Annotated in this window: 49 protein-coding genes and 1 pseudogene (1 of these 50 running past the window's edge); 24 read left to right on the top strand and 26 right to left on the bottom strand. The window is 70.8% G+C overall.

Features of this window, described 5'->3' with window-relative positions:
* Window positions 1-1,488 carry the 5' portion of a rhamnan synthesis F family protein gene (locus tag AB1K56_RS04120; RefSeq protein ID WP_371204692.1) on the bottom strand. It extends 471 nt beyond the left edge of the window, so only the first 1,488 of its 1,959 coding nucleotides appear in the window; the start codon lies at window positions 1,486-1,488; its stop codon lies beyond the left edge, outside the window.
* Window positions 1,472-2,347, bottom strand: a complete 876-nt coding sequence (gene rfbA / locus AB1K56_RS04115) for a glucose-1-phosphate thymidylyltransferase RfbA (RefSeq protein ID WP_371204691.1) — start codon at window positions 2,345-2,347, stop codon at window positions 1,472-1,474. Before rfbA ends, AB1K56_RS04120 begins: the two co-directional genes overlap by 17 nt.
* 81 nt (window positions 2,348-2,428) lie before the next feature.
* On the opposite strand from rfbA, the gene rfbB reads away from it, so the two are divergent.
* Both rfbB and rfbD read left to right on the top strand, forming a co-directional pair.
* Window positions 2,429-3,427: a dTDP-glucose 4,6-dehydratase gene (gene rfbB / locus AB1K56_RS04110; RefSeq protein WP_371204690.1), complete on the top strand. Its 999-nt coding sequence runs from the start codon at window positions 2,429-2,431 to the stop codon at window positions 3,425-3,427.
* Between the two features lie 2 nt (window positions 3,428-3,429).
* The gene (rfbD, locus tag AB1K56_RS04105) at window positions 3,430-4,851 is read left to right on the top strand and encodes a dTDP-4-dehydrorhamnose reductase (protein ID WP_371204689.1); all 1,422 of its coding nucleotides are present in this window, start codon (window positions 3,430-3,432) and stop codon (window positions 4,849-4,851) included.
* Between the two features lie 57 nt (window positions 4,852-4,908).
* Here rfbD and AB1K56_RS04100 read toward each other — a convergent pair whose 3' ends face one another.
* From AB1K56_RS04100 to AB1K56_RS04060, 9 genes are all read right to left on the bottom strand, one after another.
* The gene (locus tag AB1K56_RS04100; protein WP_371204688.1) at window positions 4,909-7,623 is read right to left on the bottom strand and encodes a hypothetical protein; all 2,715 of its coding nucleotides are present in this window, start codon (window positions 7,621-7,623) and stop codon (window positions 4,909-4,911) included.
* Window positions 7,623-8,153: a hypothetical protein gene (locus AB1K56_RS04095; RefSeq protein WP_371204687.1), complete on the bottom strand. Its 531-nt coding sequence runs from the start codon at window positions 8,151-8,153 to the stop codon at window positions 7,623-7,625. The genes AB1K56_RS04100 and AB1K56_RS04095 overlap by 1 nt, the downstream gene beginning before the upstream one ends.
* 61 nt (window positions 8,154-8,214) lie before the next feature.
* Window positions 8,215-9,165: a glycosyltransferase family 2 protein gene (locus tag AB1K56_RS04090; protein WP_371204686.1), complete on the bottom strand. Its 951-nt coding sequence runs from the start codon at window positions 9,163-9,165 to the stop codon at window positions 8,215-8,217.
* Between the two features lie 60 nt (window positions 9,166-9,225).
* Entirely contained in the window at window positions 9,226-10,329 is a 1,104-nt protein-coding gene (locus AB1K56_RS04085; RefSeq protein ID WP_371204685.1) for a glycosyltransferase, read from the bottom strand.
* On the bottom strand, window positions 10,326-11,792 hold the full coding sequence (locus AB1K56_RS04080) for an LCP family protein (RefSeq protein ID WP_371204684.1): 1,467 nt from the start codon (window positions 11,790-11,792) through the stop codon (window positions 10,326-10,328). The genes AB1K56_RS04085 and AB1K56_RS04080 overlap by 4 nt, the downstream gene beginning before the upstream one ends.
* Entirely contained in the window at window positions 11,789-12,256 is a 468-nt protein-coding gene (gene purE, locus AB1K56_RS04075; RefSeq protein ID WP_371205053.1) for a 5-(carboxyamino)imidazole ribonucleotide mutase, read from the bottom strand. The genes AB1K56_RS04080 and purE overlap by 4 nt, the downstream gene beginning before the upstream one ends.
* 119 nt (window positions 12,257-12,375) lie before the next feature.
* Window positions 12,376-13,509: a 5-(carboxyamino)imidazole ribonucleotide synthase gene (locus tag AB1K56_RS04070; RefSeq protein WP_136587034.1), complete on the bottom strand. Its 1,134-nt coding sequence runs from the start codon at window positions 13,507-13,509 to the stop codon at window positions 12,376-12,378.
* Window positions 13,510-13,747: 238 nt separating this feature from the next.
* Window positions 13,748-14,302, bottom strand: coding sequence for a PH domain-containing protein (locus AB1K56_RS04065; protein WP_371204683.1), 555 nt, complete (start codon window positions 14,300-14,302; stop codon window positions 13,748-13,750).
* A gap of 60 nt (window positions 14,303-14,362) precedes the next feature.
* Entirely contained in the window at window positions 14,363-15,145 is a 783-nt protein-coding gene (locus AB1K56_RS04060) for a biotin--[acetyl-CoA-carboxylase] ligase (RefSeq protein ID WP_371204682.1), read from the bottom strand.
* Window positions 15,146-15,293: 148 nt separating this feature from the next.
* Between AB1K56_RS04060 and AB1K56_RS04055 the strand changes: the two genes are divergently transcribed.
* Entirely contained in the window at window positions 15,294-16,883 is a 1,590-nt protein-coding gene (locus AB1K56_RS04055; RefSeq protein WP_371204681.1) for an acyl-CoA carboxylase subunit beta, read from the top strand.
* Window positions 16,880-17,116 carry an acyl-CoA carboxylase subunit epsilon gene (locus tag AB1K56_RS04050; protein WP_371204680.1) on the top strand — a complete coding sequence of 79 codons (237 nt, stop codon included), beginning with the start codon at window positions 16,880-16,882 and terminating at the stop codon, window positions 17,114-17,116. The genes AB1K56_RS04055 and AB1K56_RS04050 overlap by 4 nt, the downstream gene beginning before the upstream one ends.
* 303 nt (window positions 17,117-17,419) lie before the next feature.
* Here the strand turns inward: AB1K56_RS04050 and AB1K56_RS04045 are convergent, their stop codons facing one another.
* From AB1K56_RS04045 to AB1K56_RS04030, 4 genes are all read right to left on the bottom strand, one after another.
* On the bottom strand, window positions 17,420-18,460 hold the full coding sequence (locus AB1K56_RS04045; RefSeq protein WP_136587039.1) for a hypothetical protein: 1,041 nt from the start codon (window positions 18,458-18,460) through the stop codon (window positions 17,420-17,422).
* Window positions 18,457-19,725 (bottom strand): sensor histidine kinase, encoded by a 1,269-nt coding sequence (locus tag AB1K56_RS04040; protein WP_371204679.1) that lies wholly within the window; start codon window positions 19,723-19,725, stop codon window positions 18,457-18,459. Before AB1K56_RS04040 ends, AB1K56_RS04045 begins: the two co-directional genes overlap by 4 nt.
* Complete coding sequence (locus tag AB1K56_RS04035; RefSeq protein ID WP_136587041.1) at window positions 19,706-20,371, bottom strand: response regulator transcription factor; 666 nt, start codon at window positions 20,369-20,371, stop codon at window positions 19,706-19,708. The genes AB1K56_RS04040 and AB1K56_RS04035 overlap by 20 nt, the downstream gene beginning before the upstream one ends.
* A gap of 83 nt (window positions 20,372-20,454) precedes the next feature.
* Window positions 20,455-21,717 (bottom strand): class I SAM-dependent RNA methyltransferase, encoded by a 1,263-nt coding sequence (locus AB1K56_RS04030; protein WP_371204678.1) that lies wholly within the window; start codon window positions 21,715-21,717, stop codon window positions 20,455-20,457.
* A gap of 233 nt (window positions 21,718-21,950) precedes the next feature.
* On the opposite strand from AB1K56_RS04030, the gene AB1K56_RS04025 reads away from it, so the two are divergent.
* Window positions 21,951-22,598: a nucleoside triphosphate pyrophosphatase gene (locus tag AB1K56_RS04025; RefSeq protein WP_371204677.1), complete on the top strand. Its 648-nt coding sequence runs from the start codon at window positions 21,951-21,953 to the stop codon at window positions 22,596-22,598.
* Between the two features lie 77 nt (window positions 22,599-22,675).
* Window positions 22,676-24,442: a biotin carboxylase N-terminal domain-containing protein gene (locus tag AB1K56_RS04020; protein ID WP_264630210.1), complete on the top strand. Its 1,767-nt coding sequence runs from the start codon at window positions 22,676-22,678 to the stop codon at window positions 24,440-24,442.
* Between the two features lie 231 nt (window positions 24,443-24,673).
* On the opposite strand, the gene AB1K56_RS04015 is transcribed toward AB1K56_RS04020, so the two are convergent.
* Complete coding sequence (locus AB1K56_RS04015; RefSeq protein ID WP_264630209.1) at window positions 24,674-26,134, bottom strand: NAD(P)H-quinone dehydrogenase; 1,461 nt, start codon at window positions 26,132-26,134, stop codon at window positions 24,674-24,676.
* Between the two features lie 108 nt (window positions 26,135-26,242).
* Here AB1K56_RS04015 and AB1K56_RS04010 point away from each other — a divergent pair, with 108 nt between their 5' ends.
* The 3 genes from AB1K56_RS04010 to AB1K56_RS04000 all read left to right on the top strand — a co-directional run bounded on the left by AB1K56_RS04010 (window position 26,243) and on the right by AB1K56_RS04000 (window position 29,902).
* Window positions 26,243-27,076, top strand: coding sequence for a purine-nucleoside phosphorylase (locus AB1K56_RS04010; RefSeq protein ID WP_371204676.1), 834 nt, complete (start codon window positions 26,243-26,245; stop codon window positions 27,074-27,076).
* Entirely contained in the window at window positions 27,073-28,764 is a 1,692-nt protein-coding gene (locus AB1K56_RS04005) for a phospho-sugar mutase (protein WP_371204675.1), read from the top strand. Before AB1K56_RS04010 ends, AB1K56_RS04005 begins: the two co-directional genes overlap by 4 nt.
* A gap of 163 nt (window positions 28,765-28,927) precedes the next feature.
* Entirely contained in the window at window positions 28,928-29,902 is a 975-nt protein-coding gene (locus AB1K56_RS04000) for a type IV toxin-antitoxin system AbiEi family antitoxin domain-containing protein (RefSeq protein WP_371204674.1), read from the top strand.
* 174 nt (window positions 29,903-30,076) lie between these two features.
* On the opposite strand, the gene AB1K56_RS03995 is transcribed toward AB1K56_RS04000, so the two are convergent.
* The gene (locus AB1K56_RS03995; RefSeq protein ID WP_371204673.1) at window positions 30,077-32,005 is read right to left on the bottom strand and encodes a transcription antiterminator; all 1,929 of its coding nucleotides are present in this window, start codon (window positions 32,003-32,005) and stop codon (window positions 30,077-30,079) included.
* A 188-nt stretch (window positions 32,006-32,193) separates the two neighbouring features.
* Here AB1K56_RS03995 and AB1K56_RS03990 point away from each other — a divergent pair, with 188 nt between their 5' ends.
* The 8 genes from AB1K56_RS03990 (at window position 32,194) to AB1K56_RS03955 (ending at window position 39,942) form a co-directional block, all read left to right on the top strand.
* A complete protein-coding gene (locus AB1K56_RS03990) occupies window positions 32,194-32,520 on the top strand; it encodes a PTS sugar transporter subunit IIB (protein WP_371204672.1) in 327 nt (108 codons plus the stop codon).
* Window positions 32,521-32,536: 16 nt separating this feature from the next.
* Window positions 32,537-32,812 (top strand): HPr family phosphocarrier protein, encoded by a 276-nt coding sequence (locus tag AB1K56_RS03985; RefSeq protein WP_136587050.1) that lies wholly within the window; start codon window positions 32,537-32,539, stop codon window positions 32,810-32,812.
* Between the two features lie 14 nt (window positions 32,813-32,826).
* A complete protein-coding gene (gene ptsP / locus AB1K56_RS03980; protein ID WP_371204671.1) occupies window positions 32,827-34,512 on the top strand; it encodes a phosphoenolpyruvate--protein phosphotransferase in 1,686 nt (561 codons plus the stop codon).
* Between the two features lie 98 nt (window positions 34,513-34,610).
* Window positions 34,611-36,275, top strand: a complete 1,665-nt coding sequence (locus AB1K56_RS03975; RefSeq protein ID WP_371204670.1) for a PTS mannitol transporter subunit IICB — start codon at window positions 34,611-34,613, stop codon at window positions 36,273-36,275.
* A 105-nt stretch (window positions 36,276-36,380) separates the two neighbouring features.
* A complete protein-coding gene (locus AB1K56_RS03970; RefSeq protein ID WP_058623482.1) occupies window positions 36,381-36,818 on the top strand; it encodes a PTS sugar transporter subunit IIA in 438 nt (145 codons plus the stop codon).
* Window positions 36,815-37,966 carry a mannitol-1-phosphate 5-dehydrogenase gene (locus AB1K56_RS03965; protein WP_371204669.1) on the top strand — a complete coding sequence of 384 codons (1,152 nt, stop codon included), beginning with the start codon at window positions 36,815-36,817 and terminating at the stop codon, window positions 37,964-37,966. Before AB1K56_RS03970 ends, AB1K56_RS03965 begins: the two co-directional genes overlap by 4 nt.
* 111 nt (window positions 37,967-38,077) lie before the next feature.
* Window positions 38,078-38,860, top strand: a complete 783-nt coding sequence (locus tag AB1K56_RS03960; RefSeq protein ID WP_371204668.1) for an alpha/beta hydrolase — start codon at window positions 38,078-38,080, stop codon at window positions 38,858-38,860.
* Between the two features lie 233 nt (window positions 38,861-39,093).
* Window positions 39,094-39,942: a hypothetical protein gene (locus AB1K56_RS03955; protein ID WP_371204667.1), complete on the top strand. Its 849-nt coding sequence runs from the start codon at window positions 39,094-39,096 to the stop codon at window positions 39,940-39,942.
* Window positions 39,943-40,248: 306 nt separating this feature from the next.
* Here AB1K56_RS03955 and AB1K56_RS03950 read toward each other — a convergent pair whose 3' ends face one another.
* The 8 genes from AB1K56_RS03950 to AB1K56_RS03915 form a co-directional block, all read right to left on the bottom strand.
* Window positions 40,249-41,379 carry an adenosine deaminase gene (locus AB1K56_RS03950; RefSeq protein ID WP_371204666.1) on the bottom strand — a complete coding sequence of 377 codons (1,131 nt, stop codon included), beginning with the start codon at window positions 41,377-41,379 and terminating at the stop codon, window positions 40,249-40,251.
* Window positions 41,379-42,668, bottom strand: a complete 1,290-nt coding sequence (locus tag AB1K56_RS03945; protein WP_371204665.1) for a thymidine phosphorylase — start codon at window positions 42,666-42,668, stop codon at window positions 41,379-41,381. The genes AB1K56_RS03950 and AB1K56_RS03945 overlap by 1 nt, the downstream gene beginning before the upstream one ends.
* Complete coding sequence (locus tag AB1K56_RS03940) at window positions 42,665-43,066, bottom strand: cytidine deaminase (protein WP_136587056.1); 402 nt, start codon at window positions 43,064-43,066, stop codon at window positions 42,665-42,667. Before AB1K56_RS03940 ends, AB1K56_RS03945 begins: the two co-directional genes overlap by 4 nt.
* Before the next feature lie 43 nt (window positions 43,067-43,109).
* On the bottom strand, window positions 43,110-44,405 hold the full coding sequence (locus AB1K56_RS03935) for an ABC transporter permease (protein WP_136587057.1): 1,296 nt from the start codon (window positions 44,403-44,405) through the stop codon (window positions 43,110-43,112).
* Window positions 44,402-45,766: an ABC transporter permease gene (locus AB1K56_RS03930; protein WP_371204664.1), complete on the bottom strand. Its 1,365-nt coding sequence runs from the start codon at window positions 45,764-45,766 to the stop codon at window positions 44,402-44,404. Before AB1K56_RS03930 ends, AB1K56_RS03935 begins: the two co-directional genes overlap by 4 nt.
* A complete protein-coding gene (locus AB1K56_RS03925; RefSeq protein ID WP_371204663.1) occupies window positions 45,763-47,283 on the bottom strand; it encodes an ABC transporter ATP-binding protein in 1,521 nt (506 codons plus the stop codon). The genes AB1K56_RS03930 and AB1K56_RS03925 overlap by 4 nt, the downstream gene beginning before the upstream one ends.
* A gap of 163 nt (window positions 47,284-47,446) precedes the next feature.
* Window positions 47,447-48,553, bottom strand: a complete 1,107-nt coding sequence (locus tag AB1K56_RS03920; protein WP_371204662.1) for a BMP family protein — start codon at window positions 48,551-48,553, stop codon at window positions 47,447-47,449.
* A 219-nt stretch (window positions 48,554-48,772) separates the two neighbouring features.
* Entirely contained in the window at window positions 48,773-49,891 is a 1,119-nt protein-coding gene (locus AB1K56_RS03915) for a mannose-1-phosphate guanylyltransferase (RefSeq protein WP_136587059.1), read from the bottom strand.
* A gap of 227 nt (window positions 49,892-50,118) precedes the next feature.
* On the opposite strand from AB1K56_RS03915, the gene sdhC reads away from it, so the two are divergent.
* The 7 genes from sdhC to trpS all read left to right on the top strand — a co-directional run bounded on the left by sdhC (window position 50,119) and on the right by trpS (window position 57,206).
* On the top strand, window positions 50,119-50,553 hold the full coding sequence (sdhC, locus tag AB1K56_RS03910) for a succinate dehydrogenase, cytochrome b556 subunit (RefSeq protein ID WP_013583715.1): 435 nt from the start codon (window positions 50,119-50,121) through the stop codon (window positions 50,551-50,553).
* Window positions 50,553-51,011: a succinate dehydrogenase hydrophobic membrane anchor subunit gene (locus AB1K56_RS03905; protein ID WP_371204661.1), complete on the top strand. Its 459-nt coding sequence runs from the start codon at window positions 50,553-50,555 to the stop codon at window positions 51,009-51,011. Before sdhC ends, AB1K56_RS03905 begins: the two co-directional genes overlap by 1 nt.
* Window positions 51,012-51,057: 46 nt before the next feature.
* Window positions 51,058-52,887 (top strand): succinate dehydrogenase flavoprotein subunit, encoded by a 1,830-nt coding sequence (gene sdhA, locus AB1K56_RS03900; RefSeq protein ID WP_371204659.1) that lies wholly within the window; start codon window positions 51,058-51,060, stop codon window positions 52,885-52,887.
* Between the two features lies 1 nt (window position 52,888).
* Window positions 52,889-53,674 (top strand): succinate dehydrogenase iron-sulfur subunit, encoded by a 786-nt coding sequence (locus tag AB1K56_RS03895; RefSeq protein ID WP_136587062.1) that lies wholly within the window; start codon window positions 52,889-52,891, stop codon window positions 53,672-53,674.
* Window positions 53,675-53,951: 277 nt separating this feature from the next.
* The gene (locus AB1K56_RS03890; protein ID WP_371204658.1) at window positions 53,952-55,151 is read left to right on the top strand and encodes a YihY/virulence factor BrkB family protein; all 1,200 of its coding nucleotides are present in this window, start codon (window positions 53,952-53,954) and stop codon (window positions 55,149-55,151) included.
* A gap of 158 nt (window positions 55,152-55,309) precedes the next feature.
* Complete coding sequence (locus tag AB1K56_RS03885; protein WP_136587063.1) at window positions 55,310-56,158, top strand: exodeoxyribonuclease III; 849 nt, start codon at window positions 55,310-55,312, stop codon at window positions 56,156-56,158.
* Window positions 56,159-56,201: 43 nt separating this feature from the next.
* Window positions 56,202-57,206: a tryptophan--tRNA ligase gene (trpS, locus tag AB1K56_RS03880; protein WP_371204657.1), complete on the top strand. Its 1,005-nt coding sequence runs from the start codon at window positions 56,202-56,204 to the stop codon at window positions 57,204-57,206.
* A 337-nt stretch (window positions 57,207-57,543) separates the two neighbouring features.
* Here the strand turns inward: trpS and AB1K56_RS03875 are convergent.
* A pseudogene (locus AB1K56_RS03875) lies at window positions 57,544-57,671 on the bottom strand (IS481 family transposase); the annotation flags it as partial.

Raw genomic sequence — 57,671 nt, 5'->3', positions numbered from 1 at the left:
CATTCCGCCGTAGGGGGCGAGTGGAGAGACGGTGTCGAGCGGCACCCGGATGCCGAGCCGCTTCGCGAGCCGTTCGGCGTGGGGGTGCAGCAGTGCCCAGCCGCGGCCCATCGTGGCGTATCCGATGTGGATCATCGGGGGGAAGACGATGCCGAGCTCCGGCTCCCGGTCGAACAGCGACAGCACGTTGCGGACGTAACCGGGGCTGCTGAGGAGGTTGTCGAGCTGATAGCGGCGGAAGTACCGCAACCGGTTCATCGTCTTCCACGGCGCGCGACGCATGTGCAGCTTGACCACGAGGTCGTAGGCATCCGACTGGATGACGTCACGGCATCCGACGAAGAAGTCGGCCATGTCCCGGCCGGGACTCTGCGGGGTCACGCGCAGCTCGTAGGTGTGCTCGTTCGTCCCCGCCCACGCCTCGAGCAGCCGCTCCAGGCGAGCCGCCGTGACGCCCTCGGTGGTGGTGACGAAGACGGAGGCACCCGGGGGGAGGAATTGCAGGCGCCGGAGGATCTCCGCGATCTCGTCGATGTCGCTGACATGCACGACCACCGCGATCGAGGCGGCTGCTCCCGCGTCAGGGTCGACTGCCTCATCGGGCAGGACGGACAGCAGACCGAGGATGGCGTTGAGGGCCTTCGGAGGAAGGCACGAGGCGAGGCTCGAGCGCAGGGTGCCGAGCGGATACCCGCGCTCGCCCATCATCTCAGCGATCTCGGACCCGATCACGGCGAACCGGTCGAGGAAGGGCGGATAGCTCGTGAAGACGGCCCGGTCGACGAAGGGGACGCCCAGTTCCAGAAGGTCCTCAGGGGCGAAGAGCCCCGGATCGTCCGCGTGCAGACGTTCGGTTTCGAAGGCCCGGGCGTGACGCACACCGGCCCGCCGCGCATCCGCCACGAGGCGCCGCTCGCGCTCTCCGGGAGGGATCGACTCCGCCCACCACCGCCGCCATGCGTCGCTGTCGAAGAAGCCGCGGCGCACCGCGACGAAGAACCACGGACGATCGCCGACGGCCGGGAACCCCTCCGCCGGGAACGCCTCGCGCGGCGCCGCCGGTGGGAGGAGGTCCCACACGTCGGCTGACGAACTCGACATCCGACCCATCAGAGGTGAGAGGTCGGCGACGGGACCGAACCACGAGTCGCCGGTGAGGACGATCTCGGTGACGCCCGCGCGCATGCGACGCACCTCGTCGACGGCAGCCGCGTACGACGCGGAGGTGAACTCGTCACCGTCGGTCTCGACGATGCGGTCGACGAGCCCGTCGAGAGCGGTTCGCGACTCCGGCGTCATCCTCCCCGGGTGCACCAGGACGATCGTGTCGGCGACCTCCCTCAACGCGCGGAGAGCGTGCACGGAGGTCGCCTCCACCCGCCCTCGAGAACGGACGCCGTAGACCACGGCGCGGTCGACGGGCGCGACGGTGGAGGCTTCGGACCCCGCCCGGTCGACCCGTCGTCCCGCGTCAGCGCTCGAGACCATTGTCGAGCGCGCTCAGCAGGTAGCGGCCGTATCCACTCTTGACCAGGGGTTCGGCGCGCTCGCGGAGCTCGTCGTCGGAGAGGAAGCCCATTCGCCAGGCCACTTCCTCGGGGCACCCGATGGACAGGCCCTGACGCTTCTCGACCGTCCGGATGAACTCGGTGGCCTCGCTGAGCGAATCGAAGGTCCCCGTGTCGAGCCAGGCGGTCCCGCGCGGGAGCAGCTCGACGCGCAGACGTCCCTGCTCGAGATAGGTGCGGTTGACGTCGGTGATCTCGAGCTCGCCGCGCGGAGACGGGGTGAGATTGCGGGCGATCTCGATAACGTCGTTGTCGTAGAAGTACAGACCCGGAACCGCGTAGCTGCTCTTGGGGTGCTCGGGCTTCTCCTCGAGCGAGACCACCCGTCCGTCGGCGTCGAACTCGACGACGCCGTAAGCGGTGGGATCGGCGACCTGATAGCCGAACACGACCCCGCCCTCGAGATCGGTGTACTGACGCAGCCGGGTTCCCATGCCCTGCCCGTAGAAGATGTTGTCGCCCAGCACGAGGGCCACCGACTCCGACCCGATGTGCTCCTCCCCGAGGAGGAAGGCCTGGGCGAGGCCGTCGGGCGAGGGCTGCACCTTGTAGGTGAGCGAGATGCCGAATCGCGAGCCGTCGCCCAGCAGGCGCTGGAACTGCTCGGAGTCCTGCGGCGTCGTGATGATGAGGATGTCCCGGATGCCGGCGAGGATCAGGGTCGACAGCGGGTAGTAGATCATCGGCTTGTCGTAGACGGGCACGAGCTGCTTCGAGATGCCCTGGGTGATCGGGTGGAGTCGGGAGCCCGTGCCGCCCGCAAGAATGATTCCGCGCATGGAGGTCATTTTCCCCTATGCGGCTGCACGCGCCAATCCGCCCCGGAAGAGGATCAGGGGGACCCCGCTAATCTGGAGCGCATGAGTCGTCTTCTCGTGACCGGTGGCGCCGGTTTCATCGGATCCAACTTCGTGCACCACGTCATCGCCCACACCGACCACACCGTGACCGTGCTGGACAAGCTCACCTACGCCGGGAACGAGGCGTCGCTGGCGGGGCTCCCCGAAGACCGCGTGCGCCTGGTCGTCGGCGACATCGCGGACGCCGCCGTCGTCGATCCCCTCGTCGGCGAGGCCGACGCCGTGGTGCACTACGCCGCGGAGTCGCACAATGACAACTCGCTGCACGACCCCCGCCCGTTCCTCGACACAAACATCATCGGGACGTACACACTGCTCGAGGCGGCCCGCCGTCACAACGCGCGGTTCCACCACATCTCCACGGACGAGGTCTATGGCGACCTCGAGCTGGACGATCCGGCCCGCTTCACCGAGAGCACGCCGTACAACCCCTCGTCGCCCTACTCTTCGACCAAAGCCGGCTCCGACCTCCTCGTGCGCGCGTGGGTGCGTTCGTTCGGGGTCCGCGCGACGATCAGCAACTGCTCGAACAACTACGGGCCGTACCAGCACGTCGAGAAGTTCATCCCCCGTCAGATCACCAACGTGCTGCGAGGAGTTCGCCCGAAGCTCTACGGCACCGGTGAGAACGTCCGCGACTGGATCCACGCCGACGATCACTCTTCGGCCGTTCTGACGATCCTCGACAAGGGCGAGATCGGCGAGACGTACCTGATCGGCGCCGACGGCGAGAAGGACAACAAGAGCGTCGTCGAACTGATCCTGCAGATCACCGGGAACCCCACCGACGCATACGACCTCGTCACCGACCGTCCCGGTCACGATCTCCGGTACGCCATCGACTCGACCAAGCTGCGCACCGAACTCGGGTGGACCCCGACGTACGGCGCCTTCGAGTCGGGCCTCGCCGCGACGATCGACTGGTACCGCGACAACGAGGCCTGGTGGGCGCCCACCAAAGACGGCGTCGAGGCGTTCTACGCCAGCAAGGGACAGTGACGGTGGCCACCGCTTTCGGCAAGACCCTGAACGCCCGCGAGACACCTATTCCGGGTCTCCTGCTGCTCGATCTACCGGTTCACGGCGACTCCCGCGGATGGTTCAAGGAGAACTGGCAACGCGAGAAGATGTCGGCCCCGGCGATCGGGCTGCCCGACTTCGGACCCGTCCAGAACAACATCTCGTTCAACGATGCCGTGGGCACCACGCGCGGCATCCACGCCGAGCCGTGGGACAAATACGTGTCGGTGGCCACCGGTCGGATCTTCGGCGCGTGGGTCGACCTGCGCGAGGGAGAGACGTTCGGCGCGGTCTTCACGGCCGAACTCGACCCCTCGACCGCGATCTTCGTGCCGCGGGGTGTCGGCAACTCGTACCAGACGCTCGAGCCCGACACGGCGTACACCTACCTCGTCAACGACCACTGGTCCCCCGACGCGACGTACACCTTCCTCAACCTCGCCGATGAAACCGCTGCGATCGCGTGGCCGATCCCCCTCGACGACGTCGAGATCAGCACGAAGGACCAGAACCACCCGCGTCTGGCCGACGTGGTCCCCATGCCGCCCAAGAAGATCCTCGTCACGGGTGCCAATGGTCAGCTCGGCCGTGCGCTGCGCGAACAGTTCGGCGACCACCCGTGGATCGAGTACGCCACACGTGCCGAACTCGACCTCACTTCCCCCGACCTGGATGCTGCGCGCCGCTGGCGCGACTACGGCACGATCATCAACGCCGCGGCGTACACGAAGGTCGACGTGGCCGAGACGCCGGACGGACGCGTCGAGGCCTGGGCGGCCAACGTCACCGCGGTGGCTGCGCTGGCGCGGATCGCGACGGCGAACGGCATCACGCTCGTCCACGTCTCCAGCGACTACGTCTTCGACGGCACGAAAGACGCTGCCTACGCGCACGACGACGCCCCCGCACCCCTGGGCGTCTACGGGCAGACCAAGGCCGCGGGCGACGCGCTGGTCTCGACCGTCCCGCACCATTACATCGTCCGCACGAGCTGGGTCATCGGCGATGGCAACAACTTCGTGCGCACCATGGCCTCGCTCGCGGAACGCGGGATCGATCCGCGTGTGGTCGATGATCAGGTGGGCCGTCTGACCTTCACCTCCGACATCGCCGCAGCCATCGCCGCTCTCCTCGACGCAGGATCGCCCTCCGGCGTCTACAACGTCACCGGACAGGGAGAGCCGACCTCCTGGTACGACGTGGCCCGGCGCGTCTTCGAGCTGGGGGGTCACGATCCCGAACGCGTGTCGGGCGTCAGCACCGCCGAGTACTTCGCGGGAGCGACCACCCCTGTCGCACCCCGACCGTTCAACAGCATCCTCGACACGACCGCGACGGCGAGCGCGGGCGTGCCCCTCGCGGACGCCGACGAGCGGCTGCGCAGCTATCTCGGGCGCGTCTGACGCTGCCACGATCGAGGAGCCCCCGGGTCACGCGTCGGCGTCCCGGGGGCTCCCCTGTCAGCGCACTGTGACCGAGGTGCACCCCAGTTCGACGCTGTAACCACCACGGTCATCGAGCACGCTCACGCAGACCCGGCGACCGCCCTTCGCCGCTGTGAGCCGCTGCTCGAAGCCGTGGAGCGGCCCCGCCGCCGGGTAGGCCGCCCCCACGTCGGCGCGGTCCCGGTCGGCTTTCACCGTTCGCACCGCTCCGTCGATCGTCACGCGCACGTTCACCGGTCCCGACACGTCTGGGTCGAACGCCCATCCGCGCACCGTCAACGCCCCCGTCGACGCCGTGACGGCATCCAGGCTGCCGACCGGAGCGCCTGCGACGCCGGTCACGGTGCGGCATCCCAGCAGGGGGTTCGCGCCCGACGTGTTGATGGCGTAGATGCACAGCTGCGACGAACCCGCCGGCACCTGCAACGTCGCATGGAAACCGTGGGCCGCGCCGTACAACGGGTAGACCTTGGCGACGTCGGGCCGGCTGCGGTCGGCGGTGAGCACGGTCGCCGATCCGCGGACGTAGACGTGCACGGCGATGGGCCGAGCGGTGTCGGGGTCGATGGCCCAACCGCGCACCGTGGCCGTGGTGCCGGAGACACTCACCTCGTCGACGCTGCCGATCGGGGTCTTGCCCTCGTCGGGCGTGGTGATGTCGCGGCACCCGAGATCGGTGTTCGGCCCGCGGGAATTGACGGCGGTGACGCAGACGCGCGAGGGCCCGATGGGGATGTCGACAGTCTTGGAGAATCCGTGGGAGCCCCCGTAGACCGGGTACGCAGCGCCCACGTCGGGTCGGCTCGCCTGCGCCGTGACCGTTGTGATCTTGCCGTCGACCGAGATCCGCACGGCGATGGGGCGCACGGTGTCGGGGTCGATCGCCCACCCCTTCACGGTGGCGGTCCGGCCGGAGACGGTGGCGGAATCGAACGCTCCGATCGGCGCGCGATTCTGGTCCGCGCCCTGAACGGTCCGGCACACGAGCGTGGTGTTCTCGCCCGAGGTGTTGATCGCATAGAGACAGACGTTGGTGGCCGTGGCGGGGAGGTCCACGATGGTGTCGAAGCCGTGGCGCGAGCCGTAGGCGGGGTACACCTCGGCCACATCGGTGCGCGTGCCGTTCGCCGTGATCGCGCGGCCGGAGCCGCCCACGTAGACGTGGACCGCGATGGAGTTCTTCGTGTCGGGGTCGATCGCCCATCCGGTGATGCGCGCCGTCGTGCCGACGACGTCGAAGGAGTCGATGTACCCCATCGGTGCACGACCGATGTCACGAGCCGCGGGCGTCATGATGCTGCGACACCCCAGGGTGGTGTTCTCGCCCCGCCCGGAGTTGATGCCGTAGAGGCAGATCTGCTTGGCATCCAGCGGCACCGTGAACGTGGCGGTGAATCCGTGCGCCGTGCCGTGAGCCGGGTACGGGCCGGCGAGGTCGGGACGCGATCGGTTGGCGGTGATCGCCGTGCCCACCCCGTCGACGTACGCGTGCACCGCGATCGACGCCGCGGTATCGGGGTCGAGCGCCCACCCGGCGACCGTCACCGACCCGGAGGAGACTTTGACGGAGTCGATGGCCCCGACGGGTGATCCCGTGTAGAACGGCATCTCACGGCATCCCAGGCTGACATCGCTCCCCGAACCCGTGTTCACCGCGGTCAGGCACACCTGACCACTGCCGCCCGTCGTGACGGGGATGCGCGTGTCGAACCCGTGCCTGCTCCCCGCCCCGGGATACGCGGCCCCCACGTCGGGACGATCTGCGTCGGCGGTCAGCGTCGTGATCGCCCCCGCCAGCGAGACGCGGACCTGGATCGGGTCGGACGTGTCGGGGTCGATCGCCCATCCGCGCACACGGATGCCACCGGGATAGGCCTCGATCGCGTCAGCCGAGCCGAAGGGGCGGCCACCGGCCTTGGTCGAGCCGAACCAGTCGGTGAACGTGCGCCAGAAGTTGCGGTTGCCGTACGCGCTGCACCCGTCGCCCTCGCCGTAGAGGTTGCGCAGCGCGGCCTGGTTGGGCACGTACGGGGTGTAGATGTAGAGGCCCGCCGTGGCCTGATTCTCGATGAAGACGCGCTGCGTTCCGCAGCTGGCGGAGGGGTTGTACAGGATGTTGTTCCACCGACCGGCCTGGTAGCCCCACCACGTCGGGTTCAGGCGATAGACCTCGAACTGACGGGCGCCGTAGTACACCTGGTAGAAGAAGCCCTGGGTCGAGGCGTCGCACGGCGCGGTGTCGGGGCACCCCTGACCCGTCGCCGCCGAGTAATTCCACGCGGACGGGGCGGTCGAGGTGACCAGCCCCTGCTCCTTCTGCAGGAGCACGAGAAGGGCCTTCTGACTGATGCCGCAGGAGCGGGCGACCTTGTCGATGATGGTGGCGGCGCTCTCGTTCGCCGCACCCGAGTAGCCGTTGCAGTACTTGTCGGCCGGACGATTGTCGGTGCTCTGCCGGTAATCCTTCAGGCACGTGTACCCCGACTGGCACGAGCGGACCTTGCCGTCGAGGAAGCTCTGGATCTCACCCGCCGACATCGCGGCACCGTCGTAGAAGACCGCGTCGTCGATGATGCTGCCCGGATTCCAGTCCGACGCGTCGGCGGCCGCCGCGGACGGTGCGGGCGCAACCGTGGCCGGCAGTGCGAGCGGGGCCGCGGCGAGGAGCGCGATGGCGCACGCCCAGGAAGCGATGACCGCCGCGACGCTGCGGCGGCGGGAGCGCCGCATCACGGCGCGGTCTCGACGGTCGCGGTGGCCGACTGCGCCCGGAGGTTGGCGGACGCGTAGGAGACGGTGAAGGCGAGGTCCTCCCCCTCGGCGACGGGGATGGACATGAGGCCGCAGTAGGTGACCTCCTTGCCCTCGGTGCCGGAGACCGAGACCGAACGTTGCGACTTCTCGAGCGTGAGGGTGCAGGTGCCCCCGGACTCGGAGACACCCGGCACCATCGCCGTGACTTCGAGCGACCCGTCGTTCACCTCGGAGGTGATGACGAGGATCTCGCCGTTGTACGGCGCCTCGGCCGTCGCGCTCTCGCTCGGCGCGGGCGTCGCCGGCGCGGTGGACGACGGAGCCGGGGAGCTCGGCGCGGACGCGGACGAGGTGGGCGAGGCCGAGTCGGCCGCGGCCGGTGCCGCACCGGGCGACGGGGTGGCGCACGCGGACAACGCGAGCACGGCCAGGGCCAGGAGTGAGGTCGACGCGACACGCGCGCGCCTCGAGGGAGACGGGACGACGGTGCCGGGAAGGAGCTTCACGCGTTCATTATGCGTTGCACAAGTGACGGATGGGAATATTGAGACGAAAGGGGCGACTATGTTAGCGCCTCGAAAGCCTCCGCCGCAGCCACCGCAACCGCGACATCACCGGCTGATGCGCGTCGATCTCGTGGCGGACGTCGGAGGCGATCTCGGCGCGCAACCTCTCGACGATGCGCTCGACGGCCCCGTCGATCGATCGGTCCACGTGGGCCGCCAGTTCGGCCTGCGACGCGGCGACGAACAGCGGCAGTCCCGCCCCCTCGCGCCGCACCCACGCGGCCAGTGCCCGGTCGCGCACCACCGCGTCGTCGCGCGCGTGCTCGGCGGCGAGGCCGAACATGCTGTTCGCGTCGAGGCCGTCGGCATCCGGTCTCTGCGTCCAGAACGCGAGGGGCTCGCCCGCGACGAAGCCGATGCCGTGCACGTTCAGGATGCGCAGGTAGAGGTCCCAGTCCTCGACGGCGTCGAGCGTCTCGTCGTACCAGCCGACCTCGGCGTGCACGGCGCGGCGGTAGAGCACCGCGATGGGCACGATGCGGTTGATGCTCATCATCTCGGTGAGCGAGATCCTCTGCATCCCCGCCCAGAAGGGGGCGCGGCCGACCTCGGTCCACGCTCCGCCGCGCTTCTCCTCGTAGACGATCTCGGTCGGCACGGCCGCCGCGGCGTCGTCGGGGTGCGCGTCGAGCCAGGCCGCCGTGCGGACGAGGAAGTCCGGATGCCAGCGGTCGTCGTCGTCGTGGAGGACGACGTACTCGGTGTCGAGGGCGCGCACGCCCGTGTTGGCCGCGACGCAGCGTCCCCCCTGGCCGTCGGGGATGTGCACGACCTCGACGCCCGCGAGGCCCGATGCGGCCACGACGCGGTCGACCTCGGCGGCATCCCCTCCGTCGTTCACGACGACGACCCGCCGGTCGGCGAGGGTCTGCGCGGCGATGTCGGCGAGCGCACCACGGAGGAAGGCGGGGCGATGGCGGGTGCGGACGACGATCCCGACGCGGGCAGGCATGAGTCGAAGCCTAGGGTCGAAGCCGGGCGTGATGCGGGAGCCTCGCGGGCGACCCCGGCCCTAGAGCTCGGCGTGCAGCGCCCAGACCCGCTCGGCCGCAGCCTCCCAGGCGAAGCCCTTGGCGAGATCTCCGGCGAGGACGCGCAGGCGCTCCGCCTCGTCGCCGAGGGCGCGGGCGAGCGCCTCGCCCAACTCGCCCGCGGGCGCGTAGGCCGCCGCGTCGGCGAGCACCTCGCGGTGCGCGAGGGTGTCGACGGCCACGACGGGGACCGACAGGGCGAGGGCGTCGACGGCGCGCCACGGCCAGTCCGTCCGCGCGCACGGCGCGACGAACGCGACCGCGTGCGAGAGCACGGCCGCGCGATCCCATCGGTCGAGGGATCCGCGCGCGTGCACGCGCGCCTCGGCGAGACCGGCCGCCGCGGCGAGATCGGCGATCGCGGGCTCCTCTCCCTCCGGGGCGTCGAGCACGACGACGTCGCCGTCCCAGCCCGCGGCGACAACCGCGGCGAAGGCGTCGGCGAGACCGTCCGATGCCGCAGCACCCCCCGCCGTCGCGACGAAGGATGACGGCAGGTCGAGGGCCCGCAGGCGCCCCACGGCGTCCGAGGGTGCGCGCAGTCCGGCCGCGGGGGCCCCGCCGATCACGCGGACCTTCTTCACGAGCTTCGCCTTGGCGGTCTCGGCGAGACGTTCGGCCATCGCGTGGGTCGGCACGATCACCGCGTCGGCGTGCTTGGCAACGCGCGACAGCAGGGCACGCGCCGCGAGGGCCTCGGTCTTGGGCAGTTCGTCGGGCGTCTCGAACGCCCGCAGGTCCCACAGCGTCACGACGATCTGGTGCGTCTCGTTGACGCGGTCGTGTCGGACGAGCGGGGCCAGGGCCGTGGGCGAGTGGATGAGCCCCTTGCCGATCCCCGGGGCCACGCCCAGCTGCCACGAAGCCGCGAGCTCCCGTCGACGCATGGACAATCGCGTCTCGGAGCTCAGTCCTTCGATCGCCTGGTCGTCGGCGAGCCCGGGGGCGGGCACGATCGCGGCGACGTCGCAGCCCCGCGGCGCGGTCGCGACGAGCGCGGCGGTGAGGGATGCCGAGGCCTCGGCGAGATCGCGGGAGGTCGGGGCGACGAGCTGGTCGAGCACGACGCGGAGGGTGACGGTCACGGCGCGGGGCTCTCCGTTTCGGTCGGCGGGTGCAGGGCGTTCCTCACCATCTGCTGCACCTGCGCCCAGTCGGGGTCGAATTCGTCGACGCCGCCGGCCGGGGTGAGTTCGAGGGTGGCGACCGTCTGATCCTTCGCCTTGAGGGCCAGGTCGACGAGCGTCGGGGCGATGAGACTCTGCGGCAGGTCGGTCTGGATGATGTTCGTGGTCGATGTCGCCACCTGCTGGAAGTGCGACAGCACGTTCTGCGGCGTGAACTGGGCGAGGATCGCCTCCTGCAGTTCACGCTGGCGGCGCATGCGGTCGAAGTCGCTCGTGGTGTACCGCGAGCGGGCGTACCACTGGGCGGTGTCGCCGTCCATGTGCTGCTGGCCGGGCTCGATCCAGCCGAATGCCCAGTCGTCAACCGGCTGTCCGTCGTAGGCGGGTCCGCCCTTGGGCAGGCGCTCCTGCACGTTGATGTCGACCCCGCCGAGAGCGTCGATGACGTCGGCGAAGCCCTTCATGTCGACGAGCACGTAATAGGGGATCTGGATGCCCATGATGCCCTCGGCGGCATCCTTCGTCGCCTCGATCCCGGGCTCAGAGTCGTGCGCCTTGGCGTCGGGGTACAGCTTTGTGCCGTCCTGGCACACCTCGACCTCGGTCTTGAGCTGGTTGATGCCGCTGCCCCACCCGCACGTCGCGTTGGCGTAACCGGTGTGACCGTTCGGGTACTTGTCCTGCATCGGCCCGGGCGCGAAGGGGAAGTGCGGCATGTCGCGCGGGATGCCGGTGATCGTCGTCGCGCCCGTGTCGGCGTTGATCGAGACGACCGAGATGCTGTCGAAGCGCATGGAGTCGCGCCCCTCCCCCGAGTCGGCCCCCAGGAGGAGGATGTTGTAGTAGCCGTCGGACGGGGGGACGGCGGGCGCCGACTGGCCGAAGATGGCCGAGAAGGCGTCGCGCGTGCTCCCCGCGACCTGCGCGGCCCAGGCGGCGCCCGAACCGGTCAGCACGAGCATGCCGACCGAGACGACCGCGAGGGCGACGCGCGAGAACGCCCCGACCTTCACCAGGCGGATCAGGCGCAGGGTGTCGATGGTGAGGACGACCCACAGCACGACGTAGGCGGCGATCACGAACTGCACGAGCGTCAGGGGCAGGGGCCGGAACCACGAGAGGAAGTCGGGGAAGAACGAGCCCGTCGCCAGGGTGAACAGGCCGGTCGGCCAGAGGATCGCCGCGAGGCCCGCGAGCACGAGCACCGTCCACAGCGCCAGCGTGGCGCCGAGCCCGAACCGCCCGAGACGCCGGTTTCCGGCGAGCACCTGCGCGGAACCGGGGATGAGGACGTTGAGCACGACGAGCCACCATCCGCGGCGGGTCATGACCTCGACCGACGACGCGTCGGGGTTGCGCAGCGGCCGCGCCTCGATCATCGGCGCGTGCGCGCGAGGTCGTGCGGGAGCCGCGAGGGTCACAGCGAGTCCTTCAGACGCCGGTTCTTCTCTTCGACCTGCGCTTCGAGATCGCGGGCGTAGGCCTCGACGCGCTCGGCCAGCTCGGCGTCGGCGCTGCCGAGGATGCGCGCGGCGAGCAGGCCCGCGTTCTTCGCGCCGTTGATCGAGACGGTCGCGACCGGGATGCCGGCCGGCATCTGCACGATGCTGAGCAGAGAGTCCAGCCCGTCGAGCGTCGACAGCTGCACCGGGACGCCGATCACGGGAAGAGCGGTGACGGATGCCAGCATCCCCGGCAGGTGCGCCGCTCCCCCGGCCCCGGCGATGATGGCGCGCAGCCCGCGCCCCCGCGCCTCGCGGCCGTACCGGACGAGCTTGTCGGGCGTGCGATGGGCCGAGACGACCTCGACCTCGTGCGGGATGCCGAACTCCGTCAGCACCGCGGAGGCGGCATCCATCACGCGCCAGTCGGAGTCGGAGCCCATGACGACGCCGACCACGGGCGTCTCGGAGGAATGCAGCGGCCGGATCACCGGTCCAGGCTAGGGCGGCTCGCTGGAAGATCGCGGAACGGCGCGCTCAGGAGCCCCGGTCCGCCCTGCACTCAGTCGAAGAACGCCGCCGCCGCGCGCCCCTCGTACACCACGTCGTCGAGATCATCGCCGATGACGTTGACGTGCCCGACCTTGCGGCCCGGGCGCGGCGCCTTGCCGTACGTGTGGATCTTCGCCGACGGGTGGGCGGCCATCGCGCCCGCGAAGCGCTCCTCGAGGGTCCCCTCGGCGGGGCCGCCCAGCACGTTGATCATCACGGTCCACGGCGCCACGGCGTCCGTCGCCCCCAGCGGCAGGTCGAGCACCGCGCGCAGGTGCTGCTCGAACTGGCTGGTGACCGCGCCGTCCTGCGTCCAATGCCCGCTGTTGTGCGGGCGCATGGCGAGCTCGTTGATGAGGATCCGCTCGTCGGTGGTCTCGAACAGCTCGACGGCGAGCATGCCCGTCACCCCGAGGCCCTCGGCGACCGCGACGCCGATCTCGGCCGCGACGCGCTGCACGCGCTGGTCGGCGCGCGGGGCCGGGGCGACGACCTCGGCGCACACCCCGCCGCGCTGCACGGTCTCGACCACCGGGTAGGCGCGCACCTCGCCCGAGGGGCGACGGGCGACCTGCTGCGCGAGCTCGCGCGTGAAGTCGACGAGCTCCTCGACGAGGAGCGATCCACCGTTGGCGTCCTCGGCGAGGGCGGCGAACCAGTCGTCGGCCTCGGTCGCCGACGACACGACGCGCACGCCCTTGCCGTCGTATCCCCCGCGCGGCGTCTTCACGACCGCCCGACCGCCGTGGGCGTCGAGGAAGTCCTGCAGCTGCGCCGCGTCGGCCACGGCGGCCCAATCGGGCTGCGGCAGCCCGAGCTCGGCCATGCGCGCGCGCATCACGAGCTTGTCCTGCGCGACGCCGAGGGGCGCGGGGCCGGGGTGCACGGCGACACCTTCGGCGACGAGGGCGGCGAGCACGTCCTGGGGGACGTGCTCGTGGTCGAAGGTGATGACGTCCACGTCGCGGGCGAAGGCGAGCACCGTCTCCGCGTCGCGGTAGTCGCCGACGGCGGTCGCGGCCAGGGCGGCCGACATGCCCTCGTCCTCGGCGAGGACGCGGATCTCGACGCCCAGCTCCACCGCGGGGGCGATCATCATCCGCGCCAGCTGTCCGCCACCGACCACTCCGACTCGCAGCGCCATGCCGCTCCTTCCGTCGGCATCCATTCTGTCGGGGCGTCGGCGCCGGCGCGAGCCGGGGTGCGGGCCCGCCCCGCGCGTGCACGAGCCCGAGGGTGCCCGGCGAGAGGACACAACGCAGGAGATGCGCGGGCGCGGCCCCTGAGGGGCCGTCACCGAGGCCGCGGGAGCGCGCATCTCCTGCATTGGGGCGTCAGGGGCGGCGCGCCACCGCCCGGGGCGAGCGGGTCGGCGCTGCGGGTCAGATCCCGACCGAACCCGAGCCGAAGGCCTGCGAGTCGCGGTGCGCGAGGATCTGGTTGACCTCGACCTGGTCGACGAGGGTCTCGTGCACGAGCACGGCGTGCGGGATGTTCTTCATCCGCAGCGGCGGTTCGACGCCGTTCGACAGCGACAGGGTGCCGGCCCCCCACAGGCGCTGCAGCAGTCCGCGACGCATCTGGATCGCGTAGCCGCGCACGTGGGAGATCTCGCGCTGCGTCGAGCCGAACGGACCGGAACGCTCGATCACGCGCCGCGTGGTGATGGTCCAGGTGTGCGACAGCCACGCGAAGAAGGGGACGACGACCAGCAGCAGCACGAGGACCGCGGCGGCCGTCAGCAGCATCCAGTTCTCGAACGGGGCGGGGAGATTGTCGTAGAAGTACGCCGTCGCCCCGGCGACCCCGATCAGCACGAGCGCCGACCAGAACAGCCCCCGCGCGTGCGCGCGCAGGCGGGCGATCCTCAGCTCGGGCGCGTTCGTCCCCGGCGCCGGCATGCGCGGGCGCCCGATCGAGCTCGACGGCTGGGTCACCCTCTCATTGTGCGCCGTCGGAGGCCTCGATCCCGGCGCACACGCGGGACGCGGGGGCGCTCAGCGCACGTGCACGACGTCGCCCGCGGCGACCACCGTCTCGATCGTGCCCGCCGTGACGACCAGGCGACCGTCGTCGTCGAGACGCTCCGCACGCCCCTGGAGCGTCGTCCCGTCGGGCAGCGAGACCGTCACGTCGCGCCCGACGGTGGCGCAGAGCTTCTCGATGTCGCGGTGCACGCGGTCCGCCTCACCGGAGGCGAGGGCGGCGAGGGTGTCGCGCAGGTGACCGAGGTAGTCGGCCATGAGGCGGTCGTCGTCGCATTCCGCGCCGATGGCCTGGAACGAGGTCGCGGTGGTCACCGGCAGGTCGGCCCGGCTCATCCGCGTGTTCACGCCCGCCCCCACCACCACGGTGTCGAAGGTGCCCGGCACCGCTTCGGCCAGGATGCCGCAGATCTTGGCGCCGTCGACGAGCACGTCGTTCGGCCACTTCAGGTCGGCCGTTCCGCCGTGACCGGTGAGCTGCGCGCGGACGGCGCGCGTCATCGCCGCTCCGGCCGCGAGGGGGATCCACCCCCGCAGCGCCATCGGGATGCCGGAGGCGTCGACCACGACCGACATCGCGAGCGCGGTTCCTGCCGGCGCCGTCCAGGAGCGGTCCAGTCGCCCGCGCCCGGCGCGCTGGTCGTCGGTGACGAGAAGCGACAGGTGCGGCCAGCCGGCGGGGTCGGCGGTGACGGCGGCGACGACGTCGGCGTTGGTCGAGTCGGTGGTCGCGACCACCTGCACGCGAGGGCTGACGTCGGCGGTGCGGGGGTATCCGGACACGGGGATCGGCATGTCCACACCTTAGGGAACGAGCGTCGCGTCGGCATCCGGTTGCGCGCGCGGATCGAGACGGGGGCTGGCCGGATGCCACAGCCCGCGGTCGATTCGCTTGTGCGCACCCTCCAACGCCGGTGCCGGTGCGGTCGCTAGGGTGGAAAGCGTGACCGACCAGCCCGATCTCTTCACCACCGCCGGCAAGATCGCGGACCTGCGCAGCAGGTTCCAGGAGGCGGTCGTCGATGCCGAAGCCGCCGCGCAGCAGAAGCAGCACGCGAAGGGCAAGCTCACCGCCCGCGAGCGCCTCGAGATGCTGGTCGATCCGGGCTCGTTCGTCGAGCTCGACGAGTACGTGCGCCACCGCACCACGGCCTTCGGCATGGACAAGTCCCGCCCCTACGGCGACTCCGTCGTCACGGGCACCGGAACCATCCACGGCCGCACCGTCGCCGTCTACGCGCAGGACTTCTCGACCTTCGGCGGGTCGCTCGGCGAGGTCGCCGGCGACAAGATCATCAAGGTGATGGAGCTCGCTCTGCGCAGCGGCATCCCGATCATCGGCATCCTGGACTCCGGCGGCGCGCGGATCCAGGAAGGGGTCGTCGCCCTCGGCAAGTACGGCGAGATCTTCCGCCTCAACACGGCGGCCTCGGGCGTCATCCCGCAGATCTCGATCATCATGGGACCCGCCGCCGGCGGCGCGGTGTACTCCCCCGCCCTCACCGACTTCGTGATCATGGTCGACAAGACCAGCCAGATGTTCGTCACCGGTCCCGACGTCATCAAGACCGTCACCGGCGAGGACGTCGGCATGGAGGAGCTCGGCGGCGCGCTCACGCACAACACCCGCTCCGGCGTGGCGCACTACCTCGCCGAGGACGAGGACGACGCGATCGACTACGCGCGCGGCCTGATCGGCTACCTGCCCGACAACAACCTCGCCGAGATCCCGGTCTACGACACCCCGTTCGAGTTCGAGACGACGGATGCCGACCGCTCGCTGAACACGATCATCCCCGACTCCCCGAACCAGCCGTACGACATCCACACGGTCATCGACGGGATCGTCGACGCCGGCGACTTCCTCGAGGTTCAGCCGCTGTTCGCGCCGAACATCGTGATCGGCTTCGGCCGCATCGAGGGGCGCACGGTCGGCATCATCGCGAATCAGCCCTCGCAGATGGCGGGGACGCTCAACATCGACGCCGGAGAGAAGGCCAGCCGCTTCGTGCGCTTCTGCGACGCGTTCTCGGTGCCGATCGTGACCCTCGTCGACGTGCCCGGCTACCTGCCCGGCACCGACCAGGAGTGGACCGGCGTGATCCGCCGCGGCGCCAAGCTCCTCTACGCCTACGCCGAGGCGACGGTGCCCCTGGTCACCGTGATCCTGCGCAAGGCCTACGGCGGGGCCTACATCGTCATGGGCTCCAAGCAGCTCGGCGCCGACATCAACCTCGCCTGGCCCACCGCCGAGATCGCCGTCATGGGCGGTCAGGGCGCGGTGAACATCCTGTACCGCGGCGAGATCAAGCGCGCCGAGGAAGCCGGCGAGGACGTCGCCGCCGTGCGCACGCGCCTCGCGAACGAGTACACGTACAACGTGGCATCCCCGTTCCTCGCGGCCGAGCGCGGGGAGCTCGACGGCATCATCGAGCCGGCGCAGACGCGCGTCTCGATCGCCAAGGCCCTGCGCGCGCTGCGCAACAAGCGTGCGAGCCTGCCGGCCAAGAAGCACGGGAACATCCCGCTGTGAGCGACGCGACCGGCGCCCCCGGCCTCCCGCCCGTCGTGGCGGAGGTCGTGCGCGGAACCCCCACCGAGGAGGAGCTCGCCGCGGCGATCGTCGTTGTCGGCGAGGCGTATTCGCGCGAGGTCGCCGAGGCCACGGCGCCCGACGACGCCCCGCGCTCGCGCTGGGAGCTGTCGGCGCGCGGACTGCGCAGGCCGCTGAACCGCGTCGCGGGGTGGAACGGCTTCACCGGCTGACCGCTCGGCCGGGAAGTGTCCCCCGAAATACCTACAGACGCGGGGGAACGCCTCGCGAATACTGGAGGAGCTGGAACGCATCATGCGTTCGGTCGGACCGCTCCTTCGAGCCGGATTCGACCGCACGAACGGTTTTCGGGTAACCGTTCGTCCGGGTGGGGGGCAGGCGACATCGCCGCCCCTCACCCCTCACTCTCGGCAGCGTCGACGAATCCCCCCATCCGCGTCGGTCAGGCCGGCGGGTGAGGGGCGTGCCCTCCCGCTGTGACCCGCGCGACGAGCGGTCGAGGCGGTGCAGTGCGGTCAGCGCGGGCGGCGGATCTCGCGCCAGAGATCGACCTCGTCGTCGTCGCCCCCGGCGCCCTCGCCCGGAGAGCGCCCGACGACGGTCACCGCGACCTCGTGGTGCGGGGACGTGCGGATGATGACCCGCTGCGACACGGCGTCGCGCAGGACGGATGCCAACTCGGTGCGGATGGCGTCGAGGTCGGCGGGACGCAGCCCCTCGAGGCCTCCCTCGTCGAACAGGCTGACCGCCGAACCACGGCGGCGCGCGGCCTCGATCTCGGTGCGCACCCCGTCGTCGAGAAGGCGGTTGCCGCGCAGCTCGTCGCGCAGGCTCGCCTCCGCCCGGCGAGCGGCCTCCTTGTCGGCCGCGCGCAGGTTGCCGCCGAACTCGATCGTGCGCGCGAGGATCGGCCCCGCCGCCTGCAGCGCGCGCTGCACGTGGAGACGGCGCTCGCGCTGCCTGCCGCTCTGCGACGCCTGCCACGCGGATGCCGCCTGCTGGAGCTCGGCGAGACGTTCGGCGTCGCGCGCGGCACGGTCGAGGGCGATCGTGACCAACTGCGCCGCGGTCACCCACATGAGCGATCCGACCAGGCCGAGGCTCAGCGCCTGCAGCGGGCCCAGCCAGAAGGAAGTCGACAGCGTCAGCAGCGCCATCCCCGTCCACGCGACGATGGGGCGCCGACGCACCATGACGATCGTCATGAGGGCGCCGATGCCCCCGATGACCCAGGTCACGAAGGGCTGCGAGCGACCCGCCTCGGTGACGGCCAGGAAGGGGGCGTTCGGGACGACGACCGCGGCCAGGAGGGCGAGGGCGACGCCCCACCCGGGGAGTTTGGCGGGAGAGGTCACGGGCGAGGCCTGGGCGGTCGTGCGCTCGCGCGCGCCGATGGCGAAGATCCAGAGCCACGTGACGGGGAGGTACAGCACCAGGGCCGCCACGATCAGCCAACCCCGCTCGACCGTCTCGGGAGACGTCCAGATGAGCCCTCGGGCCGCGAGGTAGGCGGTGAAGGCCAGTCCGATGACCGACAGCACCGAGCGGACGGTCACCAGCGGTCCCCGCTCTCCCACTCGAGGGTCACCGTCGTACCGGCGGAGGTCGACTCGATGTCGCTGCGTCCGCCGACGGCGGCGAGACGCGCGTTGATCGACCCGCGGATGCCGAGGCGGTCGGCCGGGATGGCGGACACGTCGAAGCCGGGCCCGGTGTCGCGCACGCGCACCGCCACGCCGCCGGGGGCGCTGTCACCCGTCAGCTCGACGGTGAGGCCCTGCGCGTCGGCGTGCTGGACGGCGTTGGCGACGGCCTGCATCGCGGCGAGCACGAGGGCGCGGGCCACGCGGCCCGGCACCCGGGGCGTGCCCTCCTCGACCGATCGCGTCACCTCCAGGTCGATGCCGAGCTCGCGGGCGGCGACCTCGATGTCGTCGGCGAGGCGCAGGGCGGGCACCGGCTCGTCGCTGCCCTCGAGGGAGTCCTTCTCGGCGTTCGCCAGGCGTGTGAGCGCCTCGCGGGCCATGCTGACCGCCAGCGTGCGCTCGCGAGGACTCGACGCGCGTTCGGCCGCGAGGAGGGCGCCGAGCACGCTGTCGTGCATGAGGGCGGCCACCGCGACGCGCTCGCGCTCGGTCGCCGCCGTGGCGGCCGCCGAGGCGTAGCTCGAGACCGCGACGGCCCGCGCCTGGTCGACGTTGGCGGCGATCGAGCGGTACATCCAGCCGAGCGTGAGCAGGACGCTGCCGAGGATCAGGGCGAAGGTGACGTCGAGGATGACGGGGAGGACGAAGTCCGGGCGCCCTCCCGCCTGCAGCAGGCGCACGACGCCGAAGAGCAGCGGCGTGGCGACCGTCCAGACGATCTGCAACGGGAGCGGGAACGCGACGATCGTCGACACGGTGGCGACGTTGACGAGGTAGAAGATCCACGGGTTCTCGGTCGGCGTCGGCGCCGGTCCGCCGGCCGTCGCGATCGGCCACACCGCGAGGGCGAGCACGAACACGACCGCGAAGACGCCGGAGAACAATCGCGCGAACCGCCCCACGCTGCACGCGACGATCATGGCGACGAGGGGGATGAACACCGCCAGCACGAGGGGGGTGTGCCATCCCGCGGCCTCGTCTCCGGGGCCGAACGCCGCGACGAAGGCCTGGGCGCCGAGCACAAGCGAGCCGGGCCCGACGATGAGGGTAATGACGCGCTCGATGCGCGTCTGGGTGAACGTCCCCTGGTCGGCCTGACTCTCGCGCGTGTGGGGGATGCGACCCCACGCCTCGTCGAGCACCGACCGGTCCGTCTCAGCCACGGCCGCTGTCATCTGGCGCATCCTGCAGGATGCCGTCTTCCATCGCGCGTCGCAACAGATCGACCTTGGTGGGCGCCGGTCGCCCCACCTCGACGTACTTCACCCGCACCCGGGTGATGTTCTCCTTCGCCGTGGAGTAGGCGACGCCGAGTCTCTCGGCCACGGCCTTCAGCGGCAGCCCCGCCGCGTACAGGCGCAGCACCTCGCGCTCGCGCGCCGAGAGCTGCGCGTCGGCGAAGTCGCGGTCGCCCTCGACGGCGCTGGCCCACTCGACGTTGTCGAGCAGCTCGCCGCGCGCGACCGTGCGGATGGCACCCAGCACCTCGTGCGTGGGCGACGACTTGCTGACGATTCCCGCGGCGCCCGCGGCGAGCGCTTCGCGCACGGCGCCCGCGCGGTCGGCGACGCTGTGGATGATCACGCTCGAGCCGTCGCGCACGACGCGGTCGACGTTCTCGGAGACCGTCGTGCCGTCGCCGAGGGTGAGATCGAGCACGACGACGTCGGCCGGCGTCTCGGCCGCGCCCTGCCGCCAGCTCAGGTAGGCCGCCACGTTCGCGCCGGAGAAGACGACCTGCGTGGCCTCGGTGCGCGCCAGGGCGGCCTCCAGCCCGAGCCGGACCGACTCGTGGTCATCGATGAGGGCGACGCGCGTCATCCTGTCATCGTATCGGCGCGGCCCCCGCCGCGCCGGAGGACATCTGCGACGCGGCGCGTCCCGCCCGCCGTCCGTCCCGGATATCAGCGTCGCAGGACGGTGACGGCCTCGACGTGGTGGGAGTTCGGGAACAGATCGACGCCGCGGATGCCGCGATCGGCGCGGTACCCGAGCTCGGCGAAGGTCGCGAGGTCACGGGCGAGGGCGACCGGGTCGCACGCGACGTAGACCACCGCCGACGGAGCGAGATCGGCGATCCCCTCGACCACGGTGCGACCGGCACCGGCCCGCGGAGGGTCGATCAGCACGACGCCGCGCGAGAGACGCTCGCGCTCGCGCGCCGAGGCGTCCGCCGCGAGCTTCGCGACGAACCGGTCGACGCGCGCGGTCTCGGCCCGGGCGCCGACCCACTCGGCGAGGTTCTCTCCGGCGTGCTCGGTCGCGCGCGGATCGCTCTCGACGCTCACCACGCGCGTGCCGCTCCCACCCGCCTCGCCGAGGGTTGCGGCGAACAGTCCCACCCCGCCGTAGAGATCGAGATGCGACGCCTCGGGATCCAGCGCGCCGACGGATGCCGCCAGCTCGGACGCGACGAGGCTGGTCAGCGTGCGCGCCGCGAGGCGGTGCACCTGCCAGAAGCCGCCCGCGTCGACGCGGAAGACCCGGTCGCCGACGCGTTCCTCGACGACCTCGGCGTCCGGCGCGCGTCGCTCGCCGTCGGGGCGGGCGAGCACGCGCACGCGGCCGTCGGCGGGCTGGACGAGGTCGATGCGCCCGGGGCGCGCGCGTCCGGCGCGCACCTCCGCGGCGGCGCGCGCGACGGCCTCGGTCGCCAGGGGCAGGTCGGGCGCCTCGACGACGTGGTGCGAGCGGGCGGCGAACGCCCCGACGCGACCGTCCTCGTCGACGTGCAGGCTCACGCGCGTGCGCCACCCGGTGCCGTCGGGCGACTCGGGCTGAGACTCGTCCCCCGCGGCGGCGACGTCGACGGGCAGGTCGAGTCGACCGACGCGTTCGACCGCTTCGCGGATGACGCGCTCCTTCAGGGCGCGTTGATGCGCGAGCGCGATGTGCCCGAACTCGGCACCGCCGGCGCGCTCGGCGGGGTCGACGTCGATCGCCGCGGCGGCCCAGACGTGCGGCTGACGCTGGGGCGCGGCCTCGAGGACCTCGAGCGCCTCCGCCCGCCAGAACGCCTTCTTGCGCGTGTCGGTGAGCCGGGCGCGGATGCGCTCGCCCGGCAGGGTGTCGGGCACGAACACGACGCGCCCCTCGTGGCGTGCGACGAACACCCCGCCGTGGGCGATACCGGTGATGTCGAGATCGATGAGGTCGCCGTCGTGCATGCTCCGAGCCTGTCATACGCGGCCGGGAGGGAGCCGGGCGCCCGCCGGCGCCGCTACCCGGTCGGGGCCGCCGCCCCGGACGAGCCCGACAGAGGACCCTGAGCCCGTCGAAGGATCCGGTGGCTTCGACAGGCTCAGCCGGCCCGGCCACCCGGTCGCGGCAGCCCGCCCCGCGAGCTCAAACGCCCCGCCGGGGGACAGCAGCCCGGGCCCGTGGTGGGTAGCGTTGGCGCATGCGCGTGTGCCTGGCATCCACTTCTCCCGCTCGTCTGATGCTGCTGCGCCAGGCGGGCATCGAACCCGAGTCGCGAGCGCCGCAGGTCGACGAAGAGGCCGTGATCGCCGAGGTCGAGGCGGCCGAGGAACGTCGTCTCCCCGCGCCCGAGCACGTCCTCCTGCTGGCCCGTCGCAAGGCCGCCGACGTCGCGCACCGCCTGCGCGCCGACGACCCGGACTTCGACGGGGTCGTCATCGGCGGCGACTCGATGTTCGCGCTCGGCGACGAGATCCTCGGAAAGCCCTACACGGCCGAGGCCGCCACCGCCCGGTGGCTCGGGATGCGCGGACGCACGGGCGTGCTGCACTCGGGGCACAGCGTCTTCCGCCTGTCCCCGGGCGCGGAGCCGCGCGAGGCGTACGCCGTCGCCGAGGCGTCGGTGACCTTCGCCGCCGACGTCGACGACGACGAGATCGCGGCCTACGTGGCCAGCGGCGAACCACTCCTGGTCGCCGGGGCCTTCACCGTCGACAGCCTGGGCGGCGCGTTCATCGAGCGCGTGGAGGGCGACCCGTCGACGGTCGTGGGGATGTCGCTGTCGACGATCCGCCGTCTCGTGCGCGAACTGGGCGGATCCTGGACCTCGCTCTGGAACCGTTCGTAGACACCCGCACACGTTTCTCGGCGTTTCTTGTCGAGGAGTGTCAAAAGGCCCGCGTGCCCCCTCGCTAGGCTGGGAGGATGCCGAAGATCGCCAAGGTCCTTGTCGCCAACCGCGGCGAGATCGCCGTCCGAGTCATCCGTGCCGCCCGCGATTCGGGGAAGGCCTCCGTGGCCGTCTACGCCGATCAGGACCGCGACGCCCTGCACACCCGCCTCGCCGACGAGGCCTACGCCCTCGACGGCGCGACCAGCGCCGACACCTACCTCTCGATCGAGAAGATCCTCTCGGTCGCCCGCCGGTCCGGCGCCGACGCCGTGCACCCGGGCTACGGATTTCTCGCCGAGAACGCCGACTTCGCGCGCGCCGTGATCGGTGCGGGTCTCGTCTGGATCGGACCCTCGCCGGATGCCATCGAGGCGCTCGGCGACAAGGTCACCGCCCGCCACGTCGCCGAAAAGGTCGGCGCGCCCCTCGCTCCGGGAACCCCCGGCCCCGTCTCGGGCGCCGACGAGGTCATCGCGTTCGCGAACGAGGTCGGCCTGCCGATCGCCATCAAGGCGGCCTACGGCGGCGGCGGACGCGGTCTCAAGGTCGCGCGCGAGCTCGACGAGGTCGCCGAGATGTTCGAGTCCGCCACGCGCGAGGCCGTCGCCGCCTTCGGTCGCGGCGAGTGCTTCGTCGAGAAGTACCTCGACAAGCCGCGCCACGTCGAGACGCAGTGCCTCGCCGACAGCGCGGGCAACGTCGTCGTCGTCTCCACGCGCGACTGCTCGCTGCAGCGGCGCCACCAGAAGCTCGTCGAGGAGGCCCCCGCGCCGTTCCTCAGCGACGAGCAGAACGCGATCCTCTACGCGGCATCCAAGGCCATCCTCAAGGAGGTCGGGTACGTCGGAGCCGGCACGTGCGAATTCCTCATCGGCGCCGACGGCACCATCTCGTTCCTCGAGGTCAACACGCGCCTGCAGGTCGAGCACCCCGTCTCCGAAGAGGTCACGGGGATCGACCTCGTGCGCGAGCAGTTCCGCGTGGCCGAGGGCGAGGAGCTCGGCTACGACGACCCCGCCCCCACCGGCCACTCGATCGAGTTCCGCATCAACGGCGAGGACCCGGGCCGCGGCTTCCTCCCCCAGCCGGGACCGATCCACGTCTTCAAGACGTTCGGCGGCCCCGGCATCCGTCTCGACTCCGGCGTGACCGCCGGCGACAGCGTCTCGGGGGCCTTCGACTCGCTGCTGGCGAAGATCATCGTCACCGGTCGCGACCGCGCCGAGGCGCTCGAGCGCGCGCGCCGCGCCCTCGACGAGTTCGAGGTCGCCGGCATGCCGACCGTGCTGCCCTTCCACCGCAAGGTCGTGCGCGACCCCGCCTTCACCGCGGAGGACGGCTCCTTCGGCGTCTTCACCCGCTGGATCGAGACGGAGTTCGTCAACGACATCCCCGCGTGGGACGGCGAGCTCGACGCCCCCGCCGCCGAGGCCGGCCGGCACACCGTCGTCGTCGAGGTCGGCGGCAAGCGCCTCGAGGTGAGCCTGCCCGACCGCATCACGGCCGCGGCCCCGCAGGGGGGACGCCCCGCCGCCGCTCCCCCGTCCCGTCGGTCGCACGCGGCGTCGCCCGCAGCCGGCGCCACCGGCGACGCGGTCAAGTCGCCGATGCAGGCCACGATCGTCAAGGTCGCCGTCGAGGAGGGGCAGCAGGTCGTCAAGGGCGACCTCGTCGTCGTGCTCGAGGCGATGAAGATGGAGCAGCCCATCCAGGCGCACAAGGACGGAACGGTCGCCTCCATCGACGCGAACCCCGGCACCACGGTCTCGGCCGGGCACCAGCTGCTGCTGATCAGCTGACGCCCCGCGTCGTCACGGCGCCGCACTCCTCCGGGGGTGCGGCGCCGTCTTTCGTGCGGCGTCCGCTGCACCCCCTCGTCCCACTTATGGCCGGTCCCACCGCCGCACACCCACTACAATCGGGACACGCACCCTCAAAAGTGGGACGAGCAGCCCGCAGGGCGCGGCGCCGAGCGTACAAAGAGGGACGAGCGGCGCTCAGGGCGCGATGCCGAGCGGCATCCGCGAGGGTCAGTCCTCGCCGGGGTCGTCGCGGTCGACGATGTGCATCGCGCGCGCGGCGTCGGTGATGCTGGAGGTCAGCGAGGGGTATACCGCGAACACGCGGGCGACCTGATCGACGGTGAGACGCCGCTCGACGGCGATCGCGATCGGGTAGATCAGCTCCGACGCCTTCGGCCCGACGATGACACCGCCCATGACCGTGCCGCTACCCTCCCGGGCGATCAGCTTGACGAAGCCGTCGGTGATGCCCTGCATCTTCGCGCGCGGGTTGGCCGAGAGCGGGAGCTTGCGCACCTTGCCGGCGATCCGTCCCTCGATCACGTCCTGCTCGCTGAAGCCGACGGTGGCGATCTCGGGCGCCGTGAAGATGTTGGCCGTGATGCGGCGGGTCTCGAGCGGGATGACGATGTCGCCGAGGGCGTGGAAGATCGCCTGGCGTCCCTGCATCGAGGCGACGGATGCCAGGGGGTAGAAGTTCGTGCAGTCGCCGGCGGCGTAGATGTTGGGCACCGAGGTGCGCGCGACGCGGTTCACGCGGATATGACCGGATGCCGTCATCTGCACGCCCGCCTGCTCGAGGCCGAGGCCCGCGGTGTTCGGGATCGAGCCGACGGCCATGAGGCAGTGGCTGCCCTCGATCGTGCGTCCGTCCGAGAGCGTCACGGTCACCCCGTCGCCGGTGTTCACGACCGAGTCGGCGCGGGCCTTCGCGAGCAGCGTCATGCCGCCGCGCTGGAAGACGCGCTCGAGGACGGCCGCGGCATCCTGATCCTCTCCGGGCAGCACCTGGTCGCGGCTCGAGACGAGCGTGACCTTGGCCCCGAGGTTCATGTACGCCGACGCGAACTCGGCGCCGGTGACGCCCGAGCCGACCACGATCAGGTGGGAGGGCACGGACTTCATGTTGTAGAGCTGCGTCCAGGTGAGGATGCGCTCGCCGTCGGGCTTCGCGGACGGCAGCTCGCGCGGCGATGCGCCGACCGAGACGACGAGGGTCTCGGCCTCGATGCGGTCGAAGTCGGTGCCGCCGGCCTCGGTGGACACCACCACCGCGCCGTTTCCGTCGAGGCGGCCGTGACCCGAGATGATGCGCACGCCCGCCTCGAGCAGCGACGAACGCATGTCGTCGGACTGCTGCCGGGCGAGAGAGAGCAGACGCTGGTTGACGGCGGCGAGGTTGATGGCGACCTCGGGGGTCAGCGGCTTGCCGCGGTCGTCCTTCGCGAACAGTTGCACGCCGAGGTCGCTGGCGTTGCGGATGGCGACGGCCGCGTCGGCCGTGGCGATGAGCGTCTTCGAGGGGACGACGTCGGTGATGACGGCCGAGCCGCCGACGCCCGCGCGCTCGACGAGGGTGACGTCGGCGCCGAGCTGCGCCGCCGAGAGGGCCGCCTCGTATCCGCCGGGGCCTCCGCCGACGATCGCGACGGACTGCTTGCGCTCGAAGCTCTGCACCATGGCATCCATTCTGTCAGCGCTGGGCGGATGCCGATGCGACACCCAGCCGGGCACGACACGCTGGGTGTCGAGGTGCGCCGTCTGGCCCGCGGGCCCCGCAGTTTCTAGAGTGGGGGAATGTCCAACAGCACATCTCACCCGCTCGACGACCCGGCCGTCGACCCCTTCGAGGTCGCCCGGACCGCGGCGGCCGACATCGCCCGCCTCTCCGGGGTCGAGCACCACGACATCGCCGTGACCCTCGGGTCGGGCTGGGGGCGCGCCGCCGAGCTCATCGGCGAGGAGACGGCGTCGTTCCCCGCGACCGAGGTCACCGGCTTCAGCAAGCCCGCCCTCGAGGGCCACGTCGGCACCCTGCGCAGCGTCCGCACCCCCGGCGGCAAGAACGTCCTCGTCATCGGCGCCCGCACGCACTACTACGAGGGCCACGGCGTGCGCCGGGTCGTGCACAGCGTGCGCACCGCGGCCGCGACGGGTGCGACGACGATGATCCTCACGAACGGCGCCGGCGGCATCCGCGAGACGTGGAAGCCCGGCCAGCCCGTGCTGATCAGCGATCACATCAACCTCACCGCCGACTCGCCCCTCGAGGGCGCGACCTTCATCGATCTCACCGACCTGTACTCGACACGCCTGCGCGACGTGGCGCGCTCGATCGACCCCTCGCTCGACGAGGGCGTGTACACGCAGTTCCGCGGGCCCCACTACGAGACGCCCGCCGAGGTGCAGATGGCCAAGACGATCGGCGGCCACATCGTCGGCATGTCGACCGCGCTCGAAGCGATCGCCGCTCGCCAGGCCGGCATGGAGATCCTCGGCTTCTCGCTCATCACGAACCTGGCCGCCGGCATCCAGAAGACCCCGCTCAGCCACGAGGAGGTGCTCGAGGCCGGTCGCGAAGCCGAGCCCGTCATCTCCGCGCTGCTGGCCCGCGTGATCGGCGCGTTGTGAGCGAGCATGTCGCCGCGGCCCGCGCCTGGCTCGCCCAGGATCCGGATGCCGTGACCCGCGCCGAGCTCGAAGACCTCCTCGCCCGGGTCGAGTCGGGGGATGCCGAGGCGACGGCCGACCTGGACGATCGCTTCTCCACCCGCCTGGCGTTCGGCACGGCGGGACTGCGCGGAACGCTCGGAGCGGGCCCCAACCGCATGAACCGCGTGCTCGTGGCGCAGGCCGCGGCGGGCTTCGCGGCGTACCTGCGCGAGCGGTCGTCGGGCGATGCGACCGTGGTCGTCGGCTACGACGGGCGGCGCAACTCCGACGTGTTCGCCCGCGACTCGGTCGAGATCTTCGCCGGGGCGGGGCTGAACGCGATCCTGCTCCCCCGCCTGCTTCCGACCCCCGTGCTGGCGTTCGCCGTGCGCCACCTCGGCGCCGACGCGGGCGTCATGGTCACCGCCAGTCACAACCCGCCCGACGACAACGGCTACAAGGTCTACCTCGGCGGCGACGACGAGGGGGCGCAGATCGTCTCCCCCGCCGACGCCGAGATCGCCGCGCACATCCAGCGGATCGCCGACGAGGGCAACATCACCACCCTGCCGCGCTCGGTGGGCTACGCCAACGCCCCCGAATCGGTCGTCGAGGCGTACGTCGCCGCGACCGCCGCGGTCGGCCCCGCTCCCGCGGGCGCCGAGGGGCTGAACTGGGTCTACACCGCGATGCACGGCGTCGGGTGGGAGACCGTGTCGCGCGTGCTCGCCGAGGCCGGGTATCCCGCGCCCACGGTGGTCGAGGCGCAGATCCACCCCGACGGACGCTTCCCGACGGTGGCGTTCCCCAACCCCGAAGAGCCCGGCGCGATGGACCTGTCGTTCGAGACCGCACGCTCCGTCGACGCCGAGCTCGTCATCGCCAACGACCCGGATGCCGACCGCCTCGCCGTCGCGATCCCCGACGCCGGCGCCGAGGGCGGCTGGCGCCGTCTGACCGGCAACGAGATCGGGCTGCTGCTCGGCTGGCGGGCGGCGCGGGCCGCGGCCGGTGCGGGCGGATCCGAGGCGGACGAGCCCGGGGCCGCGGCATCCCTCGCGTGTTCGCTCGTGTCGTCGCCCGGGCTGCAGGCCGTCGCCGAGCACTACGGCCTGGACTTCCACTCGACGCTCACGGGCTTCAAGTGGATATCGCGGGCCCCCGGCATCGTCTTCGGCTTCGAGGAGGCGCTCGGCTACCTCGTCAATCCCGGGACGGTGCGCGACAAAGACGGCATCTCCGCCGCGGTCGCCCTGCTCGAGATGGCATCGGCGGCGCGCGCCGAGGGCCGCACCGTCGCCGACCTGCTGCAGGAGTTCCGCGACACTTTCGGCGCGTTCGCGAGCGATCAGATCTCGATCCGCGTGAGCGACGTGAGCGAGATCGCCGGGATCATGGCATCCCTGCGCGCCCAGCCTCCGTCCGTGGTCGGCGAGATCGCGGTGACGCGCATCGACGATCTGCTGCAGGGCGTGGACGGCCTGCCGCCGGGCGACGTGCTGCGGCTGTGGCTCGACGACGGCTCGCGCCTCATCGTGCGCCCGAGCGGTACCGAGCCCAAGCTCAAGCTGTACCTCGACGTGCGCGGTTCGTCGGCCAAGAAGGCCGCGCGGCGCCTGGCCGCGCTGCGCGCCGGCGCCGAGGAGCTGCTGGCGTCGGTGCGCTGACGCGGGGTCCTGTCGGGGTGCTCCGCGTGCAACGGGGTGGTCGGTGACCACCCCGTTGCACGTCCGACGCCCCGACGGGTTGACTCCTCCCGAGGAGACACGTCTCCACAGGTGGAGGGGATGCGGCGGGCGGGGGCGGCGCGTGCGGTGAGACCGTGGGCGGGTGTCATCGGCCTTCACAATTCCTCTCATCTCACGGCAGCAGCTCGACGCGCTCGGGTGGCACTCACGACGGGTGCGCCAGGCAGTGGATGCGGGCGAGCTGCAGGTGCTCAGGCGTGGGGTCTACGTCCGCGCCGCGGACCTGGTCGGGGCGACGACCGAGCAGCGGATCGTGGTGCGCGCTCGCGCCCTCACCGTCGTCTCACGTCGGCCCCCGGTGTTCTGCGGCTCCACGGCCGCCGCGATCCTCGGCCTCCCGATCCTCCGCGACGATGGAGCGCTGCACGTCATCTGCGACGAAGCCCGGTCGCGTAGCGGCCCGGGGATCGTCCGCCACCGCGATCTCGCCGACGACCCGCTCGTGATCAAGACTGCCGGGGTGCGGTGCACGTCACTACCGCGGACGGTCGTCGACGTCTCGCGGCACGAATCCCGCGATGCGGCTGTGTGCGTCGCGGATGCAGCGCTGCGGCAGGCGGCATTCACCCCACCTGGAACCTACGACGAACGAGCCGCCGACGAGCTGAAGGACGACATGCGGCGTATCGCGGCGACGACGACGCGCGGTCGCGTGCGAGCCGAGCGCGTCATCGGTCTCGCTGACGGCCGTGCGCAGCTGCCGGGCGAGAGCATCAGCCGGCTTCGGTTGCTCGAACTCGGCTTCGCCGCTCCCTCACTCCAGGTTCCGATCCCCGGCCCTCACGGCAGGACGTTCTGGGTCGACTTCGGCCTCGACGATGTCGGGGCATGGGGCGAGTTCGACGGACGCGTCAAGTACCGCGAGCTGCCCGCGGCATCGGGCCGAAACGCCTTCGAGGTCCTCGAGCAGGAGAAGCGCCGCGAAGACTGGATCCGCGGCACGACTCAACGCCGGTTCGCCCGCTGGGGCTGGGGCGATCTGAAGGACGCTGCGACGCTCGGCCGCCGGCTCGCCGCTTTCGGCATCGAGCCGCCCACGGCCGGGAACTCCACCTAACGGGGCGCGCGACGTGCACCGGGGCGCAGACCGAACGCCCCACTGCACGCCCGGCGCCCCGACCCCCGTGCAACCCCACCCCCGATGCCCCGCAACCACGGCCTCGACGCCCGCGCGCACGTGCCCGCGCGACGACGTCATCGACGCCCCGAACCCGGAGTATCGACCCCCGCGTCAGCCGTCGATCACCGCGACCAGCTCGTCGAGGAACGCGGGGAACGACACCGCGCGGCGCACGATGCGCTGCACGCTGTCGCGCTCGCTGAACACCTCGACGAACTGCTCGAACACCGTCTGGAAGGCCTCGCGGTCGGTCTCGCTGAACGCCACGAGCGCGACGACCTGCACGCGCCCCTCGCTCCACGCGATCGAGGGGTCGGCGATCCCGATCGCGATGCGGGTCTGCGTCGCGGTCATCCCCATCGCGTGCGGCACCGCGAGGGCGTCGGTGAACGCCGTCGACGAGATCGTCTCGCGCTCCACCGCTCGATCGACGTAGGCCTCGTCGATGACCCCCTGCTCCACGAGCAGACCGCCCAGGCGCCGGATGACGCCGGCCTCGCCGTCGGCGGCATCCAGGCCCCGCACGAAAGCGCCCGGCGCGAAGTAGCGTTCGAGCTCGGCGCGCAGGCGCGCGAGACGGCGGCCGCGACGGATGCGCCCGGCCGCGGCCTGCACGCGCTCCACGTCGGCGTCGGTGAGGAACGGCTGGATGCGCACGAACCGGTCGCCCGGCCGCGGCGGGTCGATCGTGGTGAGCACGAGATCGGTCTCGATGGCATCCCACGCGGGGTCGATGCGCGTCTCGACGCCGACGACCTCGATCGCCTGCCCGAGCGAACGGTCCACGCTCGAGCGCAGCAGTTCGTGCAGCTCGTAGTACCCGGGGCACACGATCGTCGCCGTCAGCAACTGGTCGGCGCGGCGGCTGCGCTCGAGGCGGCCGCCGACGTGCATCGCGATGTAGGCGATCTCGTCGTCGAGGATCGGGATGCCCAGGCCGTCCTGCAGCCCCTTCGCGATGTACACGGCGACCTCGAAGATCATCGGGTACGTCGACTTCAGCGAGCGGGTGAGCGGGTTGCGCGACCACGCCTGCTCCCGCGAGCGCGCGAGCAGGTTCTGCACGTGCAGCGCGAGGCGGAGGATGAAGTCGTCGTGCGCGATGTCGACGAGGAACTCGGATGCCGCATTCTCGACCACGCGCCGGACGGAGGCCTCGACCGACGGGTCGAGGCGGGAGCGCACGTCGTCGCCGCCCGGGGTTCCGGGAGCGACGATACGCGTGAGCACGAGGGTCGCGAGGTGGCGGAGGTCGCCGGAGCCGAGCTGCACGCCGATGTGCTTGAGGGTGAGGCGGTCGAGCAGCTCCACGACGGCGGCGGCCGCGTCGGACGAATCCCCACCGGGCGAACCGAGGGCGCGATCGCGCGTGGTCCGGTCGGCGGCGATGGCGATGTGCATCACGACGTCGCCGATGCCGATCTCGTTCACGTAATACCCGAGGGCCCCGAGCTCGGCGACCAGCTCGGCCTTGAACGGACCGAACGCGCGGGCGCCGACCGAACGCTCCCCCAGCGTGCGGCGCAGCGCGTCGAGGTCGAACATGCCGGCATCCATCTCGTCGTGCGCGAGCTTCGACAGCAGTCGCCGCTGCGCGACCTCGGTTCCGCGCAGGCGCGCGGTGGATGCCGAGCGCTCCAGGGTCAGCTCGGTGCCGCCGAGCAGTCCGCGCACGCGCGAGAGGTCGGCCTCCAGGGTCGCGGCGCTCACGTGCAGGGCGTCGGCGGTCTCGAACACGTCGATGCCGTCGGCGGAATCGAGGAGGCGCCGCACGAGGGTGTGCAGGCGATCGCGCGGGGTGCCGGCATCCGCCCCCGACGCCGACCGCAGGGCCGCCGCGGCGTCGCCGCCGGCGCGGTAGCCGAGGGGCCCGGACTCGACGGCGTTGCCCGACGTCACGCGCGCGTTCAGGGCGGTGACGTAGGACCGGATGCTGCGCGGGGTGACGCCGAGGGCGTCCGCCAGCGATGCGGCGGTCGACCATTCCGCGTCCCGCAGCAACAGGGCCAGCAGGCGGTCTTGGCGAGCTTTCGTCGTCACGATCCGTCCTCCGCGCCGCCCCGGTGAGCAGCGATCCCTTCATCCTTTCACGCCCATCCGCCTCGGGCGCGGGTGCGGGCGAAGCCGACGAGTGCGGTCGCGGCAACGACGTTCCGGGGGGTGGGAAACGAACCTGGTTGTCTCCTGTGAAGCCGGTGCGCACAATCGAGAGGAAGAAAGGCCGGTCGATGAAGATCCTCGTGGTGTGTGGAGCGGGTGCGTCGAGCACGTTCGTGGCGCAGCGCGTCCGTCGTGCTGCGCAAGACCGCGGTCTCGACTACTCCGCCTCGGCCGGAACCGCCCGTTCCCTGACCGTCGACCTCGACTCCGCCGACATCGTGCTCGTCGGTCCGCATCTCGCCGCCGACATCGAGCACATCCGCCGCGAGGCCGCCCCGCGCGGAGCAGCGGTCGTCCTGCTGCCCGACGACGTGTTCGCCGACCTCAGCGGCACCCGAACCCTCGACCTGGTCGAGGCCTCCCTGCGATCCCGCCAGCCGGCGGACACGATCTGAGTCGACGGAGAGACCCATGCCCCATCTGACCCGCACCGTCCGCATCGGATCGTCGCACGGCCTGCACGCGCGCCCCGCGAAGCTCTTCGCGCAGGCGGCGAAGGAGTCCGGCATCCCGGTGACCCTCGCGAAGGACGCGGGCTCTCCCATCAACGCCGCCAGCATCCTCGGCATCATCGCCCTCGGACTGGAGCAGGGCGACTACGTCACCCTCACCGCCGACGGCGACAACGCCGAGCCCACGCTCGAGCGCCTCGCCGAGCTGCTGACCACCGACCACGACGCCGAGTAAGGAAGACACACACCATGACGGAACTCCGTGGAGTCGGAATCGGACTGGGCGTCGCCCAGGGACCCATCGCGCGCATGGCCGAGCCCCTGCCCGCCCCGAAGGATGCCAAGAGCGAGCTCTCGATCGACGAGGAGACGGCGCGCGTGCGCGAGGCCGTCGGCGCCGTCGCGCGCGAGCTCGAGGCCCGCGGCGCGCAGGCGGGCGGCGCCGCCCGCGAAGTGCTCGAGGCGCAGGCGATGATCGCCGAGGACCCGACCCTCGAGGCAGAGGTCGACAGCCGCCTCGCCGCCGGCAAGACCGGCGAGTTCGCCGTGCACGACGCCTTCGCCTCGTTCCGCGAGCAGCTCGTCGCCCTCGGCGGCTACCTCGGCGAGCGCGCCGCCGACCTCGACGACGTCGCCCAGCGCGTCATCGCGCGCCTGCGGGGCGTCGCGGCCCCCGGCATCCCGGATCCCGGTCACCCGTTCGTGCTCGTGGCGAAGGACCTCGCCCCGGCCGACACCGCTCTGCTCGACCTCGACAAGGTGCTCGCCCTGGTGACCACCGAGGGCGGCCCGACCTCGCACACGGCGATCCTCGCCCGCGAGAAGTCGATCGTCGCGGTCGTCGGCGCCGCCGGCGCGAAGGACCTCGTCGACGGACAGTCCGTCATCGTGGATGCCGCCGCCGGCGTCGTCACGGTCGACCCGAGCGCCGACGACCTCGAGCGCGCGAAGAACCGCGCCGACGCCCGCGCCGCTGCGGCATCCGCCCCCATCACCGACGGCGCCCTCGCCGACGGCACGAAGGTGCCGCTGCTGGCGAACCTCGGCAAGCCCGGCGGCGCGGCCGAGGCCGTCGAGTTGGGCGCCGAGGGCGTGGGACTGTTCCGCACCGAGTTCCTCTTCCTCAGCTCCAGCTCCGCGCCCACCGTCGAGGAGCAGCGCGCGGCCTACATCGAGCTGCTCAGCGCGTTCCCCGGCAAGAAGGTCGTCGTGCGCGTGCTCGACGCCGGCGCCGACAAGCCCCTCCCCTTCCTCAACGACGCGCACGAGGAGAACCCCGCGCTGGGCCTTCGCGGCCTGCGCGCCCTCCGCGCGAGCGAGGACATCCTGCGCGAGCAGCTCACCGCCCTCGCCGAGGCGGATGCCGCGACCCGTGCCTCCGAGGCCGGCCCCGCCGACCTGTGGGTCATGGCGCCCATGGTCTCGACCGTCGAGGAGACCCGGTACTTCACGGCCCTCGCCAAGGACTACGGCCTGAAGACGACCGGCGTGATGGTGGAGGTGCCCTCCTCGGCTCTCCTCGCCGACCGCATCCTGCAGATCGCCGACTTCGCCTCGATCGGCACCAACGACCTGACGCAGTACACGCTCGCCGCCGACCGGCTGCTCGGTTCGGTCGCGTCGTTCCAGGACCCGTGGCATCCGGCCGTCCTCCGCCTCATCCGCGAGGTCGGGGCGGCGGGCCGTGCCCACGGAAAGCCCGTCGGCATCTGCGGCGAAGCGGCGGCCGACCCGCTGCTGGCCGTCGTGCTCGTCGGTCTCGGCGCCACCACGCTGTCGATGGCCCCCACGGCCCTCGCCGACGTGCGCGCGACGCTGCTCACCCACACGCTCGACGACGCGCTCCGCATCGCCGAGGCCGCCCTGGCCGCGGACGACGCGGCCTCCGCCCGCGAGGCGGCCCAGGCGGCGTCCTCCCTCGTTCCCACCCCGTGAACCCCGGGGACGGTTCCCACCGCCCCGTCGACACCGCGGCCGACGCCGCATCCCCACCGCACGGCCCCCGCCGTGCACCACATCAAGGAGACACAGCAATGACGACGACGTCACCCACCAAGAAGCCGGGAGGGGCACGGATCGCGGTTCAGCGATTCGGCACGTTCCTCTCCGGCATGATCATGCCGAACATCGCGGCCTTCATCGCCTGGGGCTTCATCACGATGCTCTTCATCCCGGCCGGGTTCTTCGGCGCCAAGAGCCCCTTCGGGTGGCACTGGGCCCCGGTCGCCGAGATCATCGGCGGCGGCGGAGACGCCGCGACCATCGGCTGGCCCGGAGCGGCGACCGCGCTGACAGCGAACGCCGACGGCGGCACCTACCAGGGCTACGTCGGCCTGGTCAGCGTCATGATCACCTACCTGCTGCCCCTGCTCATCGCCAACACCGGTGGACGCATCGTCTACGGTGCGCGCGGTGGCGTGGTCGCCACCATCGCCGTGATGGGCGTGATCGTGGGCACCAACATCCCGATGTTCCTCGGCGCGATGATCATGGGCCCGCTCGCGGCCTGGATCACCAAGCAGATGGACAAGCTGTGGGACGGCAAGATCCGCCCCGGCTTCGAGATGCTCGTGAACAACTTCTCCGCCGGCATCCTCGGCATGATCCTCGCGATCGTCGGCTTCTTCGCCTTCGGTCCCGTCTTCCTCGGCATCAGCGCGGTCCTCGGCAGCATCGTCGGGTTCCTCGTGCAGTTCAACCTGCTGCCCGTGCTGTCGATCATCGTCGAGCCCGCCAAGGTGCTGTTCCTCAACAACGCCATCAACCACGGCGTGTTCACCCCGCTCGGCATCGAGCAGGCCGCGAACACGGGCAAGTCGATCCTGTTCCTCATCGAGGCCAACCCCGGCCCCGGCCTGGGCCTGCTGCTCGCCTTCACCTTCTTCGGTGTCGGCGCGGCGAAGGCGTCGGCCCCCGGTGCCATCGTCATCCAGTTCCTCGGTGGCATCCACGAGATCTACTTCCCCTACGCCCTCGCCAAGCCGATGACGATCCTCGCGCTCATCGCGGGTGGCGCCTCGGGTGTCGCGGTCAACATGATCTTCGGCGGTGGCCTGGTCTTCCCGGCCGCTCCCGGCAGCATCATCGCCGTCACCGCTGCGGCCGCCGGCGGCGGCGTCGCGAACGTGCTCGTGGTCTACCTCTCGGTGATCGTCGCCGCGGTCGTGACCTTCCTCGTCTCGGGTGTCATCCTGCGCGCCTCGCGCAAGCGCGACCAGGAGGCCGAGGGCGACAGCTTCGCCGCGGCCATCGACCAGACCGCCGCGAACAAGGGCAAGGAGTCGTCCGCGCTGGGCGCGCTGCGCACCCGCGCCGCCGGTACCACCGGTTCGGGCACGACCGAGTCGGCCGACCACGACGTCGACGCCGCCCTGGGCGGTCTCGGGGGCGGGGTCGCCACGAAGCAGCTGAACAACATCGTGTTCGCCTGCGACGCCGGCATGGGCTCCTCGGCGATGGGCGCGAGCGTCCTGCGCAACAAGATCAAGAAGGCCGGAATCGAGGGCGTCACGGTCACCAACCAGGCGATCGCGAACCTCGACGGCTCGGCCGACCTGGTCATCACGCAGAACCAGCTCACCGACCGCGCCAAGGCGCAGTCGCCCGACTCGCTGCACGTGTCGGTCGACAACTTCATGAACTCGCCGCGCTACGACGAGGTCGTGGAGATGGTCCGCTCGCAGCACGAGTCCAAGTAACCCCCCTAGCACGCCAGGGGTCGGAGCGTCAGCCCGACCCCTGGCGTCTTCCCGTCCGGCCCGCGTTTTGCGAGGCTGGACAGCACGACGAGAAAGGCGAGAACCATGTCGAACGTCCTCCGCATCGAATCCGTCCGCATCCACCCCGGGAGCGCCACCCGCGAGGAGGCGATGAAAGAGGCGGCCGACCTGCTGCAGGCCACCGGCTCCGTGACCGCCGACTACTTCGCCGCCATGCAGGCGCGCGAAGAGACCGTGTCGACCTACATGGGCAACGAGCTCGCGATCCCCCACGGCACCAACGAGACCAAGCAGGCGATCCTCGAGTCCGGCCTGTCGGTCGTCCGCTACGACGGCGGCGTGGACTGGGGCGGGGAGCCCGTCACCTTCGTGATCGGCATCGCCGGCAAGGGCGACGAGCACCTCGAGATCCTGTCGCAGATCGCGATCCTCTTCTCCGAGGAGGACGACGTCGCGCGCCTGAAGGCCGCCTCCTCGCCCGAGGAGCTCTACGAGGCCCTCGCGGGTTCCGTCAACGCATGAAGGCCGTCCACTTCGGCGCGGGCAACATCGGCCGCGGCTTCGTCGGACTGCTGCTGCACGAGGGCGGCTACGACCTCGTCTTCTCCGACGTCTCCGCCGCCCTCGTGGCCGCGATCAACGACGCGTCGTCGTACACCGTCCACGAGGTGGGCGAGGGCGGCGTCGACACGCAGGTGACGAACTTCCGCGCGATCGACAGCTCGGTGGATGCCGACGCCCTCGTCGACGAGATCGCCACGGCCGACGTGGTGACCACCGCCGTCGGACCCACGATCCTCAAGTTCGTCGCCCCGCACATCGTCGCGGGACTCGCGCTGCGCGACCCCTCCCTGCCCGCGCTGCAGATCATGGCCTGCGAGAACGCGATCGGCGCGACCGACCAGTTGCGCGAGCACGTGGTCGAGCTTGCCGGCGAATCGTGGGACGCCCTGGCATCCCGTGCCGTCTTCGCCAACACCGCGGTCGACCGCATCGTCCCCGCCCAGGCGCAGGGCGGCGTCGACGTCACCGTGGAGCCCTTCTACGAGTGGGCCATCGAGCGGGCGCCGTTCGGCGACACCCCGCCGCACATCCCCGGCGCGCACTTCGTCGACGACCTCGAGCCGTACATCGAGCGCAAGCTCTTCACGGTCAACACCGGACACGCCACCACGGCGTACTTCGGGGCGCAGGCCGGGATCGACCGCATCTCCGACGCCCTCGCCGATCCGACGATCGCCGCGAAGGTCGAGGCGGCTCTGGAGGAGACCAGCGCCCTGCTCGTGCAGAAGCACGAGCTCGACGCCGGTGTGCAGGGCGAGTACCGCGCCACGATCCTCCGGCGCTTCCGCAACGACGCCCTCCCCGACACGGTGTGGCGCGTGGGTCGGCAGCCGTTGCGCAAGCTCTCGCGGCACGAACGCTTCGTCGGGCCCGCGGCCGAGGCCGTCGAGCGGGGCCTCCCCGTCGACGCGCTCGTGGCCGCGATGGCCGCCGCGCTGGAGTTCCAGGATGCCGAGGACGCCCAGGCCGTCGAGCTGCAGCGCCTGCTGCGCGAGACCGACGCCGCGTCGTTCACGTCCGAAGTGACCGGCCTCGACGCCGACCACCCGCTGTACGGGCGTGTCGTCGAGATCGTCGCCGCACGCCAGGCGGCGCTCTCGGCCTGACTCCCCCGACACCGCCGACGCGGCCGCATCCGGCGGCGCGTCGGCGGTGTCGTGTTTCCGCCTCCCGGCGTGCACCGCTCGCACCGCGCGCCCGGCGATACGCTCGAAGACGTGACCGACAGCACCGCCCCCACCGATCCCGTTCCCTCCCCCGCTCCGCGTCGTCGCCGGCGATGGCTGCGCTGGCTCCTCGGTGGGCTGGGGGCCGTCGTGGTTCTCCTCGTCGGCGGCATCCTGATCTACAGCCAGGTCGGTGTGATGGGCGCGGAACCGGGCCCGCTCGCCGAAGCCGAGGCGAACCCCGGGCTGACCATCACCGACGACGGCGCGGGGATCGTGCTCGCACCGACGGCCGGCGCGACGGGGCAGGGCCTGGTCTTCATCCCGGGCGCCAAGGTGGAGGCGGAGGGTTACATCGCCACCTTCGCCGACACCGTCGTCGACGACGGCGTGACGATCGTGATCACGAAGCCCTGGCTGAACCTCGCGTTCTTCGACCCCCGCCCGCTGTCGACCTTCACCGACCTCGCCCCGGGCGTCTCGACCTGGGCGGTCGGCGGGCACTCGCTCGGCGGGGTGCGCGCGTGCCAGCTCGCGACCGACGCCGATGCCCTCGTGCTGTTCGCGTCGTACTGCGCGAACGACCTCTCGGCATCCGGACTCCCCGTGCTGAGCCTGTCCGGTTCGGAAGACGGCCTGAGCACTCCGCAGAAGATCGCGGATGCCAAGGGCGAACTGCCCGCGAACGCGACCTTCGTCGAGATCCCCGGCGCGTCCCACGCCTCGTTCGGCGCCTACGGACCGCAGCCCGGCGACGGCACCCCCACGGCCGACCCGGCCGAGGTGGATCGGGTGATCGCGGAGCAGCTCGCGGGCTTCCTGCCGCGGCCGTAGCCCGCACCCGGCCGCGGCAGACCCCCCGGGCTGCGGCACCCGCCCGCGCGGGGCGAAACTCCTGAAAAATTCACCCACCGCCCGTGGATGCCGCCGCCGAAGGCCGGTTCGGGCACGAGATTCAGGAGTTCGGCTCGCCCCGGGTGTGACCGACCGCTCCTCCCCAGCACCAGTCGTCCACAGTTTCTCCCCCGCCTCGCGGCGACGCCGAGCGGAACCGTCAGGGTGGGGCGATGGCATTCGTCGATCTCGGGCACCACCAGAACCACGAGATGGTGTGGGCGACACGCGAGCTTCACGCGGCGGGTTGGTCGCGTCGCTCTCTCGCCCGCGCCGTCGCCGACGGCACCCTCACGCGCGTGCGGCAGGGCCGATTCGTCGCGGCCCACACGCATGATGACGTCGCCGCGGCAGCGCGTGTGGGCGGGCGTCTGGATTGCATCAGCCTCCTGGCGTTGCGGGGAGTGTTCGTCCACTACCACGCCGACCGGCACGTGCAACAGGACCGGCTGGCCAGCCGTCGGCCCGCTGCGCCCCGCGGCGTCGTCTATCACTGGCGTCCGTCGTCGGCGGCGCGAAACCGGCTCACGGTCGACGTAGTGGAGGCTCTCGCGCAGGCGATCCGATGCCGGCCGCCACGATCGGCCGTTGCGACGCTGGACAGCGCCTGGCACCTGGGGCTGGTCGACGAGGTCGGTATCGGCGAGGCGTTCGCTCGACTCCCGCGTCGATTCCAGGTTCTGCGTCGCTTGGTCGATCCGCGCGCGGAGGCGGGCACCGAGTCGCTCGCCCGGTTGCTCCTGCGTCAGCTCGGGTGTCGCGTCGAGCTGCAGGTCCGCATCGACGGCGTGGGTCGGGTCGACCTCCTGGTCGACGGATGGCTCATCGTCGAGTGCGACAGCGAGCAGTTCCACGGGACATGGGATGCGCACAAGAACGACCGGCGCCGTGACATGGCTGCTCTGGAACGCGGATACACGACGCTCCGCCTGCTCGCCGAAGACATCCTCTACCACCCCGACCGCGTGCAAACCGCGCTCGAGCGCATCCTGGCGCACGGCCAGCGCGGGCGGAACTCCTGAAACTTCGCGCGGCCGCTCCCCCGAAAGGGCCTTCCACACCCGCCCGGATCGGTCCTTCAGGAGTTTCGCCCGCTTCCGGCAGCCCCGATCCGTTCGAGACTCCCCGGCCGCGCCGTGCCGCGCCCGGTACGGGCAGAACTCCTGAAAGACCGCGCGCGTGCGGCCGGAACCGGCGGCTGTTCGCCGTTTCGGGCGTGAAGCTCGGGGAGATTCGCCCGCTGGGGAGCAGAGCCGGATGAGAAGCGACGTCGTGCGGGACGCGAAAGGGCGCGGACCGGAAACGGTCCGCGCCCCTGACGGCGCTTCTCAGCGCTGGAAGCCGTCCGAGATGATTTCGATGAGCTCCTCGCGCTCCTCGACCGGGAGGAAGGCCCCCGCGGCCGCGTTCAGCTGGAACGCCTCGAGGTCGTCGAGGTCGTACTCGAACGCCTGGGCCAGCAGCCCCAGCTCGCGGGTCAGCGTCGTCGCGCTCATGAGGCGGTTGTCGACGTTCACGGTGACCGAGAAGTCGAGCTGGTACAGCAGGTCGAACGGGTGGGCGTCCATCGTGTCGCCCCAGGCCGTGACGGCACCCGACTGCAGGTTCGACGTCGGTGACAGCTCGAGGGTGATCTCGCGGTCGCGCACCCAGCGGGCGAGGTCGCCGAACGTGACCTGCACCTCCTCGCCCTCGCGCGAGACGACGTCGAGGTCGTTGGCGATGCGGACGCCGTGGCCGAGTCGCAGAGCGCGACCGTCGATGAGAGCGGAGCGGATGGAGGCCAGACCCGCCCCCTCGCCGGCGTGCACCGTCGTGGGGAAGAACTGCTCGGCCAGGTAGTCGAACGCCGCGCGGTGGCGGCTCGGGAGAAACCCGTCTTCCGCCCCGGCGAGGTCGAAACCGACGACGCCCCGCCCGCGCCAGGCGACGGCGAGCTCGGCGATGTTGCGGGAGTTGTCGGTGTGACGCATGGCGGTGAGCAGCTGACCGACGCGGATGTCGTGACCGCGGGCGTCCGCGGCATCCTCACCCTCCTCGATGCCCTCCTGGACGGCGTCCACCACCTCGTCCAAGCTCAGGCCGCGCGTGAGGTGCTGCTCCGGCGCCCAGCGGACCTCGCCGTAGACGACGCCGTCGGCGGCGAGGTCTTCGACGAACTCCCGGGCCACCCGCACGAGACCCTCGCGCGTCTGCATCACGCCGACGGTCGCGTCGAACTTCTCGAGGTAGTCCTCGAGCGAACCGCCGTCGATGTGGTCGGAGAACCACGCCTCCAGGCTCTTCGCGTCGTCGGCGGGCAGGTCGAGACCGACCTCGTCGGCCAGTTCGAGCACCGTCTGCGGCCGAAGACCGCCGTCGAGGTGGTCGTGCAGCGAGACCTTGGGCAGATCGGCGATCTTCGTGCGACCGATACGGAAGTCGTCGGATGCCACGGTGTCCTTCTTTCCGGATGCCATCAGGCGGTGATCCGCTCCCGCACGATCGGCGTCGCCGCCGGGGCGGTGTCGCCGATCTGCCACGCACCCTCGACGGCGTCGAGCGCGCGCGCGAAGCGCGCCTCATCGTCGGCCGACAGGGTGAACAGCGGCTGACCGGCGGTGATGGACTGGCCGACGGTGACGTGCAGGTCGATGCCCGCAGCGTGCACGACGGCGTCCTCCGCCCGCGCGCGCCCGGCACCGAGACGCCAGGCGCCGATGCCGAACGGCAGCGCGTCGATGCGCGAGACGACGCCCGACCGCTCGGCGACGACCGTGTGGGTCTCGCGCGGCGTGGGGAGGGCGGCATCCGGGTCGCCGTCCTGGGCGCGGATCATGCGCTTCCAGACGTCCATCGCGCGACCGTCCTTGAGCGCCGCCTCGACGTCGGCATCCGGCTGACCGGCGAGCGTGAGCATCTCGCGGGCCAGGGCGACGGTCAGCTCGACGACGTCGGCGGGTCCGCCCCCGGCGAGGACCTCGACCGATTCGCGCACCTCGTTGGCGTTGCCGATCGCGAGACCGAGCGGGGTGTTCATGTCGGTGAGCAGGGCCGTGGTGTTCACGCCCGAATCGGTGCCCAGCGCGACCATCGTCTCGGCGAGCTCGCGCGCGCGGTCGATGTCCTGCATGAAGGCACCCGAACCGAACTTCACGTCGAGCACGAGCGAATCGGTGCCCTCCGCGATCTTCTTCGACATGATGCTCGAGGCGATCAGCGGAATGGCCTCGACCGTGCCGGTGACGTCGCGCAGCGCGTACAGCTTCTTGTCGGCGGGGGCGAGGCCCGTGCCCGCGGCGCAGATGACCGCGCCCACGTCGCGCAGCTGCGCCATGATCTCGTCGTTCGACAGCGCCGCGCGCCAGCCGGGGATCGACTCGAGCTTGTCGAGCGTTCCGCCGGTGTGCCCGAGACCGCGGCCAGAGAGCTGCGGCACCGCGACGCCGAAGGCCGCCACGAGCGGCGCGAGGGGCAGGGTGATCTTGTCGCCCACGCCTCCGGTCGAGTGCTTGTCGACCGTGGTCTTGCCGAGCGCGGAGAAGTCCATGCGCTCGCCCGAGGCGATCATCGCGTCGGTGAGCACGCGGATCTGATCGCGGCCCAAGCCGTTCAGCAGGACCGCCATGGTGAAGGCCGACATCTGCGCGTCCATGACGTATCCGCGCGTGTACGCGTCGACCAACCAGCGGATCTCGCCCTCGCCGATGGCCTTGCCGTCGCGCTGGGCGCGGATGATGTCGACCGCGTCGTACTGCTCCGCACTCATCGCGCCGCCTCCTCGAGGTCGCGCGGACCGAAGGCGTCCGGCAGCACCTCGTCGATCGTGCGGATGCCGCTGACGGTCTCGAGCAGCATCCCGGGGATGGCGTGCTCGAAGAGCAGCTGACGGCACCGGCCGCACGGCATGAGGGTGCGACCCTCGCCGTCGACGCACACGAACGCGACCAGCTGACCACCACCCGACATGTGCAGCTCGGACACCAGTCCGCACTCGGCGCACAGCGTCACGCCGTAGGAGGCGTTCTCGACGTTGCACCCCGAAACGATCCGGCCGTCGGCCACGAGGGCGGCGGCCCCCACCTTGAAGCGGGAGTAGGGCGCATAGGCGCGGTGCATGGCATCCGTGGCGGCGACGCGGAGTTCGTCCCAGTCGATGTCGGTCATCGTGGAGTGCAGGGTCCTCTCGTGAAGGGGGAAGCGGGCCTGGTCAGCCCTTGATGTACGGTTTGCCGGCGGCCGCGGGCCCGCGGACCTTCCCGACGAGACCGGCGACGGCGAAGATCGTCACGACGTACGGCAGCATGAGCATGAACTCGCTCGGCACGGGAGAGCCGATCACGCCGAGCGTGTTCTGCAGGTTGGATGCGAAGCCGAACAGCAGCGCCGCGAGGGTGGCGCGGATCGGGTCCCATTGGCCGAAGATGACCGCCGCGAGGGCGATGTAGCCGGCACCGGCCGTCATCTCCTTGTTGAACGCGCCGACCGAGCCCAGCGTGAAGAACGCTCCGCCGAGACCCGCGATGGCGCCGCCGAGCGAGACGTTCCAGAAGCGGGTCTTCGCGATGTTGATACCGACGGTGTCGGCCGCCTGCGGGTGCTCGCCGACCGCGCGCAGGCGCAGGCCCCAGCGCGTGTGGAAGAGCCCGACGTAGACGAGGGCGACGGTGACGTACATGAGGTAGACGATCACGGTCTGGTTGAACAGCATCGGCCCGAGGATCGGGATGTCGGCCAGGAACGGGATCGGCAGACGGGGGAAGCGCGGCGGGGAGTTCAGCGTCGCGGCGTTGGGGGCGAGCACCTGCGAGAACAGGAAGCTCGTCAAGCCCACCACCAAGACGTTGAGCACGACGCCCACGATCACCTGGTCGACGAAGTATTTGATCGCGAAGGCGGCGAGGACGAACGACACGAGCACGCCCGAGACACCCGCGGCGAGCAACCCGATGAAGGGGTTGCCGGTGGCCGTGGCGACGATCGCCGAGGTGAACGCGCCGGCGAGCAGCTGCCCCTCGATCGCGATGTTGACCACGCCGACGCGCTCGCTGAGCACGCCCGCCATCGCCCCGAAGATCAGCGGGACCGACAGGCTGAGCCCACCGGCCAGCAGACCCGTCAGCGGGATGACCGAAGTGGTCGCGCCCGCGGCTGCCCAGGTGAGGAAGCCCACCATGAACACCAGGGCGAAGACGACGGCGAGCCAGATGGGCGGGCGGCGGTGCGCACGCACCATCAGCACGCTCGCGAGCGTGATGAGCGCGAGCAGCACCGTGCAGACGATGCCGGTGACGACGCCGCCGAGCACGACCTCGGGAAGCTGGAGGAACTCCCCCGGGCTCGAGATGCGGAAGACCGCATCGCCGTCCTGTCGGGCGACGACGAACAGCACGGCGGCGAGCACCGTGATGACGCCGTAGACGATGGGCGTCTTCCAGCTGACGACGACGGCAGTGTCGAGCGCCTCGGAGGCTGCGGCCTCGGGGTGTGCGGCGGTGGTGCTCACCGGGCCGCCTCCTTCTTCTTGGCGGCGCGCGCCTTGGGCGGGCGCGCCCCGGGGGTCGGCAGGCGGAAGATCGCGCGCACCAGCGGCGGAGCCGCGATGAAGAGCACGATGAGCGACTGCACGACCAGGACGATGTCGACCGGAACGCCGTTGGCGGCCTGCATGGCGAAGCCGCCGGCCTTGAACGCCCCGAACAGGATGCCGGCGACGAGCACGCCGACGGGAGTGGAACGCCCGAGCAGGGCGACGGTGATGGCGTCGAAGCCGATGCCGGCGTCGATTCCGCTCGAGAACCCGGTCGTGACCGTGCCGAGCACCTGGTCGACACCGGCCAGCCCGACGAGGGCGCCGGAGATCAGCATCGCGTAGACGTACATCGACTTCACGTTGATGCCGGCCACCCGAGCGGCGTTCGGGTTGAGACCCACCGCGCGGAAGCGGAAGCCGAGCGAGGAGCGCTCGAGGATCCACCACACCACGACCACGGCGACGAGTGAGAGCACGAAGCCGAAGTGCAGGTTGTAGCCCGAGCCGAAGAGGTCGGGGAAGACCGCGGTGTCCTTCATCGGCGGGGTCGTGGGGTTGTTCGACCCGGGCGCCTGAAGCAGACCGGGGGTGCGCAGCAGGTAGTAGACGATGTAGAACGCGACGTAGTTGAGCATGATCGTCACGATCACCTCGTGCGCTCCGGTGCGCGCCTTCAGCACGCCCGCGATACCGGCCCACACGGCTCCAGCCACGACGCCGGCGACGAGCGCGACGATCATGTGGATGCCCCACGGCAGATCGAACGCGAAGGCGACCCACCCGGCGGCCGCCGCGGCGACGAGCATCTGACCGCGTCCGCCGATGTTGAACATCCCGACGCGGAAGGCGAGGGCGACACCGAGACCAGCGGCGATGAGCGGCGTGGCGAAGGTGAGCGTCTCGGTGAGCGGGCGGATGCCGGTGGCGAACTCGGGGCGGCGGAAGTTGTAGATCGCGCCCTGGAAGAACGACGAGTACGCCCCGGACACCGACTGCCAGATGGCGGCGAGGGTGTCGCCGGGTCGGGCGAAGAAGTAGCCCGATGCAGCCTGGACGTTCTCGTCGGTGGCGGCGATCATGATGGCCCCCACGACCAGCGCCAAAATGACGGCGAGGACCGAGATGATGGCGTTGCCGGTCGCGATCTCGCGGAACGCGCGGCGCCAGCGGTTCTCGTCTCCGGCGGGCTCGGGGGCGACCACGCGCGCTCCCGCGGCGGCGTCGACCTTCGACTCCCCCTCCAGGGCGACGTCGGCCTGACCGGCCTCGGCGACCTCGGCCGCGCGGTCGGCGCGGGCGGCGGTCGGGTCGTGCGGGCTGTGCGAATCGCTCACGCCGCGACTCCTTCGTTCTGGGGCGCTTCGCCGGCCATCATGAGACCCAGTACGTCGCGCGACGTGTCGCCGGGGACGATGCCCACGACGCGACCGCGGTACATCACCATGATGCGGTCGGCGAGGGCGGTCACCTCGTCGAGCTCGGTGGACACCACGATCACGGGCACACCGGCGTCGCGCGTCTCGATGACGCGCTTGTGGATGAATTCGATCGAGCCGACGTCGACGCCGCGCGTCGGCTGTGCGGCGACGAAGAGGCGCAGGTCGCGGCTGAGCTCGCGCGCCAGGACGACCTTCTGCTGGTTTCCGCCCGACAGGCGGCCCACGGGCGTCTCGATGGAGGGGGTGCGCACGTCGAACTCGGAGACCTTCGCGCGCGCGAAGTCGGCGAGGGTCGACAGCTGGATCGCCCCGCCCTTGACGAAGGGCGCTCCATCGGCGCGGTCGAGCATGAGGTTCTCGGCGATGGAGAACTCCCCCACCAGGCCGTCTTCTTTGCGGTCCTCCGGCACGAAGCCGACGCCCGCCTCAAGCACCGCGCGCACGCTCTTGCCGTTGAGTTCGGTGCCGTCGAGCACGATGGAGCCCTCGACGCGTTCCTGCAGACCGAGGAGGGCCTCGGTGAGCTCGGTCTGGCCGTTGCCCTGCACGCCCGCGACGGCGAGCACCTCGCCGCGACGCACGTCGAAGCTCACGTCGTTGACGACGAGCTGGCCAATCGGATCGACGACCGTCAGGTTCGACACCGACAGACCGACCTCGCCGAGCGTCGGCTGGTCTTTCTGCACGGTGAGCTCGACGGCGCGACCGACCATGAGCGACGCGAGCTCGGCGTTCGAGGCCCGCGGATCGGCCTCGCCGACGACCTTGCCGAGGCGGATGACGGTGATGCGGTCGGCGACCTCGCGCACCTCGCGGAGCTTGTGGGTGATGAAGACGATCGAGGTTCCCGACGCCTTGAGCTGGCGCATGATCGCCATGAGCTCGTCGGTCTCCTGCGGGGTGAGCACGGCCGTGGGCTCGTCGAACACGAGCACCTTGGCATCCCGCGACAGCGCCTTGATGATCTCGACGCGCTGCTGCACGCCGACGGGAAGGTCGTCGACGAGGGCGTCGGGGTCGACGTCGAACCCGAAGCGGTCGGAGATCTCGCGCACCTTGGCGCGCGCGGCGGCGAGGTCGAGACGCCCGCCGACCTTGGTGGGCTCGTGGCCGAGCATGACGTTCTCGGCCACCGTGAAGACGGGGATGAGCATGAAGTGCTGGTGCACCATGCCGATTCCCGCGCGCATCGCGTCGCCGGGGCCGGAGAAGTGCTGGACGGCGTCGTCGAGCAGGATCTCTCCCCCGTCGGCCTGGTAGAGGCCGTAGAGGACGTTCATCAGGGTGGACTTGCCGGCACCGTTCTCGCCGAGCAGGCAGTGGATCTCTCCGGCCTCGACGGTGAGGTCGATGTGATCGTTCGCCACCAGGGACCCGAAGGTTTTCGTGATCCCGCGGAGTTCGAGCTTCATGTTCCCGATCCTAAGTTCTGTGGCATCGGACGGGGGAGGCGTCCGACGAGACCGACCCGCTTCGTGGGCGGATCGGTGTCTGGGGAGGAGGGGCTGCGGCGCCCGTTCCATGAGGAGGGGAGGCCGGCATCGCGCCGGCCTCCCCCGTGAAGAGCGTGTGCTCTCAGCCGGCCAGGTAGGACTCGACCTTGATCTTGCCGCTGATGATGTCGGCCTTCAGGGCGTCCACCTTCGACGACAGGTCGGCCGGAACCCGGTCGGACCAGTCGTGGTACGGGGCGAGGCCGACGCCGTCGTTCTCGAGCGTGCCGATGAAGGGAGCGGTGTCGAACGAGCCCTCGCCCGCGGCGACGATGGCGTCCTTGGTACCCACGTCGATGCCCTTGAGGATCGAGGTCAGCAGGAGGCTGCCGATGGAGGGGTCGGTCTCGAACACGTCGGCGTCGACGCCGACGAGCGCGATCTCACGACCGGAGTCCTGGATGGCGACCGCGGCCGACTGGTAGATCGGGCCGCCGACGGGCAGGAGCACGTCGACGTTCTGGTCGATGATCGCCTGCGCGGTCTGACGCGCGGTGTCGTTGGCCTCGAAGCCACCCGTGAACGAGCCGTCCTTGGCGGTGCGGTCCCAACCGACGACGCGCACGGAGGCGTTGTTGTCGGTGTTGTACTTCTCGACACCCTGCGCGAAGCCGTCCATGAAGATGGTGACGGTCGGGATGTTCATGCCGCCGAAGGTGCCGACGACGCCGGTCTTCGAGGTGCCCGCGGCGAGGTAGCCGGCGAGGTAGGCCGCCTGAGCGGTGTCGAAGATGATCGGCTTGATGTTGGGGGCGTCGGTCTTGCCGTCGAAGTTCTGGTCGACGGTGTCGTCGATCGAGACGTACTGAACGTCGGGGTTCGCCGTGGCGGACTCGAGCGCCGCGGGGGCGAGCAGGAAGCCGACGGTGATGATGGTGTTGCAGCCCTGGTCGACCAGGTTCTGCAGGTTCGACGCGAAGTCGGTCTCGGACTGCGACTGCACCTCGATGGGCTTCTTCGAGCCGAGCTCGGAGGCGGCGGCGTCGAGGCCCTCCTTGCCGAGCTGGTTGAACGACTTGTCGTCGAACCCACCCGAGTCGGACACCATGCAGGGCAGGTAGTCGCTGGCGCCGGCGGCGGCACCACCGGATGCGCCGTTGCTCTCGGGTGCGGCGCCGCAACCGGCGAGCAGCGCGGCGGCGCCGATCATGGCGAGGCCGCTGACGACGGCCTTCTTCGTGGTCTTCACGAATGGTCCTCCAAGACGGATGCCCCCAACGGGTTCGGGGGACGATCCCGTCACGTTACCTACTGTGTCGGCGCGCTTGCGCGCCCGGAGCCCCCGCGTGCGCCAATGGTTACAAAGACGCAATCTCGCGTCACGCCCCGGCCATACGGCCGCACGAAGAAGAGACCGGATGCCACGGGGTGTGGCATCCGGTCCCAACGAGGAATCCGCGTCCCGGCCCTAGAGAACGTCGCCCCGACCGGTGAGCTTGAGCGCGTCGACGACGCCCTTCACGCGCTGCGCGTTCTCGCTCGTGGTCACGAGGAGCGCGTCAGGGGTGTCGACGACGACGATGTCGCGCACGCCGATGAGGCTGATCACGCGCTTGGTCTGCGAGACCACGATGCCGCTGGAGGCGTCGGAGAGCACGCGGGCGTCTTCTCCGAGGATCGCGAGCTCGTTGCGACCGCCCGAGGAGTTGAGCTTGGAGAGGCTGGCGAAGTCCCCCACGTCGTCCCAGTCGAAGTGACCGGGGATGACGGCGAGGCGCCCCTTCTCGGCGGCCGGCTCGGCGACGGAGTAGTCGATGGCGATCTTCTTGAGGCCCGGCCAGATGCGGTCGACGGCGGGGCCGCGGCGGTCGCGGTCGTCCCACGCCTCGGCGAGCTCGAGCAGCCCCGCGTGCAGCTCCGGCTCGTTGACGGCGAGCTCGGCCAGCAGCACGTCGGCGCGGGTGATGAACATGCCGGCGTTCCACAGGTAGGCGCGGTCGGAGAAGTACTGCTTCGCGGTCTCGAGGTCGGGCTTCTCGACGAAGCGCTCGACCATGTACGCCTCGGGGGCGTCGTCGACGATCAGCTCGTCGGACTGCTTGATGTACCCGAAGCCGACGGAGGGCTCGCTCGGCTGGATGCCGATGGTGCAGATGTATCCGGCCCGCGCGACGGCCACGGCCTGGCGCACCGCGAAATCGAACTGGCGCGTCTGGCGGATGACGTGGTCGGCAGCGAACGACCCGATGATGACGTCGGGCTCGCGGCGCACGAGGATGGCCGCCGCGAGGCCGATCGCGGCGGAGGAGTCGCGCGGCTCGGACTCGAGGAAGACGTTGTGGTCGGGGACCCCCGGCAGTTCCCGCTCCACGGCGGCGCGGTGCGCGCGCCCCGTCACGACGGCGATGCGATCGGCGCCCGAGAGCGGGGCGAGGCGATCCCACGTGTCGCGCAGCAGCGTCTGGCCCGACCCGGTGAGGTCGTGGAGGAACTTGGGGGCGTCGGCACGCGACAGCGGCCACAGGCGGCTGCCGATCCCTCCGGCGGGGATCACGGCGTAGAAGTCGTCGATAGCGATGTCGGCCATGGCTCCGACCCTACTGCCCGTGTGCACGCGCGCTTTTCGGCACGATCACGGGTGAATGACGACGCCGGAACGCGGGGATGACGGCATCCGGAGATATCTCGATGTCGAGAGAGTCTTAGGCGGCCCTAATCCCCGCCGTTCATAGCCCGGACGTAGTATTTGCTAGCGCCCGTGTGACGCCTGGACCCGTGGGGGTCCCGCACCGTGTTCGATCAGGGAGGACGACCGTGTCAGCACCAGCACGTGCCACGCCGTCGGTGAAAGAGACCACTTCGAAGAGGCCTCGGGGCACTCTCTACCGCGGCCGTGAGGGCATGTGGTCGTGGGTCCTGCACCGCATCACCGGCGTCGCGATCTTCTTCTTCCTCCTCGTGCACATCCTCGACACGGCGCTCATCCGCGTCTCGCCCGAGGCGTACGACGCCGTCATCGGCACCTACAAGAACCCGATCATGGGTCTCGGCGAGGTGGCCCTCGTCGGCGCGATCGCGTACCACGCGTTCAACGGGCTGCGCATCATCCTGGTCGACTTCTGGCCGTGGGCCACGCGCCACCAGCGTCAGCTGTGGTGGGGCGTACTCGGCCTCTGGGTCGTCACGATGCTCGGGTTCACCCCGCGCCACCTGATCAACGTCTTCAGCGCCGTCACCGGGAGCCACTGATGTCCGTCGCCCAAGAAGCCGCCACGATCCCCGCGCCCCGCACGCCCGCCGTGCGCAAGAAGGGCACCAACCTCGAGAAGTGGGGCTGGATCTACATGCGCGCCTCCGGCGTGCTGCTGATCGTCCTGATCTTCGGCCACCTCTTCGTCAACCTCATGACGGGCGAGGGCATCCACCAGATCGACTTCGCGTTCGTCGCGGGCAAGCTCGCCTCGCCGTTCTGGCAGTGGTGGGACGTGCTGATGCTGTGGCTCGCCCTCATCCACGGCGCCAACGGCATGCGCACGATCGTGAACGACTACGTCACGAACGCCAGGATCCGCACAATCCTCGTGGGCTCGCTGTGGGTGTCGGCCGCGTTCCTGATCCTCCTCGGCACGCTCGTCGTCTTCACCTTCGACCCCTGCCTCGGCGTCACCGAGAGCAGCTCCCTGTGGGACGTGTGCCAGGCGGCGTGAGCCCTCGGCATCCCTTCTTTCCCCTGACAGCAGAGGTATCGCACACGTGAGCACTCAGACCAGCTCGGACTCGATCGTCAAGGACGGCGTCCACTACCACCAGTTCGACGTCGTGATCGTCGGCGCCGGCGGCGCCGGCATGCGCGCGGCCATCGAGGCCGGCCCCGGCGCGAAGACCGCCGTCATCTCGAAGCTCTACCCCACCCGCTCGCACACCGGTGCGGCGCAGGGCGGCATGGCCGCGGCGCTGGCCAACGTCGAAGAGGACTCGTGGGAGTGGCACACCTTCGACACCATCAAGGGCGGCGACTACCTCGTCGACCAGGATGCCGCCGAGATCCTCGCGAAAGAGGCCATCGACGCCGTCATCGACCTCGAGAACATGGGCCTGCCGTTCAACCGCACGCCCGACGGCAAGATCGACCAGCGTCGCTTCGGCGGCCACACCGCCGACCACGGCAAGACCCCCGTGCGCCGCGCGTGCTACGCCGCCGACCGCACCGGTCACATGATCCTGCAGACGCTGTTCCAGAACTGCGTGAAGCTCGGCATCAACTTCTTCAACGAGTTCTACGTGCTCGACCTCATCACGGTGAAGGATGCCGCGGGCAAGACGCAGGTCGCCGGCGTCGTCGCGTACGACCTCGCCACCGGCGAGCTGCACGTCTTCCAGTCCAAGGCCGTGGTGTTCGCCACCGGCGGCTTCGGCAAGATCTTCAAGACGACCTCGAACGCGCACACCCTCACCGGGGACGGCGTCGGCATCGTGTGGCGCAAGGGCCTGCCGCTGGAGGACATGGAGTTCTTCCAGTTCCACCCGACCGGCCTCGCCGGTCTCGGCATCCTGCTCACCGAGGGCGCCCGCGGCGAGGGCGCGATCCTGCGCAACGCCAGCGGTGAGCGCTTCATGGAGCGCTACGCCCCGACCATCAAGGACCTCGCTCCGCGCGACATCGTCGCGCGCTGCATGGTCCAGGAGGTGGCCGAGGGCCGCGGCGCCGGCCCGCACCGCGACTACGTGCTGCTGGACTGCACGCACCTGGGCGCCGAGGTGCTCGAGACCAAGCTCCCCGACATCACCGAGTTCGCCCGCACCTACCTGGGCGTCGACCCGGTCGTCGAGCCGGTGCCCGTCATGCCGACCGCGCACTACGCGATGGGCGGCATCCCCACCAACATCAAGGCCGAGGTGCTCGCCGACAACGACACCGTCGTTCCGGGCCTGTACGCCGCCGGCGAGTGCGCGTGCGTCTCGGTGCACGGCTCGAACCGCCTGGGCACCAACTCGCTGCTCGACATCAACGTCTTCGGCAAGCGCGCCGGCCGCAACGCCGTCGAGTACGTCAAGAACGCCGACTTCGTGCCGCTGCCCGAGGACCCGGCCGCCGAGGTGCGCGGACTCATCGAGGGGCTGCGCAACAACAACGGCACCGAGCGCATCGCCGTGCTGCGCAAGACGTTGCAGGACGAGATGGACAAGGGCGCGCAGGTGTTCCGCACGCACGAGTCCCTCGCCCACGTCATGGACGTGATCGCCGACCTGCGCGAGCGCTACAAGAACATCCACGTCGACGACAAGGGCAAGCGCTTCAACACCGACCTGCTCGAAGCTGTCGAGTTGGGCTTCCTGCTCGACCTCGCCGAGGTCGTCGTCTACTCGGCGCAGAACCGCGAGGAGAGCCGCGGCGGCCACATGCGCGACGACTTCCCCACGCGCGACGACGAGAACTACATGCAGCACACCATGGCGTACCTGTCGGGCGACCCGCACTCGTCGCACCCCGCCGACCACATCGAACTCGGCTGGAAGCCCGTGGTGTTCACCAAGAACGAGGCCGGGGAGCTGCGCTACCCGCCGCTGGAGAGGAAGTACTGAGATGGCATCCACCGTCATCGAGCAGGTCGACACCTCGGAAGAGGTCGAGCAGACTCCTGAGGACACCGGCATCCAGTCGTTCCTCGTCACCTTCAACATCCGCCGCTTCGATCCCGAGGTCGACGACGAGCCCCGCTGGGTCGACTACGACGTGGAGCTGTACTCCACCGACCGCGTGCTCGACGCCCTGCACAAGATCAAGTGGGAGGTCGACGGCTCGCTGTCGTTCCGCCGCTCGTGCGCGCACGGCATCTGCGGATCGGATGCCATGCGCATCAACGGCCGCAACCGCCTGGCCTGCAAGACGCTGATCAAGGATCTCGACATCTCGCAGCCGATCTACGTCGAGGCGATCAAGGGCCTGCCCCTCGAGAAGGACCTCATCGTCGACATGGAGCCGTTCTTCGCCTCCTACCGCGAGGTGCAGCCCTTCCTCATCTCGAACTCGAAGCCCGAGCCCGGCAAGGAGCGCATCCAGTCGATCGTCGACCGCGAGGTCTTCGACGACACCACGAAGTGCATCCTCTGCGCCGCGTGCACCTCGTCGTGCCCCGTGTTCTGGACCGACGGGCAGTACTTCGGCCCCGCCGCGATCGTCAACGCGCACCGCTTCATCTTCGACTCGCGCGACGACGCGGGCGACGTGCGCCTCGACATCCTCAACGACAAAGAAGGTGTGTGGCGCTGCCGCACGACCTTCAACTGCACCGAGGCGTGCCCCCGCGGCATCGAGGTCACCAAGGCCATCGCCGAGGTCAAGCAGGCTGTCCTCCGCGGCGGTCGCTGACCCTTCTGCCTCGAACGGCGGGTGCGCTCCGGCGCCCCGCCGTTCGGCGTTCCCGGGGCGTGACCTGCTCGTGCACGGGCGGGGAATAGCGGATGCCGCGCGCCCGCTGCTGCGCGGGGAGGGAGACGCGGCGAGCGGCGGGGGCAGGTGCCGGGGCGAGCGGCGGGGCGGGTGCCGCGGCCAGCAGCGGGACGGGTGCCGCGACGAGCGGCGGGGGCGGGTGCCGCGAGGTGCGGAAGTCCGCGGGCGGGCGGCATCCCTTCAGTAGGCTCGACGGGTGACCGAGACCCACGCCGACCCGCGACCGCTGCCCGCGGTGCGCGACGACGACCCGTCTCTGCGCAACAGGTTCGAGGCGGCGCAGGTCGCCGTTCGCGAGCGTCTCGACCAGCCGATCGCGCGCGCCGCGAAGATCGCGCAGTGGTTCCCCATCCGCGTGTGGCGGCACTTCCTGCAGCACAACGGGTTCCTGCTGGCCGCCGGGATGAGCTACCAGGGACTGTTCGCCGTGTTCTCGGCGCTGTACCTCGCGTTCGCGGGGGTGGGGATCTGGCTGGGCGGGAGCCCCGCCGCGATCAACGGGCTGATCCGCATCATCAACAGCTACATCCCGGGGCTCATCAGCGAGAACGGGCTCGTTCACCGCGAGCAGGTGGAGTCCGTCGCCCAGGACAGCGGCCGCCTGCTGACCATCACCGGCGTCGTCGCCGGCGTGGTGGTCGTGTGGACGACCATCGGATTCGTCACCTTCACCCGTCGTGCCGTGCGCGACACCTTCGGCCTGCCCTTCGACATGCGCAACTACGTGATGCTGAAGGCCCGCGACTTCCTCGCATCCATCCTCTTCGGGGTCTCGCTGCTCGTCGGCGCCGTCCTCGGCTCGGTGACCACCGGCGCCGTCGATCTCGTGTTCGGGCTGATCGGGTGGGATCGCGAGACGCTCGGCTGGTCCATCGGCGCGCGGCTGGTGTCGCTCGTGGTCGCGTTCGGCATCAACACCGTCGCCCTCGCGTCGCTCTTCCGCTTCCTGACGGGCACGACGCTGTCGTGGCGCCGCGCGTGGCCGGGAGCGATCGTCGGAGCGACGGGGATGGTCGTGCTGCAGGTCGGCGCGGGGTTCCTGTTCGTCTACACGCCGTCGAACCCCCTGCTGGCGACGTTCACGGTGCTCATCGGATTCCTTCTGTGGTTCCGCTTCATCGGCATCGTCATCCTCGTCTCGGCCGCCTGGATCGCCGTGGCCGCCGGCGACCGCGACGTGCCCCTGCGCTCCCCCGAGGATCGCCGCGCCATGGAGCAGGCGGCCCTCGTGATCGCGGCGCAGGTGGGGGTCCGCGAGGCCGAGAAGGCGCTCGCGCTGTCGCGCTGGCCGTGGCGCTGGCGCGCGCGACGCCGTCTCGCGGCGGCGGAGAAGGTGCTCGCGCGCGCGGAGGCCGACGTCCCGGCTCCGCGCCGCATGTCGCTGCTGCCGGACTGAGCGCTCGGTCGTTCGGCGCTCGGGCGTGCGGGCGGGTGGGCGCACGGGCGCTGGTGCGCGGGCGTGAGGGTGGGCGCCCGGGCGCGCCTCGGCCCTCCGTCGCAGCGGCGACGACGACGGCTCGGACCGATGTCGGAGGTCGCGGTTAGGCTCGTCGGGTGGCTCGTTCCGTGCGTATCGTCTCCGTCAACGTCAATGGCATCCGTGCCGCCGTCCGCAAGGGCATGACCGAGTGGCTCGACGCCTCCGGCGCCGACATCGTCGCGCTGCAAGAGGTGCGGGCGACCGCCGCGCAGCTGGCCGAGGCCCTGCCGGGGTGGCAGATCGTCAACGACGAAGCGCTGCAGAAGGGCCGCGCCGGGGTTGCGATCATCAGCCGACTCCCGGGCGTCGCCACGCGCACGCACCTGGGTCCGGAGCCGCTCGACGCCTCCGGCCGCTGGATCGAGACCGACTTCGACATCGACGGCGAGACGGTCACCATCGTCAGCGCCTACGTGCACAGCGGAGAGGTCGACACCCCGAAGCAGGATGCCAAGTGGCTCTTCCTCGATGCGATGGAGCGCCGTCTCGTCGAACTCGCCGCCGAGCGCGAGCTGGCACTGGTCGCCGGTGACCTCAACGTCGGTCACCGGGAGCTCGACATCAAGAACTGGCGGGGCAATCGCAAGAACGCCGGCTTCCTCCCCCGCGAGCGCGCCTACTTCGACCGCTTCTTCGGTCCGGCCGGCCAGCAGGTCGAGGGCGTCGACGGATCGACCGGCACGGGCCTGGGGTGGATCGACGTCGGCCGCCGCGCCATGGGCGAGGTCGACGGCCCCTACACGTTCTGGTCGATGCGCGGCAAGGCGTTCGACACCGACAGCGGCTGGCGCATCGACTATCACGTCGCCACCCCCGCTCTCGCCGAGCGGGTCACCTCGTATCGCGTCGACCGTGCCCCGTCGTACGACACGCGGTGGAGCGATCACTCCCCCGTCATCGTGGATTACACCCTCGGGCGCTGAGCCGGCGACCACCGCCGCGCGACGCGCCGCCTAGGATCGAACGGTGACCACCGAGCGCCTCTACTCCGGAATGCAGCCCTCCGCCGACAGCCTCCAGATCGGCAACTACATCGGGGCCCTGCTGCAGTGGCGCGACCTGCAGGACGAGTACGACGCGTTCTTCTCCGTCGTCGACCTGCACGCCCTCACGCAGCCCGGCGACCCCGCCGAGCGTCGCGAGAAGACCCGCCGCACCGCCGCCCAGTACATCGCCGCGGGCATCGAGCCCTCGCGGTCGACGCTGTACGTGCAGTCGCACGTGCCCGCGCACGCCGAGCTGCAGTGGGTGCTGTCGACGCTCACCGGCTTCGGCGAGGCCGGGCGCATGACCCAGTTCAAAGACAAGTCGGCCCGCTACGGCACGGACGCCACGAACGTCGGACTCTTCACCTACCCGGTGCTGATGGCCGCCGACATCCTGCTGTACCAGACCGACGTCGTTCCCGTCGGCGACGACCAGAAGCAGCACATCGAGCTCACGCGCGACCTCGCCGAGCGTTTCAACCAGCGCTTCGGTGAGACCTTCACGGTGCCCAAGCCCGTGATCCAGCGCGAGACCGCGCGCATTTACGACCTGCAGAACCCCACGTCGAAGATGTCGAAGTCGGCCGAGTCCGACGCGGGCGTGCTGTGGCTGCTCGACGACCCCAAGGTCAGCGCGAAGAAGATCATGCGCGCGGTGACTGACTCCGAGGGCGCGGTCCGATTCGACCGCGACGAGAAGCCAGGCGTCTCCAACCTGCTGGTGATCTATTCGGCCCTGACCGGTCGCGAGATCACCGCGATCGAGGACGAGTACGCCGGCCGCGGCTACGGCGACTTCAAGAAGGGTCTCGCCGAGGTCGTCGTGAACGAGTTCGAGCCGGTGCGCGAGCGCGCCCTCGAGCTGCTCGACGACCCCGCCGAGCTCGACCGCGTGCTCGCGGTGAACGCCGGCAAGGCGGCATCCGTCGCCGAGAAGACCCTCTCCGACGTCTACGACCGCATCGGACTGCTGCGCCGCGGCTGACCCGCTCCGCTCGACGCCCGCGCGCTCCCTCGGGGGCGTGCGGGCGTCGGCGTTCCGCGCGGGTGGCGTCACCTTGGGTGGCGGCCGCTCCGCCCGATGGGTCCTCTCGGCGCTGTTCGTCGGCCTCCCCGCCACAACGCAGGAGATTCTGTTCACCGTCGCCGTGTCGGCCCTCGGGGGTGCTGTCGGCGCGTGGATTCTCCTGCGTTGTGGCGCCACGCATCCCGGGCCCGGGCCCGCACGGGGCCGGCACGCACGGCGGGGCGCCCTCGGCACGGGGTGAGTCCGCGTCAGACCCAATGCAGGAAATCGACGGCAATACACGACTCCGCACGCCCTAGCTGTGATGTCCGGAAAGGTTGTTGTCGATCCTGCGGATGGGCGGGGCTCCGATCGCGGAGTGGTGCCTGTGATGATTGTAGAAGTGCAACCAACCCGGCAGCGCCGCGCGGCGTTCGGCTTCTG

Origin of the sequence: Microbacterium sp. BWR-S6Y (assembly GCF_041379845.1) — a bacterium.
Taxonomy (GTDB): Bacteria; Actinomycetota; Actinomycetes; order Actinomycetales; family Microbacteriaceae; genus Microbacterium; species Microbacterium hydrothermale.
Note: the sequence above shows the minus strand (reverse complement) of the source record. Positions and strands in the feature narration are given on the sequence as shown.

Excerpts from the sequence above, each read along its gene's own strand:
- rfbA (WP_371204691.1), bottom strand. The coding sequence starts at position 2,347 with ATGCGCGGAATCATTCTTGCGGGCGGCACGGGCTCCCGACTCCACCCG.
- rfbB (WP_371204690.1), top strand. The coding sequence starts at position 2,429 with ATGAGTCGTCTTCTCGTGACCGGTGGCGCCGGTTTCATCGGATCCAAC.
- AB1K56_RS04100 (WP_371204688.1), bottom strand. The coding sequence starts at position 7,623 with ATGCGGCGCTCCCGCCGCCGCAGCGTCGCGGCGGTCATCGCTTCCTGG.
- AB1K56_RS04090 (WP_371204686.1), bottom strand. The coding sequence starts at position 9,165 with ATGCCTGCCCGCGTCGGGATCGTCGTCCGCACCCGCCATCGCCCCGCC.
- purE (WP_371205053.1), bottom strand. The coding sequence starts at position 12,256 with ATGGGCTCCGACTCCGACTGGCGCGTGATGGATGCCGCCTCCGCGGTG.
- AB1K56_RS04070 (WP_136587034.1), bottom strand. The coding sequence starts at position 13,509 with ATGGCGCTGCGAGTCGGAGTGGTCGGTGGCGGACAGCTGGCGCGGATG.
- AB1K56_RS04060 (WP_371204682.1), bottom strand. The coding sequence starts at position 15,145 with ATGCCGATCCCCGTGTCCGGATACCCCCGCACCGCCGACGTCAGCCCT.
- AB1K56_RS04040 (WP_371204679.1), bottom strand. The coding sequence starts at position 19,725 with ATGACAGCGGCCGTGGCTGAGACGGACCGGTCGGTGCTCGACGAGGCG.
- AB1K56_RS04035 (WP_136587041.1), bottom strand. The coding sequence starts at position 20,371 with ATGACGCGCGTCGCCCTCATCGATGACCACGAGTCGGTCCGGCTCGGG.
- AB1K56_RS04030 (WP_371204678.1), bottom strand. The coding sequence starts at position 21,717 with ATGCACGACGGCGACCTCATCGATCTCGACATCACCGGTATCGCCCAC.
- AB1K56_RS04025 (WP_371204677.1), top strand. The coding sequence starts at position 21,951 with ATGCGCGTGTGCCTGGCATCCACTTCTCCCGCTCGTCTGATGCTGCTG.
- AB1K56_RS04020 (WP_264630210.1), top strand. The coding sequence starts at position 22,676 with ATGCCGAAGATCGCCAAGGTCCTTGTCGCCAACCGCGGCGAGATCGCC.
- AB1K56_RS04015 (WP_264630209.1), bottom strand. The coding sequence starts at position 26,134 with ATGGATGCCATGGTGCAGAGCTTCGAGCGCAAGCAGTCCGTCGCGATC.
- AB1K56_RS04010 (WP_371204676.1), top strand. The coding sequence starts at position 26,243 with ATGTCCAACAGCACATCTCACCCGCTCGACGACCCGGCCGTCGACCCC.
- AB1K56_RS03990 (WP_371204672.1), top strand. The coding sequence starts at position 32,194 with ATGAAGATCCTCGTGGTGTGTGGAGCGGGTGCGTCGAGCACGTTCGTG.
- AB1K56_RS03985 (WP_136587050.1), top strand. The coding sequence starts at position 32,537 with ATGCCCCATCTGACCCGCACCGTCCGCATCGGATCGTCGCACGGCCTG.
- ptsP (WP_371204671.1), top strand. The coding sequence starts at position 32,827 with ATGACGGAACTCCGTGGAGTCGGAATCGGACTGGGCGTCGCCCAGGGA.
- AB1K56_RS03975 (WP_371204670.1), top strand. The coding sequence starts at position 34,611 with ATGACGACGACGTCACCCACCAAGAAGCCGGGAGGGGCACGGATCGCG.
- AB1K56_RS03970 (WP_058623482.1), top strand. The coding sequence starts at position 36,381 with ATGTCGAACGTCCTCCGCATCGAATCCGTCCGCATCCACCCCGGGAGC.
- AB1K56_RS03965 (WP_371204669.1), top strand. The coding sequence starts at position 36,815 with ATGAAGGCCGTCCACTTCGGCGCGGGCAACATCGGCCGCGGCTTCGTC.
- AB1K56_RS03955 (WP_371204667.1), top strand. The coding sequence starts at position 39,094 with ATGGCATTCGTCGATCTCGGGCACCACCAGAACCACGAGATGGTGTGG.
- AB1K56_RS03950 (WP_371204666.1), bottom strand. The coding sequence starts at position 41,379 with ATGGCATCCGGAAAGAAGGACACCGTGGCATCCGACGACTTCCGTATC.
- AB1K56_RS03945 (WP_371204665.1), bottom strand. The coding sequence starts at position 42,668 with ATGAGTGCGGAGCAGTACGACGCGGTCGACATCATCCGCGCCCAGCGC.
- AB1K56_RS03940 (WP_136587056.1), bottom strand. The coding sequence starts at position 43,066 with ATGACCGACATCGACTGGGACGAACTCCGCGTCGCCGCCACGGATGCC.
- AB1K56_RS03925 (WP_371204663.1), bottom strand. The coding sequence starts at position 47,283 with ATGAAGCTCGAACTCCGCGGGATCACGAAAACCTTCGGGTCCCTGGTG.
- AB1K56_RS03915 (WP_136587059.1), bottom strand. The coding sequence starts at position 49,891 with ATGGCCGACATCGCTATCGACGACTTCTACGCCGTGATCCCCGCCGGA.
- AB1K56_RS03905 (WP_371204661.1), top strand. The coding sequence starts at position 50,553 with ATGTCCGTCGCCCAAGAAGCCGCCACGATCCCCGCGCCCCGCACGCCC.
- AB1K56_RS03895 (WP_136587062.1), top strand. The coding sequence starts at position 52,889 with ATGGCATCCACCGTCATCGAGCAGGTCGACACCTCGGAAGAGGTCGAG.